This is a genomic window from Sphingopyxis sp. P8 (assembly GCF_020622175.1).
Classification (GTDB): domain Bacteria; phylum Pseudomonadota; class Alphaproteobacteria; order Sphingomonadales; family Sphingomonadaceae; genus Sphingopyxis; species Sphingopyxis jiangsuensis.
Map to the genome: position 1 here is coordinate 503,504 of NZ_JACNMK010000002.1, position 57,671 is coordinate 561,174.

Genomic DNA, 57,671 nt, shown 5'->3' on the forward strand with positions numbered 1-57,671 from the left:
TGATCGGGCGGCGCACCTGCTCGCTCGAGGCGGTGCGGACCGCGCGCGCGTTGGCGTGAAAGGACAGGCACGCCTCCTCGAACGGTTGGTCGAGGAACGACAGGAGCGCGCGCACTTCGCCTTCCGGGTCGGCGAGCAATTCCTCGTGGATCACGCGATGGACGCGGCCGGGCTGGACCGCGTCGATATGGGCCATCAGCCGCACATAGTCGCGGTAATAGGCGCCCATGTCGGACAGACGATAGCTGAACGCCTGCCCCTTGGCGAAATGCTGACGAAAGTTCGACCAGCAGCAATCGAGTGGGTGTCGCCGCGCGTCGATGATGCGCGCATTGGGCAGGATCAGGCGGATGAGCGGGACGTAGAGCCAATTGTTCGGAAGCTTGTCGATATAGAATGGCTTGCCGGTCTTGCGCTGGACCGCGGTGGCCCGAAGGAAATTCGCCCCGAGTTCGGCGATTTTTTCGCGCGGCGCGGCGGCGAGTGCTTCGACCCAGCGGCGGCCCTCGTCGTGCGTCGCGCGGCCGAGACCGAGCGCGAGCGCAGGGATGTCGGGAAGCTCCATCGTCCCCTCGATTGCCGAATGGCTCGCCAAAATTTGCTCGACGAGCGTCGATCCGGCGCGCGGCATTCCGAGAATGAAGACAGGGTCGGGCGCCGGATCGCCCCAGTCGGTACGCTCGGCAAAGAAACCGGACGTGAAGGTGGCGATAGCGGCGTCGACGATCGCGCGCGTTTCGTCGGCGCGATAGTCGAGTTGTGCCGCGCGGATCGCATTGCCGACCGCATAGTGGCGAAAGGCGGCGTCATGTTCTTCGGCATCGTCATAGGCTTTACCGAGCGCGAAATGGAGGTGCAGCCGGTCGTCGTCGCGCGCTCCGCCGCCGTCTTCGGCGTCGCGTTCGGCTGCGCTAAGCGCGGCTTCCATCGCGGCGCGGTCGGCGGGATCGAAGCGGATCGTCTTCAGATTGGCGAGGCTCCACCAGATTTCGCCGAGCCCTGGATCATTCGCAATGGCTCGACGATAGGCGGCGATGCTGTCGTCCTGCCGCCCGACGGTCTTGAGCATATGGCCATAGCTCATCCACAGCTTTGCATGTTCGGGGAAGCGCTCGGTCAATTGCCCGTACAGCGCAATGGCTTCGTCATAACCGCCGATGCGGCCAAGCGCCGCGGCCTTCAGATTGGCGTGCGCGGGATTGTCGGGATCGTCGCCGATCACCGCATCGAGCGCCGCGACAGCGTCGACGTAGCGGTTCTGCTTGTAATAGACGGTCGCCAGATTCGCGCGCGCGGCGCCGAAACCGGGCGCGAGTTCAAGCGCGCGGCCGAGCAGCTTTTCGGCATCGCCATAGCGGCCGATACGCCCCGCCACTTCGGCGAGCATGCGGATCGCGGCGACGTCGGTCGCGTCCTCCTTCAGACGCGCGCGCAGCGCTGTCTCGGCATCGGGAAGCCGGTTTTCGGAAAGCGCGAGCGCCGCATCGACCATGGCCCCGTCATGGATCGTCGCACCGACCGCGGCGAGCGAGGCATCCTGCGCCTCCGTCTCGCGCCCCAGCGCGCGTAGCGCATGCGCGGCGATCCGGTGCGCCGCCGCCGAGGTCGGCACAATGTCGAGAATGGCACGCGCTTGCGCCAACGCCGCGACCGGATCGCCGTTCAGCAACTGTCGGGCGTGGGCGAGCGCCTGGTCATGGGTGACGGTGGCCACGCCGCGCTCAGCCCTTGGCCCGCGCCTTTGCGACCGCCTGTCGCAGCGCGTCATATCCGACCTGCCCCTGAAACATTTCGTCGCCGATGACCCAGCTTGGCGTTGCGTTGAGCCGGAGCTGCGTCGCGATGGCGAGATTGCTGTCGAGTTCGCGCTGGAACAGCGCTTCGTTCGCGGTGGCATCGGCGCTGCCGTCGGTCACGACGCCGGCTTTTTCCGCCGCCGCCGCAATTGCAGCGGGCTCGAGCGAGCTTGCTGCGAACATCGCATGGTGGAAGGCGTCATATTTGCCCTGCCGCGCCGCCGCCAGCGCCATCAGTGCGGCGTCGCGGCTCTGCGGCGCGATGATCGGCAACTCGCGGAACACGACCTTGAGCCGCTTGTCCTCGCGCAGCAGCCGGTCGATGTCGGGAACGCTTGCGCGGCAGAAGCCGCAGGCATAGTCGGTGAACACGACCATCGTGACGTCGCCGTCGGCATTGCCCGCCCAGGCACCGGCATAGGGTTTTTCGAGCGCGGGACGGATCGAATCGATCGCCTGCGCTATCTCGCGGTCGCGCTGCGCCTCGAGCGCTTCGGGGATGATCTGCGGATTGGCGCGGATATAGTCAGCGACAACCGCCTCGACCTCCGCCTTGTTCATTCCGCCGCCGAAACGGCCGCCGAGCCAGAATGTCGCGGCAAGTAGCGCGACAGTCCCGGCGGCCAATGCCCAGAGCGGCATGGGAAAAGTGGTGTGCCCCTCGCGACCGCGCGGTGGGGGGCGGTCCGGCGGGCTGCGATCGTCCGGCGCCGATGCCGATATGGACGGCGCCGCGGACGCCTCGGCCGCTTTGGCACGGGGCGTCGGCGTCGGTGCCAGCGGCAGATCGGGCTCGCCCGCGAACAGCGGCAGGTCGGGGGCGCTTGCCTTCGTCGCGGCCGTCTTTGCGGCCTTTTCTTCGCGCGCGAGCAATTGTTCGAGCCCGGATGGTGGCGGACCGTCGGGCTCGCTCCGCGGGGCGGGGCGCATCCGCGCCGCCGCCTCGCCCAGACCTTCCTTGCCCGAACGCGCGACCTCGCCGATACCCGTGCGTGCCTTTTCCGCCGCCTGCCCCACACCGCGGCCCATCGCCGCCGACGCCTGCGTGATCCTGCTGCCAAGGTCGAGCTTGCGCCAGCCCTTGGCCGTCGTGGCCGCCGCCGTGCTTGCCGCGGTCGCGGCCGTGCGCGCCGCGGCGCGCGCTGCTGCTGCGGTGGCCGCGCCGCTGCGCGCCGCGAGCAGGTGCGTGCGCCGGGGAATTTCCAATGCCTCGACCCGCGCCGGAATGTCGGCGCGCGCGCCGAGGTCGATTGTCCAGTCGGCAAAGCCCTGCGCGCCGCGACGAACGCGATTCCAGATCGCGCCGGCGTCGACGCGCGGACGCGCGGCGCGCGGCGGTGCAGGGTCGGGGGCATCGCGTTCGAGCGGATAGCGCGCAAGGTCGATGCCGAGCGGCGGGCTTGCCTGGGGCTTGGCAAGTCCTTCGTCACCGCGTCCGGCTGCCGGCGGCGCTTCGCCCGGCATCGGGTCGCGCAGCCACGGCTGGTAATAATCGTCTTTCCTGTCGGTCACTTGTCGCCCTTATGCACCATCGCCGCGACGGCCCCCGCTTCGCATGTGCCCGAACCTAGCGCCGTTTGCGCGTCCGTTCCACCTCGGCGCGTGCCACGAGCGAAATATCCTGAGCGCGAATCCAGTCGGGTGTCCCTTGCGGCAGGCCCTGCATCGCCATTTCGGCATTACGCAGCGCGAGCGGCGCCTGTCCACCCATCAGCTGGAAGCGCTCCGCCGAAGCGAGCGCCGCGCGCGGTTGATCGCCCTTGTTCGCATAGACGATGCCGAGCTGATACCAGGCAAAGGGATTTTGATTGTCGAGCGCGACCGCGGTCTTGAGCACCTTTTCGGCCTCGGCGAAATTGGCGGGGTCTTCGGTCGCGATCAGTGCATGGCCGAGCGTCGCGGCGATGAGCGGCTGCGCGCGCGAATTGGCGACGGCCTTGCGCAGCGGCGCAATCGCGTCCTTGGGTCGCCCCGATTCGAGCAGCACTTGCCCTTCGAGCTCGAGGAAATAGGGATCTTCGGCGTCGATGGCGAGCAGCCCCTCGACCTCTGCCAGTGCCTTTTGCGGATAGGCGCTCTTGTGCCAGGCATAAGCGCGGGCGTAGCGCGCCGGAATGCTCGTATTGCTTTCGGGGAATTTGCGGAGCGTCCGCTCGGGCTCGGCGGTGAAGCCTGAAAGCTTTGCCTTGATACGCTGGAAGCGGCGCTCGATGTCGGGATCGGCGGGTTTTTCCCACGCGGGATCGACGACATAGACTTCGCGCAGCGTCTGGATGCGGTCGCCCGACATCGGGTGCGTGCGACCATAGACCTGGTCGTCGTCCTGCCTGATCCCGTAGCGAAATTCGAGATTCTGGAGCTTCTTGAAAAAGGCGAGGCTGCCGCGCCCGCTGATTCCGGCGGTCGAGAGATATTGCGCCCCGGCGGCATCGGCGGTCGATTCCTGCACGCGCGAAAAGGCGAGGAACTTTCCGAGCGCGGCCTGTTGCCCCGCCATCATGATCCCCATGCCCGCCTCGGCACCGCCCGCAGCGATTGCTGCCGCTCCCAGCAACATGCTGAGCAGTGAAATGCCCGTTGCGGTCTTGGCGCCGTCGTTCACGCGGATCGCATGGCCGCCCATGATGTGCCCGAGTTCGTGCGCAAGCACGCCCTGCACCTCTTCGGCGCTGTCGGCCGCCTCGATCAGGCCGCTGAAGACATAGATGTCCTGACTTCCGGCGACGAAGGCATTGATGCTCGAATCGCCGAGGAGGTGGACGCGAACCTGCCCCCGCTGGAGCCCTGCTGCAACGACGAGCGGGTCCATCATGTCCTGGAACAGCGCCTCGGTTTCGGCGTCGCGCAGGATCGATTGGGCAAGCGCCGGACGCGCCGCAAGGGCGACCACCGCGGCGACGGTCAGCAGGACCCGGATGACGGCGCGCCAGGTGCCATATTGCGGCGCGCGAAGCGATGGGACGGACTTCATCGCCCCCCGTCTTGCGCCGCGCGCCTGAACCTCAACTGAAGCCATAGGGGCTTTGTGGGGTTCGGGGCGCGTGGACGCAAGGGGTTCGCGTCGGGGCGATCAGTTGCCGAACGTGCGTTGCCACCATCCGCGGCGCGGTTCGCCGGTGCCGGCGTCGTCCGCGCCTTCCCCGTCGGCCATTTCGGGTGCGCTTTCGGTCGCAGCATCGGGCGCCGCTTCGGCAGCCGCGGCCTTGCGGCTACGGCTGGCACGTTTTTTGGGCGCGGGCTTGGCGGCTTCCTCTTCGGCCTTGGGTTCAGCCGTTTCGGCAGCAGGCGCGTCGGCTTCGGAGGCCGCATCGGGCTCGGCGGCCGCTTCGGTTTTTGCCTTCGTCTTGCGCGGCGCTCGCTTGCGCTTGGGCTTTTCTTCGGTCGGCGCTTCTTCGGTTACCGCGTCCGTCGACTCGCTGGAGGCCTCTGTCGTCGCTTCGGCGTCAGCTTCGGCTGCAGGCTCAGCGGCGTCGGCTTTCTTGCGGCCTCGGCCGCCGCGCGTGCGGCGCGGCTTGGCCTTGGCGGGCTCGGCCTCTTCCGCTGAGCTCTCGGCGGCCGCGTCTTCGGCAGGCGATTCGTCGGTCGACGCCGGTTCGGCGGCTTCGGCTTCGTCGTCGCTACCGGAGTCGTGCTCGGCCTGCTCGCCATTTTCCTCGTCGCGGCGTCCGCGGCGCCCGCGGCGACGGCGGCGGCGACGCTTGCGGCCATCGCCGTCGCCGTCGCCTTCGCTGCGTTCGCGGCGGGGTTCGTCGCTGTCCTCGTCTTCGGATTCCTCCTCGTCGACGATCTCGTCCTCTTCTTCCTCCTCGATGTCGACGATCGGAGCGAAGCTGCGCTGGCGCGTCGGGGGCGGACCGCCCACCTCGACTGCCATGCGCGCGCCCTCGGTTTCGCCATCGGGCAGGATTTCGACGCTGACCCCGTACAGCTCTTCGATCTCGTGCAACTCGCGCCGCTTTTCGTTGAGCAGATAGAAGGTTGCTTCCTGGCTGGCGCGGAGCGTGATCTTGCTGCCGCGACCGCGCGCAGCCTCTTCCTCGATCAGGCGCAGCGCGCTGAGTCCTGCCGAGCTCGCCGTGCGGACAAGGCCCGTGCCCTCGCAGTGCGGGCAGGGGCGCGTCGATGCTTCGAGCACGCCGGTGCGCAGCCGCTGGCGGCTCATTTCCATCAGGCCGAAGCCCGAGATGCGGCCGATCTGGATGCGCGCGCGGTCGTTCTTGAGCGCTTCCTTCATCGCGCGCTCGACCTTGCGGACGTTCGAGCCGTGATCCATGTCGATGAAGTCGATCACGATCAGGCCCGCCATGTCGCGCAGGCGCAACTGACGCGCGATTTCGTGTGCAGCCTCGAGGTTGGTGCTGAGCGCGGTCTGCTCGATATTATGCTCGCGCGTCGAGCGACCCGAGTTGATGTCGATCGACACCAGCGCCTCGGTCGGGTTTATCACCAGATAGCCGCCCGATTTCAGCTGGACGACGGGATTGAGCATCCCGGCGAGCTGATCCTCGACGCCGTAGCGCTGGTAGAGCGAGACGGGATCGGAATATTGCTTCACACGGCGCGCGTGGCTCGGCATCAGCAATTTCATGAACTGCTTCGCGGCCTTGTAGCCCTCGTCGCCCTCGACAAGAACTTCCTCGATATCCTTGTGATAAATGTCGCGGATCGCCCGCTTCACAAGGTCGCTGTCCGAATGGATGAGCGCCGGCGCGCTGGACGCGAGCGTCTTTTCGCGAATCTCGTCCCACACGCGGGCAAGGTAATCGAAGTCGCGCTTGATCTCGGTCTTGGTGCGGCTCATGCCGGCGGTGCGAACGATGCAGCCCATCGTCGGCGGCAGGCCCATCTCGTCGATCATCGCTTTCAGCTTGCGGCGATCGGCGCCGTTCGAAATCTTGCGGCTGATCCCGCCGCCGTGCATCGTGTTCGGCATCAGCACGCAATAGCGGCCTGCGAGCGACAAATAGGTCGTCAGCGCAGCGCCCTTGTTGCCGCGCTCTTCCTTGACGACCTGCACCAGCATCACCTGACGGCGGCGGATGACGTCCTGGATCTTGTAGCGGCGGCGCAGCGACATCCGGTTCTCGCCGTCTTCCTCGTCACGGCGTCCGCGTCCGCGGCCCTTGCGACCGCCCTTGCCGCGACGGCGCCCGCGTCCGCCGCGATCGTCGCGGCCTTCTTCGGCGCCGTCCTCAGCGCCTTCGTCGTCGCCGTTTGCATCGGCGTCGCCATTGTCCTCGTCGCCGTCCTCGCCGACGGTTTCGGGAGCGGGGGCGTCGCCATTCTCGTCCTCGTCGGGGCGCTCGACCTCGGCGACATCGCCCTCAAGCTCGTCGAGATCCTCTTCGGCGCGCATCGCTGCTTCGGCGGCATGCTCGGCCTCTTCGCGGAGCAGAGCCTCGCGATCTTCCTTCGGAATCTGGTAATAATCGGGATGGATTTCGCTGAAGGCGAGGAAGCCGTGGCGATTGCCGCCATATTCGACGAACGCCGCCTGCAAGGACGGTTCGACGCGGGTAACCTTGGCCAGATAGATATTGCCCTTGAGCTGCTTGTGCTCTGCGGACTCGAAATCAAACTCCTCGATGCGGTTTCCCTTGGTGACGGCGACCCGGGTTTCTTCCCGGTGCCGCGCGTCGATCAACATGCGCGTGGTCATTTATATCACTCCAGGCGCGCAGCAGCGCGCCAACAAGAAAGGCCGCGCCGGCCCCTGACGGGCAGGCGCGGTCGATAGGGTTCAAACGGAAAAAGACGTTATTGTCGCGCGGGGCCAGCGTCCGATCGTGGACGCGCATGCGGTCTTCGGTCCAACGACCGGCGGGGGCAAAGGCGCCCGCGTCGCGGAATGAAGAGGGCATGGCAAGCCTCATGCGGCATCAACCTGTTACGAGGTGACCGGAAAGGCCGGGAAGCGTCCGATATGACGCCGCGCGACCGCCCGGTCGACCGGGTGGACTGATCATGGACGCGATTCCCGCAGGTCCGGCACCGGAGCCTCCAGAATCCGCCATGTGCAGGATCGGGCGTGCCCCTCGAAAGGCCGAACATTGCCGAGACCGGCATGATCAGTGGCTGAGGTGCTAGCATCGGGGGACGCCGACGGCAACCTCCGCCACCGAACAAAGATAGGAAGTGCTTGCTGTGTTGCAATTTTACCCATGACGACGCGACCTGTGCGGCGACGGTTAACCGCGCAATAAGCACTGGACCATGCCGTGTCCGGGACGGCATAGAGCGGCGATGGGCTTGCCTTTTGTCCTGCTTTTGATGATCGCCGACCCGCCGCTTGGTGCGGACCGCGGCGCGCAATCTCTTGACCGCGCCGTCGGCCGGAGCGCGGCGACGGTTCGCCAATCGGCGGCTTGGCGCGCCAAACCGCCCGGTCGCCGTTACAGCGTCACCGTTCCGATCGGCAAGCCCGAGCCCGCCGTTCCGCTGCCCGCGATCGCCGGACCCGCTGATGCGCGGCTGCCGCTGGTGGTGCTGGATCCCGGTCATGGCGGGCACGATCCGGGGGCGACGTCGCCCCATTCGGGAAAGCGTGAAAAGGATGTCACCCTGGCCCTCGCGCGCGCCATTCGCGACGAGCTGGTAGCGACCGGGCGCGTCCGCGTCGCGCTGACGCGGTCCGACGACCGCTTTCTCGTGCTCGAAGAGCGCTATGGCATCGCGCGGCGAATGAAGGCCGATCTGTTCATTTCGCTCCACGCCGATGCCGCCGAAAGCCAGGAAGCGCACGGGGCCTCGGTCTATACGCTTGCCGAAGTCGCGTCCGATCGTGAGGCGGCGCGGCTGGCGTCGCGCGAGAATAGATCGAATATCATCAACGGCGTCGATCTCAGCGCGCACGACAGCGCGGTGTCGTCGATCCTGCTCGATCTGACCCAGCGTGAAACGATGACTGTCGCGTCGGAATTTGCGCGGTTGCTCCACCGCGAGGCGTCGGACGATATGCGTTTTCGCACCACCGCGCACCGTTTTGCGTCATTCGTCGTGCTGAAGGCACCCGACACCCCCTCGGTGTTGTTCGAAACGGGGTTTTTGTCGAACGAAGACGATGCCAAATTTCTCTCCTCGGCGGAGGGGCGGAGACAAATCGCGCGCGGGGTTCGTGAGGCGGTGCAGATTCATTTCGCAAAACGGATTGCCGCCACTGGCCGCTAACGCGCAACTTGCAGTTAGCGCGCACCCATCAGGGCGGCAACGCGCGCGCGGAGTTCCGGCAGCAGGTCGCGCTCGAACCACTGATTGCGCGCCAGCCAGCCATTGTTGCGCGGGCTCGGGTGCGGCAGCAGGATACGGCGCGGCCATTCGACCCGCCAATCGCGCACATGATCGGTCAACGAGCCGCGGCGCGCGCCGAAATGCCAGTCGGCGGCGTAGCGTCCGATGACGATCGTCAGTTCGAGCGAGGTGAGCGGCGTGAGAAGCAAATCACGCCACAGCGGAGCGCATTCGGGGCGCGGCGGCGCGTCGCCCGACTTCCCCGATCCGGGAAAGCAGAAGCCCATCGGGATGATGGCGACACGCGTATCGTCGTAAAATTGCGCGGGCGTGACGCCCAGCCAGTCGCGCAATCGCTCGCCCGACGCGTCGTCGAACGGCCGTCCGCGCTCGTGAGTCACGCGCCCGGGTGCTTGCCCGGCGATGAGCAGACGTGCGCTGGGACTCCACTGAAGAATCGGACGCGGCCCGAGTGGGAGATCGGTGCATGCGCGGCAAGCGCGCACGCGCGAAAGGAGGTCCGCCGCCGGGCCGGGAGTAGGGGGGGAGCCGGTCATGCGAACCTCCATCGGGACGCGAGCATCATGCCATTGGCCTGTCAGGCCAATTGCGTCCCGATCATCAGGATTGCGGCCCACGACACAAGATAGGCCGGGGTCCGCAAATAGGGGATGCCAAGCGAATAGACGATGTAGTGCGCGACGCGCGCGTAGTAGAATATCATCGCCCAGCGTCCGACTTCGGCGGCTGCTCCATCGTCGGCCAGATAGGATGCGGCGACGACCACGGCGATGAACGCGGGCAGCGTTTCGACCATGTTGAGATGCGCGCGCTTTGCGCGCTGCGCCCAAAGCGGCGGCGCTGGCTCGGCGGCCGGAAAGCCGTCCGGATAATTGTTCAGAAAGTCGCGAATTCCCCAGCTATGCATGCGAGAGAGGATATAGGGAACCCACATCAGCGCGGTGAGCACGCCTGCCTGCGCCAGATAGTGAAACGCCTGTTGCATGGCTTGATCCTTTTACTTGTCGAAGTCGAAGGCCGGCGGCGGCGGCAATGCGCAGAGGGACAGAGAGATACCGCCGCCGCCGGCTCGACGCGGCGTCAGAGATCGGCCGCGGCGGTGCTGCGAATGCGTTTCCAATTGGCGTCGGCCTTGGCGATCGTGCCTGCCGGGTCCTTCTGAAAGGCCTTCAGAATATCCTCGTTCAGAAAGACGTAGAGCTTGCCGTTCTGGACTGCGGCATATTTGGGATCGCCGTCGAATTTCTTGCCGACCGATACGCCAAAGGTGCAATAGCCGCCGTTCTGCGGTGTGAAGCGCCCTGGTGCCGCCTTGAACGCATCGAGATTTTCCTGCGACGCGAAATAATAGGCGACATTGTCGTGGACCGCCGTGAATTTTGCGCTTCCTTCGATGCGGTTGCCGAGCGTCACGAAGGCAACGGGATCGACGCCGTGGAGGCCAAGCGGCGCGCCCGCAGCGGTGAGGCCGTTCGAGACGTTATTTTCTTCGACCGCGAGCGCGGGCGAGGCAGCGACGAGCGCCTGTGCGGCGATCAGCGCCGCGAGGATGGTTTTGGTCATGTCATAATCCTTTCGAATGGAGGGGGATCAGGCGACGGCGGCGAGGCTGTCGGTCGTCACCACCGGGAAATCGATTTCGGTTTCCGCGATATGATTGAAATAGTTGGTGAAAATATTTGCCACGATCGAACCGAGGATTTCGACGATCGCGCCATCGTCAAAGCCTGCAGCGCGGATGTCGGCGATAGCCTCCGCATCGATGCGGCCGCGCTGAGCGACGACCTGGCGTGTGAAGGCGACGAGTGCGCCGCCGCGACCGTCGCTCAGAGTGCCGGCCAGCGCTTCGCCAATGTCGCTTTCGTCGAGGCCAGCCATCTTGCCGAGCGCGCTGTGGGCGGAGGCGCAATAGTCGCAGCTGTTGGCGCCTGCCGCAGCGAGCGCAACGAGTTCGCGGTCTGCGGCCGAGAGGCGGCCTTTGCCGAGCGCGGCGCCAAAGCCGAGATAGGCTTCGAGCGTCGCGGGCGACTGTGCCATCGTGCGGAAAATATTGGGGACGCTGCCGAGTTGTCCTTTGATCGCCGCGAACAGCGCGGCCGCGTCGGCGTTGCTCGTGTCGAGCGGTACGGCGGGTATCCGTTGCATGAAAGTCTCCTTTGATTTGCGTTCTGGACGCCGGAGACTTGGGTCAGGCAGGACGATAGAGCAATATACGCGCGATTAATCGGGATATAATGGAAAGCTCATAGGACGATCTGCAAATTACGCGGCGATCCGATCACGAAAACGCGTCGGGGATTCGCCGAACATATTGTTGAACGCGCGCGTGAAGGCGGCCGGAGACTGATATCCGATTCGCCCAGCGACCTCCTGAACGGAGATGCGCTGGTCGCGCAGCAGCGACCGCGCCATCTGCAACCGCCATTCGGCAAGATAGGTTAAGGGTCCCGTGCCGACGAGTTCCTGAAAGCGCTCGGCAAAGCGGCTGCGCGACATCGCCGCCTGGCTTGCCAGCCGTTCGACCGTCCACGGCGACGCGGCGTCGCGGTGCATAGCGAGGATGGCCCGCGCGATCTTGGGATCGGTAAGCGCGTCCATCAGCCGCGCCAACTCGGCCGACTGCTGCGCGCAGCAGCGCACCGTTTCGATGAAGATGATTTCGGACATGCGCCGGATGACGGCATCGGTTCCGGGCGTATCGGCCGCCATCTGGCGCGCCATCAGCCGGAGCGCCTCGTCGAGCCAGAAGGCGTTCGTGCGCATGCGTGCCGACAGATGCAGGATGGGCGGCAAATAGCGCAGGAGCGGATGGTTTCCGCCCTCGGCAAAGCTGAAATGCCCGCACATCAATTGTGTCGCCTTGTCCTCGCACCCCTCGCCGACGATGAAGACGCCGCCGCCGTCATAACCCGTGTCCTGCATGACATTTTCGAGCGCGGCGGGTTTGCGGTCGGGTGTGTCCGAAATGATATGCGCGGCGCCCGCAGGGACGAGCATCAGGTCGCCCTGCCGCAAATGGAGCGCAGCGCCATCGCCGGCCCGCACAAAGCATTCGCCCTGGACGGCATGGTGAAAGCGGATCGCATCCGGATATTCGGGGACTGCAATCGACCAGGGACTGTTGAAGCAGGTGCGGAAGTAAAACTGGCCCCGCAGCGCCAGTGTATCGAGAATGTCGCTGAGCAAGTCCACGGCCGATTATCCTATGCTCCACGCGCGGCTCCGGACGCCACGCATCGCGGGATAATCCGGCTAGCAAGCGCGCCCTTGTGTTTCAACGGCGCATATTTGCGCTTTACTGCTCGTTCTAGCAGCCGCGCAGGTGCGTGCTACCGCAACGACCAGGACTGGCACGCGCTGCATCGATTATCGGACGTTTTGCAAAACGGGTGAAACGGAGGCGGGCGACATGGCCCTGCCTCCGTATCGCGAAGCGTCCTATTCGCCGCTGCGCGCGAGCTCGTCGAGCAGGCGGACGCCGAAGCCGGTCATTCCCTTGGGGACGAGCGGCGTGCTTTTGCTGCTGCGGTTCATGCCGGCGATGTCGAGATGCGCCCACGGCATCGACTCGTCGACGAAAAAGCCGACGAAATGCGCGCCGAGGCTTGCGCCGGGACCGTCTCCGCTGCTGTTCCGGATGTCGGCGATGTCGGACTTCATCCGCTCGGCATAGTTTTTGTGAAGCGGCATCCGCCAAACTTCCTCGCCGCTTGTCTTTCCGGCGGCGATCACGCGGTCTGCGAGCGCATCGTCGCGCGAAAACAGCCCGGCATATTGATCCGAAAGCGCGCCGACGATTGATCCCGTCAGCGTCGCAATGTTGACGATCGCGCGCGGGGCATAGGCTTTCGCGACATATTCATTGGCATCGGCGAGGACGAGACGGCCTTCTGCATCGGTGTTGATCATTTCGACCGTTTTGCCCGACATCGACCGCACGACGTCTCCCGGACGCTGCGAATTGCCATCGGGCATATTTTCGGCGAGCGCGGCGACTGCGACGATATGAACCGGCGCGCGCGACTTGGCGAGCGAGAGTGCGGCGCCCATCACCGAGGCGGCGCCCGACATATCACCCTTCATATTTTCCATGTTCGCTCCGGGCTTGATCGAAATGCCGCCCGAATCAAACGTTATGCCTTTGCCCACGAACGCAAGCGGCGCCGCGGGGGCGCCGGCGCCGCGATAGCGCACCAGCATCATCCGCGACCCGCGCGGGCTTCCCTGGCCGACGCCGACGATATTGCCCATGCCGAGCTTGCGCATCGCGGCTTCGTCGAGCACCTCGATGCTGACACCCGGAACGCCAGCAAAGGCTTCGCGCACGCGCGCGACAAAGCTGTCGGGATAGATGACGTTGGCTGGTTCGTTGGCGAGGTCGCGTGACAGACGGACGCCGTCGGCGAGCGGCTTGCTGCGTCCGTCGAACGCGGCCTGCGCTGCAGCGGGGTCGGCGCTGACGAGCGTGACTGCGCCGGTCGCGGGGATCTTGTGGCCGACGGTCTTGTAGCGGTCGAAGCGATACTGGCCGATTGCAAAGCCAAAGCCGACGTCGGCCGCCTGTGCGCCGTCGAAGCTGCCGACGATGGCGATGGGGTGAGCCTCGCTCTTCATCTCCTGTGCCACCTTGCCGCCCGCTTCGGCGAGGGCGTTGACTGTCGGCGAGGCGCCCGTGCCGACGAGCAGGATGCGCGGGCGCGTCCCGATGCCGCGGAGCGACAGCGTCGTTCCGGCACTACCGTCGAAGCCGGCGGCTTTAACGGCCGCGGCGACCGCTTCGCGCCCCGAAGCGTCCAGCAGCGCGTTCGCCTGTGCCGGCAGGGAAGAGTCCGCTGTCAGGATGGCGAGCGCGGCACCTTCGGGTGCGTTTGCCGCAAAGCCGATCGCGCGCTCGGCGCTGTTCGATACCGTCGCGGGCGCGATCCCCGACCCGGCGACGGTCTGGGCGACGGTCGCGGGCGCGAACGCGAGGCTGAAGCAGGCGGCAAGGAGCAGGCTTTTGGTACGCATGGCGGATTTCCCCTGAACAATAAAATGTCGGCGCTCGATAACGACGTTACCGCGGAGGGCAAATAGCTGTCGACGAACGGTCGACACTTGCCTTCGGATGACATGATCGCCAGACAAGCGGCGCGGCTCCAAGCGGGGCCGAAGGAGAATGTCCGGCCATGGTGCGACGCGCGTTTCTGGGTTTGATCCTGCTTCTGGTGCTCGGTGCCGCATCGCTTGCATTGTGGGAACCACTGACCGCCGCGCCGCCGCAGGCGCCCGCGTTCAAGCCGTCCGAAGTCCGGATCGCGCGCGACAAGTTCGGCGTGCCGCATATCTTTGGCAAGACCGATGCCGATGTCGCTTACGGCGTCGCCTACGCCCATGCCGAGGATGATTTTTCGACTCTGCAGGAAGTGCTCGCCATGACGCGCGGCCGCGCGGGCGCGATGCTCGGCGAAGATGGCGCGCGAATCGACTATGTCGGGGCGCTGCTCGGCGTGCGCGCAACCACGGCGCGCGACTGGCCGAAGCTGCCCGACGATGTGCGCAAGCTTTTCACCGCCTACGCCGCAGGGCTCAACCGTTACGCCGACAAGCATCCGGACGAGGTGCGGCTGTCGGGGCTGTTCCCCGTCACCGGAGAGGATGTCGTCGCTGGTTTTGTGCTGCGTTCGCCCTTTTTCTTCGGACTCGATTCGGTGCTCGGTGCGCTGACCGAGGGGCGGCCGGTAGGACGCGAAGGCGGCCCCGTGCTCGACGCGTCGGGCGCGCCCGAAACCCGCCCGCTGACACCCGTCGGCCGCGACCCGTCGGAAAATGGTTCGAACGCGATGGCCGTCGCGCCCGCGCGCTCGACCGATGGCGCGACGCGGCTCGTGTCCAATTCGCACCAGCCGTGGACGGGCGGCGTCGCCTGGTACGAGCTTGTCGTCCATTCGGAAGAGGGCTGGGATTTTGCGGGCGCCAATTTTCCGGGCTCGCCCTTTCCCTTCCTTGGCCACAATAAATATCTGGGCTGGACCAATACGGTGAACCGGCCCGACCTGATCGACGTTTATAAGCTGGTGCTCGACGAAAGCGGGACGAAATACCGTTTCGACGGGGCGTGGCGCGATCTGGAACAGGAACGCATCTGGCTGCGCGTCAAATATGGGCCGCTGACGATTCCGGTGCCGCGCACCGTCTATCGTTCGGTGCACGGGCCGGTGGTCAAGAACGACAATGGCGCCTTTGCCGTCCGCTATGCCGGGATCGACCAGTCGCAAATGGTCACCCAATATTACCGGCTCAACAAGGCGAGGAACTTTGCCGAATGGCGCGCGGCGATGGCGATGCAGGGCGTGCCCGCGACCAATTTCATCTATGCCGACGCCGCAGGCAATATCGGCCTTTTCTATAATGCGATGTTTCCCGACCGTCCGGCTGGCTTCGATTGGCGCGGGACGCTTCCCGGCGATACGTCGAAGGCGCTGTGGCAAGCGATCTTGCCGTTCGACCGGGTGCCCGCGCTCGTCAATCCGCGGTCGGGCTATGTCATCAATGCCAACAACACGCCGTGGGTCGCAGCGGGGCCGGGCGACGAACTCGACGCCGCCGCCTTTTCGCCGCTGCTCGGCGTCGAGGACGATATGACCAACCGCGCCGCGCGGCTGATCGAATTGTTCGAGGAATCTGGCCAGATCGACGAAGCGCGACTGAAAGCCATCAAATATGACACCGCCTATGCGAAGAACGGCTATGCCAAGGCATGGATCGACCGCATTCTTGCGCTCGACGTCAAGCGCGACCCGGCGCTCGTGCAGGCGCAGGACTTACTGCGGCAATGGGACTGGACGCTCGACGGCAAGGGACGCGGCGATGCGCTGGCGCTGATGCTGCTTCGCCCAGCGAACGGCCGCCACTATCAGCGCCGCGCCGCGCCTGATGCGCTGACCGTTCTCCGCGACACGGTCGCGCATCTGCAGGAGTATTTCTCGGGTCTCGATCCCAAACTCGGCACGGTGTTGCGCCTCCGGCACGGCGAGGGAGCGAACCGTGTCGACCTGCCGCTCGACGGTGGCAACGATACCGTGCGCGCTTCGACCTTGTGGGACGTCGAGCCCGACGGACGGTTGAAAGTGCGCCACGGCGACAGCTTCATCATGTTCATTACGTGGAGCAAGGACGGTTCGGTGCGTTCGGAATCGATCCAGCCCTTCGGCGCCGCGACGACGCGCCCCGACAGTCCGCATTATAATGATCAGGCGCCGCTGTTCGTGCAGCACAAGCTCAAGCCGGTGCTGTTCGATCCCGCGGCGCTCAAGGCGTCGGGAGCGCGTTTCTATCGGCCTTGAAAGCCGCGCGCCACTGTCCTAAACCGGTGATACAGTGCCGTTCGGCACCGGTCCTGCCCGTGTTCGCACGCGCAGTTCAGCACCGAGAGGATGTTCATGACCCGGATCAACCGTTTCGCCGCCGCATTGGCCCTTTCCACCGCGCTCGTCGCGACGCCGGTTCTGGCGCAAAAAACGGCCGCGGCGCCCGCGCCGGTCGCCGATCTCGTGAAGGCGGTCGATATTCCTTACGAGGCGTTCACGCTCGATAATGGACTGCGCGTCATCGTCCATGAAGATCGCAAGGCGCCCGTCGTCGCCGTCTCGGTCTGGTACCGCGTCGGCTCCAAGCACGAACCCGCAGGCAAGACGGGCTTTGCCCACCTCTTCGAGCATCTGATGTTCAACGGATCGGAAAATGCTCCCGGCGACTTTTTCGAGCCGCTGCAACAGGTCGGTGCGACCGACAGCAACGGCACGACCAATGTCGACCGCACCAATTATTTCGAGACCGTCCCGACCGGCGCGCTCGACCTTGCGTTGTTCCTTGAAAGCGACCGCATGGGACATCTGCTCGGTGCGGTGACGCAGGAAAAGCTCGATAACCAGCGCGGCGTCGTCCAGAACGAAAAGCGTCAGGGTGATAATAATCCGTTCGGCCTGCTGCGCTACGAAATCTTCGAAAATCTGTTCCCCAAGGGACACCCCTATCACCACAGCACGATCGGTTCGATGGCCGACCTCAATTCGGCGAGCCTCGACGATGTGAAGTCGTGGTTCCACGATAATTATGGTCCCAACAACGCAGTACTGGTGCTGGCGGGCGACATCGACGTAGCGACGGCCAGGACGATGGTCGGCAAATGGTTCGGCGACATTCCGCGCGGTCCAGCAGTGAAAATGCCGGAGGTTTCGGTGCCGACGCTGCCCGCGCCGCTCGCCAAGGAGGTCAAGGACCTCGTTCCGACCACGCGCCTTTATCGCATGTGGGCAATCCCGGGGCTCAACGATCCCGAGGCGGTACCACTCCAGATGGCGACCGCTGTGCTTGGCGGCCTGTCGTCGTCGCGGCTCGACAATGCGATGGTCCGCAAGGACCCGGTTGCGGTCAGTGTGGCGGCATTTGCACAACCATTTGAAGATGCAGGTATTTTGCTTGTGCAAGCGGATGTGAAGCCGGGCGTTGATCCCGAAGTCGTGGGCAAGAAGCTAGACGCGGAGATCGCGAGTTTCCTGGAAACCGGGCCGACCTCAGACGAATTGCAGCGCGCCGCCGCAAGCTATCTCGGCGGCACGATATCTGGACTGGAGTCTGTAGGCGGCTTCGGCGGCAAGGCGGTTACGCTTGCCGAGGGCGCGCTCTACTCGAATGACCCCGCTTATTATAAAACCGAGCTCGAACGGCTCGCAAAGGTGACGCCCGATCAGGCGAAGGCGGTTGCGAACAAATGGATGTCGCGTCCGGTCTTTTCGCTGACTTATACGCCGGGTGAACGTACCGAGGGCGGCGAAAATCGTGGCGGCGCCTTTACCGCGGAGAAACCGGTCGTAGCGGTGGAACCCGACCGGTACTGGAATTCGGTGCTCGGCGATATCGGTCCCGACACGGGGATCGGCGCCGCGGCGTCGATTGCCGACCGGTCGAAGTTCCCGGCCGTGGCAGAGCTGACGGCGCTGGATTTTCCCGACATCGAGCGCGCGAAGCTCAAGAACGGGATTGAGCTTGTATTTGCTCGGCGCGCTGCTGTTCCGACCGTCAACGTCGCGGTCAGCTTTGACGCAGGCTATGCCGCCGACCCACGCGACGCGCTGGGCACGCAATCGCTGATGCTCAGCTTGATGGACGAGGGGACAACGACCCTCGACTCGATCGCCTTCGCCGAAGCCAAGGAAAGGCTCGGCGCCCGGATCGACGGGTCGGCGAACGCCGATGAAACGGTGTTCAGCCTGTTTGCGCTCAAGCCCAATCTGCGCGCATCGCTGGGCTTGCTTGCCGACTATATCCGCAACCCGGCCTTCGATGCGCAGGAGCTTGAACGCGTCCGGGCGCAGCAGCTGACACGGCTGAAGGCGGAACTCAACAACCCCAATGCAATTGCTTCGCGCGTGTTGATGCCGGTGCTTTATGGCGCAGGTCATCCCTATGGCATTCCGCCATCGGGGCTCGGCAATGCCGACGCCGTCACCGCGGCGACGCGCGAGCAGCTTGCGGCCTTCCATGCGGCGTGGATCCGCCCGGACAATGCGCGCATATTTGTCGTTGGCGACACGACGCTTGCCGAGGCGAAGAAGGAACTCGACGCGACCCTCGGGGCGTGGAAGGCGCCCGCTACGCCCAAGCCGACGAAGCATTTCGAGGTAGCGGTTCCGGCTCCGCAACCGCGCATCCTGCTCGTCGACCGGCCCAAGTCGCCGCAGTCGGTGATCCTCGCGGGCAAGGTTCTCGACGCCAAGGGCAGCGACGACCTCGAGGTCCTGCGCGCCGGCAACGACATCTTCGGCGGCAATTTCCTGTCGCGTTTCAACACCAATCTTCGCGAGACGAAGGGCTGGTCCTATGGCGTGCGCTCGCGCATCTCGGCCGACAAGGACCGGCTGACCTGGGTGGCGATTGCGCCGGTGCAGAGCGACCGGACCGGCGATTCGATCAAGGAACTGCAAGCCGACCTCAAAGCGTTTCTTGCCGACAAGGGCGTGACGGCCGAGGAACTGGAGCGCACCGTCAACGGCAGCGTTCGGGAGCTTCCGGGCAGCTTTGAAACCTCGGGCGACGTGCTCGCGGGGCTTCGCTCGATCGTCAAGTTCGACCGGCCTGACGATTATTACGAAAAGCTGCCGACGACCTATGAAGCGATGACCGCACAGGGCATCGATGCCACGGCGCGCAAGGCGCTCAGCACCGACGATCTCGTCTATGTCGTCGTGGGCGACGCTGCGGTGGTCAAGCCGCAGCTTGACGCGCTGGGAATGAAGGTGGAAACAGCGACTCCCGCTAATTGACACAAGTTTCAGTAAGGAGAGTTTTTATGGCGCAGGTCGATGGCAGCTATGATTGCGTGACGAAGTCGCCGATGGGCGATCAGAAGTCGGTGTTCACCGTGAACAGCGATGGCGACAGCTTCACCGGCCAGAACGCCGGAGCCATGGGTTCGCTCGACGTCCAGAATGGCAAGGTCGACGGCAACAAGCTTACCTGGACGATGGACATGAAGGTGCCCATGCCGATGACCCTCGAATGCGAAGCGACGATCGACGGCGACACGCTGACCGGCACGATCAAGGCTGGTGCGTTCGGGTCGATGGCGATGACGGGCACACGTCAGGGCTGACCCTTCCGACTTTTTACTGGGGTTTGATGGGGCCGTCCTCGCCACGCCGGCGAGACGGCCCTTTTCGTTGAATAGCATTGTTGTCCGACAAATTGCGTTGCCGGGGCTATCCAAAGTGTCGCGGCAGGCCCATATCCGCCGCAATGCACAAAATGACCGAGTCCCCCCAGCGGTCCCGCATGCCCGGCGACCGCGAAATGGTTTTCATGATGGCGATGGTGATGGCGCTCAACGCGCTCGCCATCGACTCGATGCTGCCTGCACTCCCCGCGATGGGCGATGGACTCGGCGTGTCGGTCGCCAATGACCGGCAATATATTATCTCGGCCTATCTGCTCGGCATCGGCATTGGCTCGCTCTTCTATGGTCCGCTCGCCGACCGGTTCGGGCGCAAGGGCGTTCTGGTGCCGGCGCTCTTTGCCTATATCGCCTTTTCGGTCGGTTGCGGGCTGGCGACCAATTTTCCGCTAATGCTCGCGTTGCGTTTCGGCCACGGCGTGGTTTCGGCGGCGCTCGGTGTCGTCGTTGTCGCGGTCATCCGCGACCTGTTCGCGGGCGATGCGATGGCCAAGCGGCTGTCGCTCATCTTTCTCGTGTTCATGATTGTGCCGATTATCGCGCCGGCGATCGGGGCGGGAATCGTCGCGGTCGCCGACTGGCGCGCGATTTTCATCGTGCTTGCGGCCATGGGCGGGGTGATGCTGCTTTGGTTGCGCCGGCTTCCCGAAACGCTCGAGCCCGCGAATGTGCGGCCGCTCGACTGGCGGACGATGGTTGCCGGGTGGGGCATGGTGACACGCCACCGCCGTGCCGCGGGTTACATGCTCGCGTCGGGGCTGATGCAGGGCGCGCTCTATGGCTATCTCAACAGCAGCGAACAGATCATCGGCGAGGTGTTCGACGCGCGTGCGCTCTTCCCGCTCGTCTTTGCCGTCGTTGCGGTGGGCATTGCGATCGCCAATTTCTCCAATGCCGCGATCGTCGAGCGCTTCGGCGCGCGGCGCGTCTCGCAGACCGCGGTGTTCGTCTATATGGCGGTGGCGCTCGCGCAGATTGCGGCGGCGCTGAGCGGCGGCGAGACGCTGTGGATGTTCACGTTGCTGATGATGGTCAATGTCGGGCTGATCGGCTTCATCGGCAGCAATTTCGGGTCGATCGCGATGGAGGACTTCGGCCAGATGGCGGGCATCGCGTCCTCTTACCAGAGCTTTGCGAAAACCTTGCTCGCCGCGGTCGCAGGGGCGGTGATCGGCCAGCATTATGACGGGACCACATTGCCGCTCGCCATGGCATTCCTGATCGCCGGCGTCGTCGGGCTGTTGCTTGTCATCTGGGCCGAACGCGGAAAGCTGTTCACGCGCCCGGGAACCGCGCCGCGCGCGCCTTTCTGACAAAAAGAAAGGGGGCCGAGGCCCCCTTTCCGATCAGTCCTTGAAGGACGGCGCCGGCGGTACCGGCTGCGGCGGTGCGTCGGGGTCGTCCTCGTGCACCTCGATGATACCGCGGCCGACGTGGCTCTTGCGGTAGCCATAGAGGAAATAGACGAACAGGCCGAGCGCGCCCCAGACCGGGAGCACCATCTTCGCATCGAACGGCAGGTTCACATAGAGCCCAACCGTGCCGACAATCGCGAGCGGCGCGACCAGCCACACCATCGGCGTGCGGAACGGCCGGTGGCGGTTCGGCTGGGTCCGGCGCAGGATGAGCACCGCGATCGCCACCATGAAGAAGGCGAACAGCGTCCCCGAGTTCGAAATGTCGGCGAGCTGACCGACCGGCAGGAAGGCCGCGAAGAAGGACACCGCGACGCCGGTGATCATCGTCACGATATGCGGCGTTTTCCACTTGGGGTGGATCGTCGCGAGCTTTTCGGGAAGCAGGCCGTCGCGCGCCATCACGAAGAAGATCCGGGTCTGGCCGAACAGCATGATCAGAATGACCGACGGCAGCGCAAGGAAGGCCGCGATGCCAATCATGTCGCCGATGCGTTCCCAGCCGATTTCGCGCAGCACATGCGCGAGCGCTTCGCGCGAGCAAACGAGCGGCTCGCGGCCAAGGTCGGCAAAGGCCTGGCACTGTGCGGCGAGCGCAGTGGTGCCGGGCTGCAGGATTTCGCCGTTCGGACCGGCTACCGGTTGCGCGCCGAGCGTCCCGATCGCGCCCGCAGCGACGAGCAGGTAAAAGATGGTGCAGATGCCGAGCGATGCGATGAGGCCGATGGGCACGTTGCGCTGCGGATTCTTGGTTTCTTCGGCGGCAGTCGAAACGGCGTCGAATCCGACATAGGCAAAGAAGATCGACGCCGCCGCGCCGATCACGCCGAGGCCGGCGCCATGCCCGTCACCGAACCAGCCGTTCGGGGTGAAGGGTTCGAAGTTCGCCCCATTGAGCACAGGCAGCGTCAGGCCGATGAAAACGGTGAGCGCCGTCACCTTGATCGCGACGAGCACCGCGTTGACGCGTGCGCTTTCGGTCGTGCCGATCATCAGGAGTGCGGTAACGAGCAGCGCGATGACGAGCGCCGGCAGGTTGACGACGCCGCCCGCATAGGGGCCGACCACGAGCGCGTGGGGCAACTCTATGCCCCAACTCTGTAACAGTCCGACGAAATAGCCCGACCAGCCGACCGAAACGGCGCTGGCAGCAACGGCATATTCGAGGATCAGCGCCCAGCCGACCATCCAGGCGAGCAATTCGCCCATCACCGCATAGGTGTAGGTATAGGCGGACCCCGAAACCGGGACCATCGAAGCGAGTTCCGAATAGCAGAGCGCTGCGACCGCGCAGACGAGCCCCGCGACGACGAAGCTCCACATCATGCCCGGCCCCGCCTTTTGCGCGGCTTCGGCGGTCAGAACGAAAATGCCTGTGCCGATGATGGCGCCGATACCAAGCATGGTGAGCTGAAAGGCGCCGAGCGTTCGTTGCAGCGACTTTTTCTCGGCCGTGGCCAAGATGGCGTCGAGCGATTTAACGCGACCAAATATCATCCGTGTTTCCCCTTTGCGGGCCTCGGTAGGGGGCCCGTCTCCTGGCGGCGCAGACTAGCCGCTCCGCGCGGCAGCGCAACTTAATTTCAGGGGTGTGACAGTCGGTTTATCGCACGGTGAAACGGACGCGATCGATCGTCCGCCCGCCGGGGTCGACGAGCGCGAGTATATGGCTGCCGGGGCGCGGGACGATTTGTTGTCCGGCGTCGGCATCGCCGAGCGTTTTCCTGTCGAGGATCAGCCGATATCCCGCGACCGCGCCGCTCACCGCGACGGCGAGCCGCTGACGGTCGGCGGGGATGTCGGGGTCTATCGCATAGACGCTGCCGCTGACCGGGCTGGTGATGCGCGGGCGCCGCGCGGCCTGCGGCGCAGCGGCGAGTTCGCTCTGCGCGGTGCCGCGGACGAAATATTCGCGTCGCGGCGGCTCGCGCGTGCCGGGGAGGGCGATGCGGTGCGCCTCGACGCCGTCGGGGATGGCGGGTGGCCTGCCGGGGCGGTCGGCGTGGAGCGCGAGCATCACGTCGCGCCACACCGGCGCCGCGCCCGAGGTGCCCGACACGCCGCGCATCGCATCGCCCTCCAGATTGCCGACCCAGACCGCGACGGTGTAGCGGTCGGACCAGCCGACGCACCAATTGTCGCGCATGCCTTTCGAGGTGCCCGTCTTGGCGGCGGCCCAGAAGGGGAGGCGCAGTGCGCTGTCGGTGCCGAAGGCGTCGGCGCGGGCGGCGGCGTCGGCGAGTATGTCGCCGACGATGAAGGCGGCGGCGGGGCTGACGAGCTGGCGTGGATGTTGGCGAAGTTGTTGCGCAGGGTGGTATGTCACGGGCGACCACTTTCCGTGGTTTGCCAATGTTCTGAATGCGTTAGCCTGTTCGACCAGCGAGACTTCGGCCGAGCCAAGTGCCAGGCTGAAGCCATAATGGTCGCCGTCCTCGACGAGACCGCGATAGCCGAGCGCCCATAGGCGGTCGCGGAAGCGCCCGACGTCGTCGATGATGAGCGCGCGCACCGCGGGAACATTGAGCGACGCGGCGAGCGCCTGGCGCACGCTGACCGGCCCCTTGAAACTGCGGTCGTAATTCTTGGGAACGTACAGCCCCGACGCGGTGTCGAGCTGGACCGGGCTGTCGTCGAGGATCGACGCGGCGGTGAGCCAGCCCTTTTCGATCACCTGCGCGTAAAGATGCGGCTTGAGCGTCGAACCCGCCTGCCGCCGCGCGTTCGCGCCGTCGACCGCGGCGGCGGTCGATTTGAGCCCGACCCCGCCGACATAGGCGAGCACCTCGCCGCTTTGATTGTCGAGCACGACGACCGCGCCGTCGCGTACGCGATTCGCGCCGAGCCCCGACAATTGGCGGCGCAGAGCGACGATGGCGGCGGCCTGGATGCGGCGGTCGATCGTCGTCGTCACGCGCTTGCCCGGCGCGTCGAGCAGCCGCACGGCAAGATGCGGCGCGAGCGCGGGGTCGTGGCGCGCGGCATGCTCGCCCGATACGAGCGTCGCGGCGGCGGCGGCGATGGCGCTGCAATCGGCGGCGCGCGCGGCGCGGCACGCGCGGCGGCCGAGGGCAACGGCGTCGGCGGCCGGATTGGGGAGCAGTCCCGCGAAGAGCGCGGCGTCGGTGCGGTTCATCGCCGCGGGGCGCTTGCCGAACAGCGCCTGCGCCCCCGCGCCGATCCCCTGCACCTCGCCGCGCAGGGGGACGAGGTTGAAATAAGCCTCGAGCATCTGGTCGCGCGTCCAGCGCGACGCGAGCGCCTGACCCGCGCGCATCTGGCGAATCTTGGTCAGCCAGCCGCGCGATCCGGGCTGCGCGAGATCGGGCGAGAGGAAAGCGGCAAGCTGCATCGGCAGGGTCGAGGCGCCGCGCGATCGGTCGCCATTCCCCCCGCGCGCCAGCCGCGCGCGCGCCGCGCTCGCGACCGCGAACCAGTCGACGCCGCCATGCGCGGCGAATCTTTTGTCCTCGCTCGCGATCACCGTGTCGCGCACGACGGGGGCGATGGCATTCAGCGGCACCCACGCCTGCCGCCGCCGCTCGAAATTGACGCGCTCGGTGTCGAGCAGATGTCCGTCGCGGTCGTAAAGCCACGCCTCGCTCGGCTGCCACGCCGCGCGCACCGCGGCAAATTCGGGCATCGCGGGCGGGCGCGTGAGGAGATGCGCGATTGTGGCGAGGACGAGCGCGGCGAGGGCCGCCCAGGCGAAGGCGTCGAAGAGGCGGCGTTTGGGGGCGTGATCCATCGGCTAGGCGAGCAGGCGCATCTGCCGCACTTTTCCTACGTCATTGCGAGGAGCGCAGCGACGAAGCAATCTCCTGCGAGCGTGCCATCCAGCCGCAGACTGGGGATTGCTTCGCTTCGCTCGCAATGACGATGTCCACATGACCACCGTCATTCCGCCGACGCCGCCACCGTCATCGGCGCGTTCGGGAGCTGGCCGCGGATGGCGGGGGAGTACATGGCCTCGACGCGCGTCGGGGGCAGGGTGAAGCGGCCCGAGCCGTTCAAGCGCACGACATATTCGACCGCATGGGTACCCGCGGGCATCCAGCCGAAATAGCCGCGCCAGCTGTCGCGCCCGCGCTCGACATAGCTGGGTTGCCACCCCGAACCCCCCGCGTCACCGGCGAGCATTTCGGACTGGCCGCCCAGATTGCCGAGGATCGTCGCGCCCGGCGGGACGGGGTCGCTGATGACGACCCAGGTGCGCCCGGCTTCGGCGGTGACCTCGATCCGCACCTTGATCACGTCGCCGCGCGTCAATTGCGCCTTGTTCGCCGCCTTGACGATGCTCACCGCGCGTTTGATGCGATAGCCGGCGTTGAGCGGTTCCCGGAGCGGCACCGCCGCCTTGACGCTGACCGTCGCCCAGGGCGAGCCGCCGCCCTGATGCGCGAGCGCCATCGTCGCGGCGGCGAGCGGCAGGCGAAGCGGCGCGGCGTCGGCGGGAAGCGGCCAGCGCTGTTCGGCGCCGGCGCCCGCGAGGCTCGCCGTCGTCACGCCGCCAATCGCGCTCGCGGGATAGAGGCTCGCAAAGCGGCGCACGGTGACCGCGCCCCACGCATTCGCCGGGGTCGTGTCCCAGCGGCCGCGCCGCTGGCGCTGCGCGACGCCGACCATCAGCTTGCCCGCGTCATCCTCCCACCCCTTGCGGCCGAGCACGGCCTCGAGCGCCTTGATCGCCATTTCGTCGCCGCTGGTCATCATCCACCAGGGCGCGCGCGCATTGTCGGCAAGGTCGAGCCGCGTTCCTTCAAAGACGAGGCGCTTCCGGAGCTCGGCCTCGGCGGCGGTGCGCAGCGCGGCGGCATTTCGCACGCCGGGCGTGCGTTCGATCGCGACGAGCCAGTCGGCGAGCGTCCCCGTCGTCATTTCGGCGGGGGTCAGGTCGATCGCCGCGACGAGCGCGGGGCTCGATGCCTTGTTGCGCGCGAGCGCGGCGAGCGCGGCGACGCGCACCGGGCGGACGTCATAGGGGCCGTAGCCGCGCCGGCTGAGCCGCCCCTCGACGATTGCCTGCAGCGCCTTGACCATCTTGTCCTTCGACGCTTCGGGGACGGCAAAGCCGTTCGCGGCGGTCACCGCCATCACATAGGCGGTGAGTTCGGCCGACCCATCGAGCCGTTCGTTCGGCCAGTAACGGAGCAGGCCGTCGCGATCGAGATAGGTCGGCATCGCCTCGGCGAGCGTCTGCCAGCGCCCGACATCGCCGAGCGCGATGGCGCGCGAGGTCGTCTGTTCGAAGCAGGTGTAGGGATAGGCCGCCATATAGTCGCGCACCCCGGCGAGCGGCGGCGCGAGCGTTCCGGCGAGCGCGATGTCGACATGGCCGCCGGGAAGCGCGCCCGCGGGAATCGCGATGGGGAGCGTCGTCGACGGGCCGACGCGCAGCAGGCTCGCCGCCCAGGTCTCGACCGGCACGGCGGGTTCGACCTGCTGCGCGAACACCAGCCGGTCGCGCTGCCTGCCATCGGCCGACGCCGCCTCTACGGTCCAGGTCAGCGGGCCGGCGGTGGCGGGCGCCTGCATCGACCAGCTGATCGGCACCGCGCCGCCCGCGGGAATCGTCACGGTGAGCGGCGGCGCGGTCGCGACCGCGGGCGACATTGCGGCATTGGCGGTGACGGTCATCGCCCGGTCGGTGCCGTTGCGCAGCGTGAAGCGCGCATCATAGGTGTCGCCGCTGCGCACAAGTTCGGGGAGCCCGGCAAAGACCGCCAGATCCTGCACGGTACGGATGCTCGTTTCGCCGGTGCCGAAAAATTGCGCGCCGTCGGTCGCGACCGCGACGAGGCGGAAACCCGACAGATTGTCGCTGAGCGGCACGTCGACGCTCGCGCGCCCCTTTGCGTCGAGCGGCACGGTGCCGCGCCACAGCAGCACGGGGCGGAAATCCTCGCGCGTCAGGCCCGACAGATCGCCGCCGCCGCCGCCGCCGGGTTCGAGCGCCTTGCGGCCATAGTGGCGCTTGCCGACGACCTGCATCTGCGCGGTCGAGGTGAGGACGTCGAGCGTGCGTTCGCCCATCATCGCGTCGAGCAGCGCCCAGCTTTCGTTCGGCGCGAGCTGGAGCAGCGCCTCGTCGACCGCGACGAAGGCGACATCGGCCTGCCGCGGCGGCTTGCCGTCGGGGGTCTTGACCGCGATGCTGGCTTTCGCGGTGTCGCGCACCGCATATACCTGTTTGTCGGTCCTGACCTCGACGCCGAGTTTGTGGCCTTCCCAGCCGACCTTGATCCGCGCGACGCCCATGCGATAGGCGGGCTTGGCAAGATCGACGAGCGCGGTGGGCGGCGCGCCCTCGCTGGTTTCGATCCGGAAACCGACCGCGCGTTTCATCTTGCGGAACCAGCTTTCCTGTCCGGTCACGCGCCCGCGCACCGCCATCACCGAGACATAGACGTCGGGCGCATAGGTGGCGGGGAGCTTGACCCTGACGACGGGATTGGTGCCCTTGAGCGTCGTGACGAAGCTCGACAGCACGCCCTCGCGCTCGACGGTGACGAGCGCGGTCGCCTCGCGGAACGGCATGCGGACCTGGAAGGTCGCGGTGTCGCCCGCGGCATAACGCGGCTTTTCGGCGATGACGTCCATGCGGTCGCCATTGTCGCCGCCGAACCACCAGTCGTCGTCGCCCGCGAGCCACACCGAGCGCACCGCGCGCGCTTCGTTGCCGTCGGCATCCTGCGTCGTCGCGACGACCGTGACCTCGCCCGACACGCCCGGCGCCATCGCGCAGCTTGCGCGGCCGAGGCGGTCGGTCGTCGCCGAACAGTCCGCCGACAGCTTCGTCGTCCGCATCTGGTTGTCATAGGCATAGAAGCCGCCGATCAGGCGGCGGCGCGCGGTGATGATCGCGCGGCTGTAGAGCGCGACCGCGACGCGCTGGCCGCGAATCGGCTTTCCGTCGAGGTCGAGCGCGACGAAATCGAGGCGGAGATCGGTGTCGCGCATCATCCAGCCGTCGGTCTTCATCCCCAGCCGCACCGCGGCGGGGTAAAGCGTGATGCGGCGGCTGGCGGTCAGCGTTTCGCCATTGGCGTCTTCATAATCCATCTCGACCGCCATCGCGGTCGGTTCGGCAATCGGGCGGTCGACGGCGATGCTCGCCGACGCGGTGCCGTCGGCGCCGAGCACGAGCGGCAGCGCGCGCGCGAGCGGCGCGTCGGCGCCGGGTTCCTCGCCATCGTCGTCGAGCTTGACCACGCCCTCCTTCACCGGGCGGCCGTCGAAGCTCCATTCGCGATAATCCTCGGGCGGCGACCAGCTGGGGCGGAAGGTCGCGCGAAGCTCGACCGGCAGGTTCGGCGCGGGGCCGCCCGAAAGATAGCCGACGAACAGCGACAGCGGCACGCTCGCGGGGCGGACGAGCGCCGCCTTCGGCCCCGTCACCGTCGCCTTCATCGTCGGCAGGCGATATTCGTCGACGCGGATCGACTGGTTCGACCAGATCGTCTTTTCGCGTTCCTCGTCGTCGCCGCGATCGCGCTTGTCCTGGCGGTCCTTGGTGACGAAGACGAGGTCGTAATCGCCCATCGGCGCCGATTTGGGGACGTTCCATACCGTCTCGCCGCTGCCCGCCGCCGTTATGGCAAAGGGCAGTTCGAATTCGGTGTCGGAGCCGCGGTGGACGAGGCGGAGCTTGCCCGCCATCGGCTCGGGCGCCTTGAACCCCAGCCCGACGGGGCGGCGCAGCACATGCTTCATGTTGACCGTCTCGCCCGCCTTGACGAGCGCGCGGTCGAAGATGGTGTGGAGGATGTCGCCGCGTTCGGACCAGCCGAAGGGCATGTCGAAATCATAGGGGCGGATGCCGCTGCCCCAGTCGGTGAGGGTGAAGCTGAAATCGTCGCCCGAACGCGCGGTGACCATCAGCGCATGGCCCTCGCTGTTCGCCGGGTCGGGCTCGTCCTCGCAATTCGCATAGGTCTCGGGCTCGGGGAGGCCGGCGGGGAAGGCGAGGCGTCCCGCCTTGTCGGCGGTGCCGCGCGCGAGCAGGCGGCCGGTGCAGCTGTCGACGATGCGGATATCGGCGCCCGCGACGGGCTTCCCCGTGTCGAGCGCGGTCACCCAGGCGAGCGAATTTTCGCGGCCCCATTTGAAATGCACCGCCATGTTGGTGACGAGCGCGGCGCTCGCGACATAGCGCGTCGCCTTGCGCCCGAGCAGTGCGGCGCCGAGTTCGGGGCTGGCGATCTCGACGACGTGAAAGCCCTTCTGGCCGAGCGGGATGCCGACGACCTCGAACGCCTTGCCGCCGCCGGGGGGCGTCAGGCGCAGGTCGCGGCGCTCGCCGCCCGCGGGGGCGCCGTCGAACACCGACCTGGTGCCGGTATAGTTGACGCGCACCTCCTTGCCGGTCGCGTCGCGTTCCTCGCGATAGTCGCTGCCGCCCGCATCGTCGACGCGGCGGAGCCAGCGCGCGATCGCGGCATCGTCGTCGCCGACGCGCAAGGCCGTCGCGGGCATGGCGAGGCGCGCCTCGGCCATGCTGCCCTCGACCCCGCGCACGGTGACGGGCAGCATGCCGCCCTCGCTCGCCTCCAATATGCCGAAGGGCGCGGCGAATTTGACGAGCGGCGGCGCGCGGTCGATGCGGAATGCGAGCGGGAAATTGCTGCGGTTCGACAGCGGGCGGCCGCTCTGGTCGGTGACGTCGGCGGGAAGGACGAGCGTCGCGTCGACGTCGCGCGGCAAGGGCCCGGCAAAGCGCACCTGCGTCAGCCAGGGGTCGTGCCGGTCGTCGTCGTTCGAGCGCGCGGCGATGCGCTGGCCGTCGGCGGTGTTGAGCGTCGCCGCGAGCGCGGTGTCGCGCGCAACGGGCGCGGCGAAATTGAGCACGACATCGTTGATCGGATTGCACCCCGCCTGCGGGTTGACGCGGCTGCACGACATCCTGGCGGTGAAGGCGGGGCGCACGTCATAGTCGAAGCGCTGGTCGCGCCCGGCGGTGCGGCCGGGCACCCCCTGCTGCGCGATGCGCGCGTCCCAGACGAGCGCCATCTCGCGCCCCGGCGGCAGCGGGCGGCGGCATTTGAGCGGCACGACGCGGTCGAGCGCCGCGTCGCGGTCGGCGCCCGCGGCGGGGAGGCGGAGCGGCAGGCTGGCGTTGCGCGCGAAGGACTGCGCGCGCCAGCTATTGTCGCCGAGGCCGGTCAATATCTGTGCCGCGGTGTCGCGCGGCAGCACGTCGACGGGGATCTTCTCGCCGATGCCGTCGACCGCGCAATAGGCGAAGCGCCCGACCGAGGCGCGGTCGGCGGCGACGTTTGTCGCGACGAGGAAGATCTGGTCCTCCTCGATCCCGTCATAATGGCCGCCGACGAGCACCGCGCGCGCCGAGGGGCCGCCGGTGTCGATCTCGAAGCTGTCGTGGCCGACGACGCGCAGCCCGCGCAGCGTCGCAAGGTCGCCGCGCAGCTCGACATGGCAGCGCAGCCCGCCGGGGAGCGGCTTGTCGAAGGCGAGCACCCAGGTGCGCGTGTCGACCCAGCGCGCGCTGCTGCCGACCTTGCAGTCGTGCGTCGCGGGCGCGCGGGCGCGCGGGTCGCCGAGCGCGACCATCTCCTCCGAAAAGCGCAGGGTGAAGCGGGTGATCGCGCCGTCGCCGCTGCCCGCGCTGCCGGGGGTCGCAAGCGTCACCTGCGGCACGGTGTCGGCGGCGGTCGCGGCCATCGCGAGCCCCAGCGGGACAAGCAGCGCCAGCTTTGCCCGGGCCGTCAGCCGACCTGCCAATGTACGCCATGCACGCGTCATCGCCCCGTCTCCCCGCACTCGACCCGAATCCTATCCTGCTGGAAACAGGGGCATGAGTCCACCCACCGCGAGACCGGTTCGGTCCAATTCGGCCCTGCCACACGAGTGAAGGGTGGTCGGCCTTTTCTAACGCGCGAGCATCGGGCCGAGCGGACGGCCGGCGAAGAGGTGGACGTGGAGGTGCGGGACTTCCTGGTGGCTGTCGCGCCCGACATTGGCGAGCAGGCGGTAGCCGGGCGCGACGAGGCCGAGGTCGCGCGCGACCTTGCCCACCGCGCGGACGAAGCCCGCAATCTCGGCCTCGCTCGCGCGCGCCGAAAAATCGTCCCAGCTGACATAGGCGCCCTTGGGGATCACCAATATGTGCGTCGGCGCCTGCGGGTTGATGTCGTGAAAGGCGAGCGCATGCTCGTCATCATAGACGGTCTTCGACGGAATCTCGCCGCGCAGGATGCGCGCGAAGATATTGCTGTCGTCATAGGGCTGGGTCGCGTCGATCGCCATGGTCGTTCCTATTGCTTGCGCGCCGCTTTTTCGGCGTGGCCCGAGGTGCCGTGCCGCCGGTTGATCTCGGCGGCGACATGACCCCAGGCGAGGCCGCGTTCGGACAGCAGGATGGTGAGGTGGAAAACGAGATCGGCCGCCTCGCCGATCAGGTCGGGGTCGTCCTCGCCAAGCGCGGCGATGACCGCCTCGACGGCTTCCTCGCCCAGTTTTTGCGCAATTTTCCCGCGCCCCTTGGCGGCAAGGCTCGCGACATAGGATGCCTCGGCCTCGCCCGCGGCGAGCCGGTCCTTCACCACCGATTCAAGCCGTTCCAATGCTGCGCCGATTGTCATGGCCGACACCCCTTTCCTTTCCCCGCTGCCTAGCGGGGCAATCGCGGCTGGACAAGGGCGCGCCGCTTGGGTCAAAGGCGCGCATGGCCGAGGTCAAGCTCCATCCCGACTGGCTCGCGCGTATCGGCGGCGAGTTCGACCAGCCCTATATGGCGGCGCTCAAGGATTTCCTCGCGGGCGAGCGCGCGAAGGGCAAGACCATCTATCCGCGGCCCGCAGACTGGTTCGCCGCGCTCGACGCGACGCCGCCGCAGCAGGTGCGCGTCGTCATCCTGGGACAGGACCCCTATCACGGGCCGGGGCAGGCGCACGGCCTGTGCTTTTCGGTGCAGCCGGGGGTGCGAACGCCGCCGAGCCTCGTCAACATATACAAGGAACTTCACAGCGATCTCGGCATTCCGCCCGCGCGCCACGGCTTTCTCAAAAGCTGGGCCGAACAGGGCGTGCTGCTGCTCAACAATTGCCTGACGGTCGAGGCGGGACAGGCGGCGTCGCACCAGAAAAAGGGGTGGGAGCGCTTCACCGACGCCGCGGTCGCCGCGGTCGCCGCCGACGCCGCGCCCAAGGTGTTCATCCTGTGGGGCAGCCACGCGCAGAAGAAGGCGGCGAATGTCGCGGGGCTCGGCACGGCGAGCCCGCACCTCGTCCTGCGCGCGCCGCACCCGTCGCCGCTGTCGGCGCACAACGGCTTTTTCGGATCGCGCCCGTTCAGCCAGGCGAACGCCTTTCTGGAGGCGAGGGGGCGCGGCGCGATCGACTGGCGGCTTCCCGAAATGCCCGCTGCCGAATGACGATCCTCGCCGATCCCGTGACGCTTGCCGTATTGCTGGTCGCCGTGGTGCTGCTCGGCATGGCGAAGGGCGGGCTTGCGGGGGTCGGCGCGCTCGCGACGCCGGTCGCGGCGCTCGTGCTGCCGCCCGCGACCGCCGCGGCGCTGCTGCTGCCGATCCTGATTGTGCAGGACGTCATCAGCGTCTGGGCGTTTCGCAAGACGTGGGACGGCTGGATCATCGGCTGGATGCTGCCCGGCGCGGCGGCCGGCGTGTTCGCGGGCTATGTCTATGCCGACCGGGTGAACGAGGCGCAGCTGATGGCGGCGCTCGGCGCGATCACCCTTGCCTTTGGCGTCTATCGCCTGTGGGTCGAGCGCGGCGGGCGGATCGTCGCGGCGTCGCAGTCGCCGGGCTGGGTGGGCAGCCTGTTCGGCGGCGCGATGGGCTTTGCGAGCCAGATCGCGCACGCAGGCGGCCCGCCCTTCCAGATGTGGGTCGCGCCGCGCAAGCTGCCGCACCTGACCTTCGTCGGCACCAACGCGCTGCTGTTCGCGATCGTCAACTGGATCAAGGTGCCCGCCTATGTCGGGCTCGGCGCCTTCCCGCGCGAGGTCGTCGTCGCGACGCTGCTGCTGATGCCGCTCGCCATCGCGTCGACGCTGCTCACCGTGCGCTGGATCCGGCGGATCAACCCGGAACGCTTTTATATCCTTATCTATGTGCTGATGGTGCTGCTCGGCGCGAAGCTGTTCTGGGACGGGATGACCGCATGACGACGCCCGCCATCCTCGTCGACGCCGACGCCTGCCCGGTGAAGGACGAAATCTATCGCGTCGCATGGCGGCACGAGGTGCCGGTCAAGGTCGTCAGCAATATGCGGCTGCGCGTCCCCGACCATCCGCTGATCGAGCGGGTCGTCGTGTCCGACGCGTTCGACGCCGCCGACGACTGGATCGCCGATGCCGCCGATGCCGCGAGCATCGTCGTCACCGCCGACATATTGCTCGCCGACCGCGCATTGAAGGCGGGGGCGACGGTGCTCGCGCCCAATGGCAAGCCCTTCACCGCCGCGTCGATCGGCCCCGCGATCGCGACGCGCGCGATCATGGCGGATTTGCGCGCGGGCGGCGACCAGATCGGCGGGCCGCCGCCCTTTACCAAGGCCGACCGCTCGCAATTTCTGCAGGCGCTCGACGCGGCGCTGGTGCGGCTGAAGCGGGGATAAGCGAGCGGCACCCCTGTTTTCGTCATTCCGGCCGCCGCGGGAATGACGGAATTCTGTGGAAGCCGGGCTGCGACCATCCCATACGATTGCAACGCCGTTGCCCCGCGCCGCGCGCGCGGGCAGAAACGGCAAGGAACCGGCGCCTCCCCCCCCCAACACGCGCGCCGGCCCAAAGGACGAGACGATGCTGAAATATCTGGCTCCCCTCGCGCTGGTCTGCGCGGCTGTTCCCGTGTCGGCGCAAGAGGCGGCGCCGTCGCCGACCGCGACCTCGCCCGACGGCAGCCTCGTCCTGTCCTTTTCGACCGATTATGAGCGGCGCCCGCACTGGTCGCTGACGCGCAAGGGCAAGTTGCTGATCGCGCCGTCGAAACTCGGCTTCATGCTCGCCGACGCGATGGCGTTGCAGCGCGGCTTCACGATCGAGGGCGTCGAGCGCGCGCGCGGCGACGAGCGGTGGGAGCAGCCGTGGGGCGAGCGGCGCTTTGTCCGCAACCATTATGAAGAGCTTCTCGTCCGCTATCGGCAGGACGACAATTGGGGCGGGCGACGGATGAATGTGCGCTTTCGCCTGTTCGACGACGGCATCGGCTTTCGGTATGAATTGCCCGCGCAGGAGGGGCTGACGACCGCGCGGATCGCCGACGAGGTGACCGAGTTCGACATCGCGCCCGAAGGCACGGCGTGGTGGATCACCGCGGGCGAGTGGAACCGCTACGAACAACATTATCAGAAGTCGCCGATCGACGGCGTGGCGACCGCGCACACGCCGATCACGATGCGGCTCGACGACGGGACGCATCTGTCGTTCCACGAGGCGGCGCTCGTCGATTATTCGGCGATGTGGCTGAAGCGCGTCGAGGGGCGCAAGTTCCGCACCACGCTCGCGCCGTCGTCGCGCGGCGCGCGCGTCGTGCGCGACCTGCCCTTTGCGACGCCGTGGCGGACGATCCGCATCGCCGACAGCGCGGCGGGGCTGGTCGAAAGCGACCTCGAGCTCAACCTCAACGAGCCGAACAAGCTGGGCGATGTGAGCTGGGTCAAGCCGATGAAATATATCGGCATCTGGTGGGGCATGATCCGCGGGCCGTGGAGCTGGGCCGAGGGGCCGCGCCACGGCGCGACGACCGAACGCACCAAGCAATATATCGACTTTGCCGCCAAACATGGTTTCGGCGGCGTGCTCGTCGAGGGGTGGAACAAGGGATGGAACGTCAACTGGTTCGGCCACGGCGACCAGTTCCGCTATACCGAGCCGGTCGCGGATTTCGACCTGAAGGAGGTCGCCGACTATGCGCGCAAAAAGGGCGTGACGCTGGTCGGGCATCATGAAACCGGCGGCAATATCGCGGTCTATGAGGAGCAGCTCGAGGCGGCGATGAAGCTCTATGGCGAGCTGGACGTCCGCGCGGTCAAGACCGGCTATGTCGCCGACGCGGGCGGGATCGTCGCGCCGGGCGAGGCGCCGGGGACGACGGTGATGGAATGGCACGACGGCCAGCGGCAGGTGCAGCACCACCAGAAGGTCGTCGAGACGGCGGCGAAATATCGCATCGCGGTCAACCCGCACGAGCCGGTCAAGGATACCGGGCTGCGGCGCACCTACCCCAATCTGGTCGCGCGCGAGGGCGCGCGGGGGATGGAATATAACAGCTGGGGCGCGTTCGCGAACAGCCCCGACCATGAACCGACGCTCGTCTATACGCGGATGCTGTCGGGGCCGATGGACTATACGCCGGGGGTGCTCGGGCTCAAAGGGTCGGACGATGTGCCGATGACGTCGACGCTCGCGAAGCAGCTCGGCCTATACGTCACCATCTATTCGCCGATCCAGATGGCGGCCGATTTCATCGAAAGCCTCGAGGCGCATCCGCGCGAGCTCGACTTCATCAAGCGCGTGCCGGTCGACTGGGCCGACAGCCGGCTGATCGCGGGCGAGGTCGGCGATTATGCGGTGTTCGCGCGCAAGGACCGCGGCAGCGCCGACTGGTATGTCGGCGCGGTCAACGACGCGACGCCGCGGACGCTCGACCTGGGCTTCGACTTCCTCGATGCGGGGAAGAGCTATACCGCGACGATCTACAGGGATGGCGAGGGCGCGACCTATCTGACCGACGCGCGGCACCGCATCGCATACGAGACGATCAGGGTGAAGAAGGGCGACCGCTACCGGCTATGGCTGGCGCCGGGCGGCGGCGCGGCGATCCGGCTGCATCGCGGGCGGTAGCGCGGATCAGGCGGGGTCGAGCGCGTCGGTACGGCGGAGCCGCCGCGCCATGCGTTCGTGCTTGATCGCAGCTTCGCGCAGGCGCAGCGCAAGGTGGGGATCGTCGCTGGTATCGGCCTTCAGCCGCGCGACGCGCGCCAGCTGTTCATAATAGATCGAGTCGCGAATCGGTTCCATGCGTGTCCCGATAGCATGAAAGCGCGCGCGGCGGGGCGGCTCTTTACAAGGCGCGGCGGCCAGCACAATCTGGCGACCGATTCCGTTCGCCGTTGAGGAGAAATTCGGTGCGACGCATCCTGTCTATCGCCATCGCCGCCGCGTTTGCGGTCCCGCCCGCGCAGGCGGAATCGCCCGCAAGCCGCGCGCGGCAGAATTACGACCTGTTGATGAAGGGGCAAAAGCGCGTGAGCGACCTGACGGCGGCCGAGCGCGCCGAACTCGCGACGCTCGAGCAGCTGGCGCGGCAGGTGCCGCACGACGGGCGGTCGGCGACCGAGCGCTGCCGTGCCGACGAGATCAAGCGCGCGGGCGGCTCGCCGAGCGCGCTCGAAATGCGGATCATCGGGCTGAAGTGCAGCCAGCGCTGACGCGCGTTCGGGTCAGTCGGGCGCCCAGGCGCGACAGAAGGTGTCGACCGCGGTGTCGATGTCGGTCGGCAGCCGGTCGAGGTCGCGCCCCTCGGGCAGGCCGAGCACCGCCTGCTGGTAGAGCCCCGACTGGCACAGCCCCGCGAAATGATAGACGGCGCGAATCGGGTCGCCGGGGCGCAGCTCGCCGCGTTCCATCTTTTCGCGCATCCATTCGGCGAGGCGCGCCTTGCCGCGCCGGGGTCCGCGATCGTAAAAGGTTTCGGCAAGGTGCGGGAAGCGCTCGGCCTCGCCGACGACGAGGCGATAGAGCGACAGGAGCGGCGTCGAGACGAGCGTCGTCAGCATGATCGTCCCGAAGCGGCGCAGCACATCGGCGACGGGCGCGTCGAGGGGCAGGTCGATCGACAGCGCCTCGCCATAGCGCGCGACGAGATCGTCGACGACCGCGGCGAAGAGATCCTCCTTCGACGGGAAATAGGTCCACAGCGTCGTCTTTGACCCGCCGACCTTGCTCGCGATCGACGACATGGTCGTCCCGGCATAGCCGTTGGTGAAAAAGGCCTCGCGCGCGGCGTCGACGAACGCCTTGCGCCGCTGCGCCGCGGCGTCGTCAGGCGCGGTTGCCGTACTGCCTGGTATCATTTCGATTGACAACGCATCCTCCGAGGTTCATTGGCGCATGATACCAGCTAGTATCGTTGAAAGCCATGCTGCGCAAAAAATTTGTCATGATCGCGGTTTCGAGCCTGCTTGCGGGGTGCGCGAGCGTTCCCGACCTGGGGCCGAAGCCGCTTCCCGTCCCCGCCGGGTCGCTCGAGTCGGCGGCGAGTTTCGCGGACGCCGCGGGCGAATGGCCCGCCGACGCCTGGTGGACCGGCTTTGGCGATGCCCAGCTCACCGCGCTGATCGAGGAGGGGCTTGCGGGCTCGCCCGACATCGCCGCGGCCGCGGCGCGCGTGCGGCAGGCCGAGGGGATGGCCCAGCAGGCGGGCGCGGCGCTGCTGCCGCGCCTCGGCGCCGAGGCGAGCGCGGGCGGCGTCCAGCAAAGCGAGAATATGGGCATTCCGCCGCAATTCGTTCCCGACGGGGTCGAGGATACAGGGCGTATCGCGGCGACGCTTCAGTTCGACCTCGACCTGTGGGGCCGCAATCGCGCCGCGCTCGCTGCCGCGACGTCGGAGGCCGAGGCCGCGCGCGTCGATGCGGCGCAGGCGCGGCTGATGCTCGCGAGCGGAATCGCCGCCGCCTATGCCGACCTCGGCGCGCAATATCGCGCGCGCGATGTCGCCGCAGCGGCGCTGCGCGTCCGCGAGGCAAGCGCCGACATCGCGGGGAAGCGCACCGGCGCGGGGCTCGACAATCGCGCGACGCAGCGGCAGGCCGACAGCCGCGCGGTGGCGGCGCGCGCCGATGTCGCCGCGCTCGACGAGGCGATCGTGCTGACGCGCCACCGGATCGCCGCGCTGCTCGGCAAGGGCCCCGACCGCGGGCTGTCGATCGCGCGCCCGGCGCTCGTCTCGCCCGCGGCGGGCCTGCCCCCCGAGGCAGGCATCGGCCTGATCGGGCGGCGCCCCGATGTTGTTGCGGCGCGGCTGCGCGCCGAGGCGGCGGCGAAGCGGATCGACGTCGCGCGCGCCGATTTCTATCCGAACATCAGCCTGTCGGCGCTCGTCGGGTTCCAGTCGCTCGGCCTGTCGCGGCTGTTCGACGCGGGATCGCAATATGGCAATGCCGCCGCGGCGATCAGCCTGCCGATCTTTGACGGCGGGCGGCTGCAGGGGCGCTATCGCGGCGCGCGCGGCGATTATGACGCGGCGGTCGCCCATTATGACCGGACGCTGGTGATGGCGCTGCGCGAGGTTGCCGACATCGCCGCGAGCCGCGACGCCGCGGCGCGCCAGCTTGCCGACCGCAAGGCCGCGCGCGACGCGGCGGCCGAGGCGGCGGAGCTTGCCGGGCTGCGCTATCGCGCGGGCCTCGCAAACCAGCTCGCGCAGCTCACCGCCGAAGACAGCATGATCGCGCTCGACCGGCAGGTCGCCGACCTCGAGGCGCGGCAAATGGCGCTCGACATCGCGCTCATCCGCGCGCTCGGCGGCGGATACCGCGCCGAACCCACGACAGGAGACGAATGATGGCCGAAGATACGGCTGCAATCCGCACCGACACTCCCCTCCCCGAAGACGCCGACCCCGCCGCCGCCGAGCGCAGCGCGAAGCGGCGCAAGGCGCTGCGCATCCTCGCGATTGTCGTCGCGAGTGCGGCGATCCTGTGGGCGGGCTGGTATTATCTGACGCAGGCGGGGCGCGTGCACACCGACAATGCCTATGTCGGCGCCGATTCGGCGCAGGTCACCGCGCTCGTTTCGGGGCCGGTGAAGGAGGTGCGCGTTGCGGGCACGCAGGCGGTGAAGAAGGGCGACATCCTCGTCATCCTCGACGACGCCGACCAGCGGATCGCGCTCGCCGACGCCGAGGCTGCGCTGCGGCAGGCGCGGCAGCGCTATGGCCAGGCGAGCGCCACCGCGCAGGCGGCGCGGGCGCGCGTCGCGGCGCGCGGCGCCGACATTGCACAGGCGCAGGCACGGCTGCGCGACGCCAATGCCGCGGTCGAAAAGGCGCGCGCCGAATTTGCGCGGCGCGAAAGCATTGCGGGAACCGGCGCGGTGTCGGGCGAGGAACTGGCGGCGGCGCGCGCGGCGCTGCAATCGGCGCAGGCGGCGCGCGATCTGGCTGCGGCGGGAATCACCGCGGCGGAAGCGACGCGCGGGTCGGCGAGCGGCGACCTCGGCGCGGCCGAGGCGGTGGTGCGCGGGACGACGATCGACACCGCGCCCGACGTCGCCGCGGCGCAGGCGCGCGTCGACAAGGCGCGGCTCGACCTCGAACGCACGGTGATCCGCGCGCCGGTCGACGGGATCGTCACGAACAAGCAGGTCCAGGTCGGCCAGCGGGTCGCGGCGGGCGCGCCGATCATGATCATCGTCCCGGTCGATGCCGCCTATGTCGACGCCAATTTCAAGGAAAGCCAGTTCGGGCGCATCCGTATCGGCCAGCCGGTCGAGCTGGTGTCGGACTATTATGGCGGCGACGTCGTCTATACCGGGCGCGTCACCGGCATTGCGGGCGGCACCGGCGCGGCCTTTTCGCTGATCCCCGCGCAGAATGCGACGGGCAATTGGGTGAAGGTCGTCCAGCGCCTGCCGGTGCGGATTACGCTCGACCGCGAGCAGCTGAAAGCGCACCCGCTGCGCGTCGGGCTGTCGATGGAGGCGACGATCGACACGCGCGGGGACGACTGATGTCCGCCGCCCCGTTGCCGTCATTGCGAGCGAAGCGAAGCAATCTCCAGCCTTCGGCCTCGCATCGGGCCGCGAGCTGGGGATTGCCGCGTCGCCTGCGGCTCCTCGCAATGACGATGACAGTGGAAGGCGTCGCATAAGATGGCGAGTGCCGCCGCCCCTGTCGCGCCGCCTGCGGTCGAGCCGCTGTCGGGCGTCCGGCTGATCGCCGCCGCCTTCGCGCTCGCGCTCGCCAATTTCGTCGTCGTGCTCGACATGACGATCGCCAATGTGTCGGTACCGCACATCGCGGGCGGGCTCGCCGTGTCGCCGACGCAGGGGACGTGGGTCATCACCAGCTATGCGGTCGCCGACGCGATCATCGTCCCGCTGACCGGCTGGCTCGCGGCGCGATTCGGCACGGTGCGCTGGTTCATCATCTCGATTATCGGGTTCGGCGTCTTCTCCTTCCTGTGCGGCGTGTCGCGCACGCTCGACGCGCTCGTCCTGTTCCGCGTGCTGCAGGGGCTGTCGGGCGGACCGCTGATGCCGCTCACGCAAATCCTTTTGCTGCGCATCTTCCCGAAGGAAAAGGCGGGGATCGGGCTTGCCATCTGGGCGATGACGACGACCACGGCGCCGATCCTCGGGCCGATTCTCGGCGGACAGATCAGCGACAATTGGGGCTGGCCGTGGATTTTCTTCATCAACCTGCCCGTCGTCGCGATCTGCGCCTTTGGCGTCGGCAGCCTGCTCCCGCGCTTTGAAACGCCGCGCATCAAGGCGCCGATCGACATGGTCGGCATGGCGCTGCTCGTGCTGTCGGTCGGCGCGTTCCAGATCATGCTCGACACCGGGCGCGAACACGACTGGTTCGGTTCGGCGTGGATCGTCGGGCTCGCGATCCTCTCGGCAATCAGCTTCGCCGCCTTCGTCATCTGGGAACTGACCGACGCCAATCCGGTCGTCGATCTGCGCATCTTTCGTTTCCGGGGTTTCAGTTTCTCGACGCTCGCCATCTCGCTCGGCTTCGGGGCCTTTTTCGCGCAGGTCGTGCTGACCCCGCTGTGGCTCCAGCAGGTCGCGGGCTATACCGCGACCGACACCGGGCTGATCGTCGCGTGGATCGGGGTGTTCGCGGTGCTTTTCTCGCCGATTGCCGCGGCGCTGATCGGGCGGATCGACATTCGCATCTCGATCTGCGCGGGCATCTTGTGGATGGCGCTGATGTCGCTGCTGCGCGCGGGCTGGACCGCCGACACCGATTATTGGACGCTCGTCACGCCGCACCTGCTTCAGGGGATGGGCATGCCCTTCTTCTTCGTCGGCCTCACCGCGCTGGCGCTGAGTTCGGTCCCCGAAAAGGACCAGACGATGGCGGCGGGGCTGATGAATTTCCTCCGCACGCTGAGCGGTGCGATCGCGACCGCCATCGCGACGACCGCCTGGGATTCGCAGTCGCGCGTCGCGCGGTCGGAGCTCGTCCCCGCGCTCAACGACCCGGCGGGCGCGATGTCGATGCTCGAACGCGCGGGGCTGACGCTCGAACAGGCGCGCGCGGCGATCGACCGGCTGGTCGAGGTGCAGGCGGCGACGATCGGCGTGCTGCATATCTTCCTCGCCTCCGGCGTCGTATTCCTGATCGCGGCGGCGGCCGTCTGGTTCGTTCCGCTGCCGAAGAAGGTCGCGATGGCGACCGGGCATTAGGTCGGACGCACAGCGGCTTGGGCTTTGCCGCGCGCCATGCTAGGGGCGCGCGCCATGCTGACGATCAACGGCCTTACCGTGCGCCTTGGCGGGCGCACCATCCTCGACCGCGCGACCGCGAGCCTGCCGGCACGAAGCCGGACCGGGCTGATCGGGCGCAACGGCGCGGGCAAGTCGACGCTGATGAAGGCGATGATCGGCAGCCTCGAGGCCGACGAGGGCGGCATCGAAATGCCGCGCAAGACGCGCATCGGCTATATCGCGCAGGAAGCGCCGAGCGGCAGCGCGACGCCGTTCGAGACGGTGCTCGCCGCCGACACCGAGCGCGCCGAACTGCTCGCGGCGTCGGAGGTCGAGCAGGATGCGCACAAGCTTGGCGACATTCACGAGCGGCTGATCGCGATCGATGCCTATACCGCGCCCGCGCGCGCCGCACGCATCCTGACCGGACTCGGTTTCGACGAGGATATGCAGGGCCAGCCGCTCGACAGCTTTTCGGGCGGGTGGAAGATGCGCGTCGCGCTCGCCGCGCTGCTCTTTTCGAACCCCGACCTCTTGCTGCTCGACGAGCCTTCGAACCACCTCGACCTCGAGGCGACGATGTGGCTCGAAAGCTTTTTGCGCGCCTATCCGGGCCAGCTCGTCGTCATCAGCCACGAGCGCGACCTGCTGAACAATGTCGTCGACCATATCCTGCACCTCGAGGGCGGGAAGGTGACGCTCTATCCCGGCGGCTATGACGCGTTCGAGCGCCAGCGCGCCGAACGCGCCGCGCAGCTTGCCGCGGCGAAGGCGGCGCAGGACGCGCAGCGCGCGAAGCTGCAGGATTATATCGCGCGCAACAGCGCGCGCGCCTCGACCGCGAAACAGGCGCAGTCGCGCGCGAAGCAGCTGGCACGCATGCAGCCGATCGCGGCGCTCGCCGAAGACCCCAGCCTTGTGTTCGACTTCCCGAGCCCCGCCGACGAGCTTCGCCCGCCGCTGATCACGCTCGACCTTGCCAGCGTCGGCTATGCGCCGGGCAGGCCGGTGCTGAGCCGGCTCAACCTGCGGATCGACCCCGACGACCGCATCGCGCTGCTCGGGCGCAACGGCAATGGCAAGACGACGCTCGCGCGGCTGCTCGCGGCGCAGCTCAAGCCCGAGGATGGCGCGATGGCGGCATCGGGCAAGATGCGCGTCGGATATTTCACCCAATATCAGGTCGAGGAACTCGACGGCAGCGATACGCCGCTGGGCCATATGACGCGCGTGATGGCGGGCAAGACGCCCGGCGCGGTGCGCGCGCAATTGGGGCGTTTCGGCTTTTCGGGCAACAAGGCGACGACCGAGGTCGGCAAGCTGTCGGGCGGCGAGCGCGCGCGGCTGGCGCTGGCGCTGATCACGCGCGAGGCGCCGCACCTCCTGATCCTCGACGAGCCGACGAACCACCTCGACGTCGACGCGCGCGAGGCGCTGGTGCAGGCGCTGAGCGGCTTCGACGGCGCGGTGATCATCGTCAGCCACGACCGCCACATGCTCGAATTGACCGCCGACCGGCTCGTGCTCGTCGACGACGGCACGGCGCGCGATTTCGACGGCAGCATCGACGATTATGTCGCCTATATCCTCGGCAAGAGCGACAATGGCGAGGCCAAGCCGGCCCCCGCCAAGCCGAAGGACGCCAAGCTTGCGCGGCAGGAAGCGGCGAAGGCGCGCGAGGCGCAGGCGGCGCTCCGCAAGAGCGCGAAGGAGCTGGAGGCCAAGGCCGGAAAACTCGCGCAGCAGGTCAGCGCGATCGACCGCGCGATGTTCGATCCCGCGAGCGCCGAGCCCGCGCTTGCGAAACTGACGATGGGCGACCTCGCGCAGCGGCGCGGCAAGCTGGCGTCGGAGCTGGAGAGCGTCGAGGCGGCGTGGATGGACGCGCTCGAGGCGATCGAGACGGCGGCGGCGTGAATTTCTCTCGCCCTCTCCTTCAGGGGAGGGCAGCGAGACTTGCGAACTTGTTCGCTAGTCGCAGCGGGTGGGGCTGCGCGACCACATTCTTCCCCTACAGGCCCCACCCCAACCCCTCCCCTGAAGGAGGGGAGGGGCTTTAAAGCGTGCATTGACTCGCACGCTCCATTCCAGCATAATAGTTTCAATTGAAACCATATGAGGGATATGACCATGGCCGACCTGTTCGACAACCCGCTGGGCCTCGACGGATTCGAATTCGTCGAATTCTCCGCGCCCGAAAAGGGCATGCTCGAGCCGGTCTTCGAGCGCATGGGCTTCACGCGCATCGCGCGCCACCGGTCGAAGGACGTCGAATTGTGGCGGCAGGGCGGGATCAACCTGATCGCCAATTACGAACCCAAGTCGCCCGCCGCCTATTTCGCCGCCGAGCATGGCCCGTCGGCGTGCGGCATGGGCTGGCGCTGCCGCGATGCCGCCAAGGCCTATGCGCAAGCGATCGAACGCGGCGCCGAGCCTGTCGAGGTCAAGACGGGGCCGATGGAACTGCGCCTCCCCGCGATCCGCGGCATCGGCGGATCGATCATCTATCTGATCGACCGCTATGGCGACGACCTGTCGATCTATGACATCGACTTTGTGTATGAAGAGGGCGTCGACCGCCATCCGGTCGGCGCGGGGCTGAAGGTCATCGATCACCTGACGCACAATGTCTATGGCGGGCGCATGGCGCATTGGGCGGCGTTCTATGAGCGCATCGCGGGCTTCCGCGAGATCCGCTATTTCGACATCAAGGGCGAATATACGGGCCTCACGTCCAAGGCGATGACCGCACCCGACGGCAAGATCCGTATTCCGCTGAACGAGGAAGGCGCCGGCGGCGGCGGGCAGATCGAGGAATATCTGCGCGCCTATAATGGCGAGGGCATCCAGCATATCGCGTTCAGCTGCGACGATCTTTACGCCGCGTGGGACAAGCTGAAAGCGCTGGGCAATCCCTTCGCCCCCGCACCGCCCGCGACCTATTACGAGATGCTCGCCGAGCGCCTGCCCGGCCATGGCGAGCCGGTCGAGGAATTGCAGTCGCGCGGCATATTGCTCGACGGTTCGACCGAGGATGGCGATCCGCGCCTGCTCCTCCAGATTTTCGGACAGACGGTGATCGGTCCGGTCTTCTTCGAATTCATCCAGCGCAAGAAGGACGAAGGCTTCGGCGAGGGCAATTTCACCGCGCTGTTCAAGTCGATGGAACTCGACCAGATCCGCCGCGGCGCGCTCAATGTCGAGGAGCCGGCAGAATGACGAGCCCGATCAAACTCGGCGGCGTCCACCACGCCGCTTACCGCTGCAAGGACGCAAAGGCGACGGTCGAATGGTACAGCCAAATGCTCGGCATGACTTACACCACCGCCTTTGCCGAGGATCATGTGCCGTCGACCGGCGAATATGATCCGTACATGCATGTCTTTCTCGACGCGGGGAACGGCAATATCCTCGCCTTTTTCGAGCTGCCCAACCAGCCCGAAATGGGGCGCGATGCGAACACGCCGCAATGGGTGCAGCATCTGGCGTTCAAGGTCGGAAGCTATGACGAGCTGGTCGCGGCGAAGGAGCATCTCGAAGCGAATGGCGTCGAGGTGCTCGGCCCGACGCACCACGGCATTTTCAAGTCGATCTATTTCTTCGACCCCAATGGCCATCGCATCGAGCTCGCGTGCGACATTGGCACTGACGAGCAATATGCCGAACTGAAGCGCGTCGCGCCGCTGATGCTCGAGGAGTGGAGCCAGACCAAGAAGGCGCCGCGCCACGCCGACTGGCTGCACGCGGCGGCGAACGAGTAGTTTGGCGTTACCGGAAAGAAGGCTTTCCCTCTTGTCGTCACCCCGGACTTGATCCGGCATTATCCCTTTCGGCCAGATATGTGATCCCCGGCGAAAGCCGGGGTCCAGTTCGGGCAGCGCTGGACCGCGTGGGCCCCGGCTTTCGCCGGGGATCACCCGTTCCTTGTCCAATCGGGATAATCGCCGACTTGATCCGGGGGCCATTCACGCCGCGCTGAGCTGTGGATCCCGGATCAAGTCCGGGATGGCGAAAAATGGGGCATATGCGTTCTACTTCCGCGTCATCCCGACGCTTTCCCACGTGGCATTGCTGCACGCATCGACCGTTTTCTCGCCGTCGCCCGACAACAGGCCGATGACGAGGAAGCCGCCGATCACCAGCGCGACGAAGGCGGTCGTCACCATCCCCAGATATTTCTCGATGAACGCCTTGATCGGCGCGCCGAACAGGCGGAAGAGCACGCCGACCGCCATGAAGATCATCCCGCGCCCGACGATGCTCGCGCCGACGAAGGTCGCAAGGCTCATGCCGGTGAAACCCGCGGTCAAGGTCATCAGCTTGAACGGAATCGGCGTCGCACCCGCGATGATGATCGCCTCTGCGTCATATTCATTGAGATAGCAGACGGCGGTCGGGAATTTGTCGACGAGACCGAGCGCGCCGAGCAGCCACAGGCCGATGCTCTCGTACAGGAAATGGCCGATGGCATAGCCGAACAGCCCGCCGAGCACCGATCCGGCGGTGCAGATCGCCGCGAAGCGCACCGCGCGTTTCGGGTCGGCGAGGCACATGAGGCCAAGCACCGGGTGCGGCGGAATCGGGAAGAAGCTCGATTCGATGAAGGCGATCGCGAACAGCCACCCCTCGGCGTGGCGGTGCGATGCCTTGGCGATCGTCCAGTTGTAGAGATGCGCGAGCAGGCTTTTCGCGGTTGGCCGTGCGGTCGGGTCGATCTGGATCGCCATCGCGGGTTCGATCAGTGCCGGAAGTGGCGCATGCCGGTGAAAACCATCGCGAGCCCCGCCTCGTTCGCCGCCGCGATCACCTCGTCGTCGCGGATCGAGCCGCCCGGCTGGATGACGCAGGTCGCGCCCGCCTCGACCGCCGCCAATAATCCGTCGGCGAAGGGGAAGAAGGCGTCGCTGGCGACCGCGCTGCCGACGGTGCGCGCTTCGCTCCAGCCGTGGCTCTCGGCCGCCTCGCGCGCCTTTGCGGCGGCGATGCGCGCGCTGTCGCGGCGGTTCATCTGGCCCGCGCCGATGCCCGCGGTCGACCCGCCCTTGGCATAGACGATCGCGTTCGATTTGACATGCTTGGCGACCGTCCAGGCGAAGAGCGCGTCGGCGAGTTCCTCGTCGGTCGGGGCGCGGTCGGTCACGACCTGAAGGTCGGCGCGGGTGATGCGGCCGTTGTCGCGGCTCTGCGCGAGCCAGCCGCCGGCGATCGTCTTCATCATCAACCCGCCGCGTGCCGGATCGGGCAGCGCGCCGGTGAGGAGGAGGCGCAGATTCTTCTTCTTCGCGAACACCGCGCGCGCGTCGGCGTCGGCATCGGGGGCGCAGACGACCTCGGTAAAGATCGCGCTGATCGCTTCGGCGGTCGGTCCGTCGAGCGGACGGTTGACCGCGATGATGCCGCCGAACGCCGACACATCGTCGCATTTGAGCGCGGCGTCATAGGCTTCGGTGAGGCTCGCGGCGCTCGCGACGCCGCACGGGTTGGCGTGCTTGACGATGACGCAGGTCGGATCGGCGTCGCGAAATTCGGCGACGAGTTCGAGCGCGGCGTCGGCGTCGTTGATATTGTTGTAGCTGAGTTCCTTGCCCTGCACCTGTTCGGCCTGCGCGATGCCGCGCGCGGCGGGACCGGCGGGGAGGTAGAGCGCTGCTTTCTGGTGCGGATTCTCGCCATAGCGCAGCTCGTTTGCAAGCTTGGCGGTGAGCGGCAGCGTGTCGGGGAAAAGCTTGCCCTGGTCGGCAAAAGCGAACCAGCTTGCGATCATCCCGTCATAGGTCGCGGTATGGGCAAAGGCCGTCGCGGCGAGGCGCTTGCGCAGCGTGAGGCTGGTCGCGCCGCCGTTCGCGTCCATTTCGGCGATCACCGCGGCATAATCCTCGGGCTCGGTGACGATGCCGACGAAAGCGTGGTTCTTCGCGGCCGAGCGCACCATCGCGGGGCCGCCGATGTCGATATTTTCGATGATGTCGTCGCGCGGCGCGCCCTTTGCGACGGTCGCGGCGAAGGGGTAGAGGTTGACGACGACGAGGTCGATGGCGCCGATCCCGTGCGCGTCCATCGCCGCGACATGCGCGGCGTCGTCGCGCACCGCGAGGATGCCGCCGTGGACGGTCGGGTGCAGCGTCTTGACGCGGCCGTCCATCATCTCGGGAAAGCCGGTGAGGTCGGCGACGTCGCGCACCTCATGCCCAGCCTCGCGCAGCGCCTTCGCGGTGCCGCCGGTCGACACGAGCTCGACGCGGTGGCGGACGAGCGCGGCGGCAAGCTCGGCGAGCCCCGCCTTGTCGCTGACAGACAGGAGCGCGCGGCGGACGGGAACGAGATCGGTCATGGGAAGGGACGGCCTTTTGCGTGACGGGAAAGACGCGGCCCCCCTAGGCGTGTCCGCCCGCTATCGCAAGCGGCGTCAGAGCATAAAGCCCTAGGCGGCGACCCAGCGCGGAGCAGCGCAAGGCCGCTCTGGGTTCCCGCCTTCGCGGGGCCGCATGATTCTTTATCCGCGCGGGCGTTAAAGCCCCAGCGCCGCCGCAATCCGGTCCCAGCGCACGAGCTTGAAATTCTGCGCGCGGGGTTCGTTGTGCCCGTCCTGCGCGAGGAAAATCCCGTCGGGGAAGGCGGCGCCGAAACTGCCTGCGACCGCCTCGATCCCGTCGGTTTCGCTCACCGCGCCAAAGGCGCCCGCGGCGACCGCAAAGCGGCCGACATAGTCCATCGACGGCAGGCGGAAGACGGCGAAGGCGTTGTCGCCCTGGCTCGATGCGATCAGATAACGCTGGCCCTTGTGGTCGATCGTCGCGAGTCCCTCGACGTCGGCGACGAGCCGCTGGTTGTCGACCGGTGCGACGAGCGTCGCGGCGACGCCCGCGCTGCCCGGAACGAGCCGCCAGATGCCCGCATCCTCCTCACCCACATAGAGCGTGTCGCCGTCGAAGACGCAGCCCTCGGACTGGGTCGGGATCTTGTGCTCCCACTCGACCGCGAAGGTGGGTGTGCCCTCGACCGCCAGCGTGCCGACGCGCACCGTCCCGTCCTTGACGATCAGCGCGGCGGTGATCGGTTCGCCCGGCACGGTGCGCTTGAGGCACAGGCCATAGGCCTCGCCCGTGCCCGCAGCCGCGCGGCCGAGCGGTGTGATCGCGGGCGCATCGGGGTCGAGGCGGAAGACGGCAAGATGCGCGTTCAGCCCGTCGTTGCGGTCGCTCGCGACGATGATGTCGCCCGCGACGTCGACATTGTTGACGAGCCCGCCCCTGGCAAAGGCGAGGTCCTTGCCGCCAAGGTCATAGACGTGCAGCCCCGCCTTCTTGTCGGTCGCGACGATCAGCGCGCGGCCGGGGTTCGCCGGATCGACCCAGATCGCCGGGTCGTCGGCGGCGTCGGCGCGGCTGGTGCCCACCGGCGCCGTCTCGGCGCTGGCTGTCACCGGAACGGGCGGGATGCCGGTGATGACCGGTTCCTGCGCGGCGCAGCCCGCGAGCGCGACGGCCAGCGCCGCGCCCGCGATGGTGTTGGACGTCCTCATCCTTTCGTCCCCTGACTTTAGAAGTTCGCCGACACGCCGAATTTGGCAGTCCAGCTATAATCTTCATATTGCAGCAGGCGACGGCGGCCTTCGAACTGCTGATAGGCGAAATAGGGCGCGTCGGTCACATTGACCCATTCGGCAAAGATGCGCACGCCCGGCGTGATGCGGAATTTCGCCGACAGGTCGAGCTTGAACTGGTCGGCGACGATGCGGTCTTCGTTGGCGGCGCCGCCGGCTTCGTCGAGATATTTGTCGCGATAGGTGCCGGCAACGCGCAGCGAGACGGGCCCCTTTTCATAACCGAGCACCGCGTTGAACGTGTGTTTCGACGATGCGGGAAGCGCGATGGTGCGCAGATAGGGCTGATCGTCGCCGTCGTAGCTGACGAGCGTGCCCTTGGCGTCGGTGTAGGTATAGTTGAACTGCGCGAGCAGCCCGTCGAACGGCGCGGGCAGGAAGCTCATCTGCTGGCTGTAGCTGAACTCGAAGCCCTTGATCTCGGCGCTTTCGCCGTTGATCGCGGTCGTCAGCTCGTCGAGGTCGATGCCGTTGTAGCTCGTGTCGAATTCGGTGACATCGACGATATAATCCTTGATGTCCTTCCAGAAGAAGCCCGCCGAGACCGCGGCATTGCGCCCGAAATAATATTCGGCCGACAGGTCGGCGTTCCACGCGCGATAGGGCTTGAGGAAAGGGTTGCCGGCCTCGCCCTCGTCATCGTCGATGATCACGTTGGGGGCGAGTTTCGACAGTTTGGGCCGCACGAGGCTGCGGTATCCCGCGGCGCGCAGGACGAGGTTCTGCTGCGGCTCGAAGCGGAAGGTCAGGCTGGGCAGCCAATCGGTATATTTGCGCGTGAAGCGCAGCGGCGTCACGGTTTCGTCGTCGAGGATGACCTCCTTGCCGCGAATGTCGTTCTTCGTCTGCTCGACGCGGACGCCGCCGATGATGCGCAGCGTGTCGCTGTCCCAGCGGCCGAGCGCATAGCCCGCGAGCACATCTTCCTTGACCATGAAGTCGGCAACTTCGGATTCCTCGAACGTGTCGCCGTCGTCGAGTTCGAAGCTGCCGATATTCTGGAAGAAGAAGGGGCGGAACTTCTTCTTCGCGAGCATCGGTTCGATAGCGGCGAGGTCATAATCATGCGGCCCGAGCAGGTCGTGCATGTCGAGCGTCAGGTCGTCGGCGCCGTCCCATTCATAAACCTCAAGGTCGGCGTTGTAGCTTTTCTTGCGCCAGCGCGCCTTGGTTCCGAATTGCAGCGTGAACGCGCCGTCCTGCATCGCAAAGCTGCGCGCGATATCGGCCTTCAGCGCATATTCGCGGTCGCGCGCATCGGACAGCGTCGTCAGTTCGACCTTGTCGAGTTCATATTCGGACGGATCGAGGAAGGCCGCGACGCCCGAGGTGATCGCATAGGGGACGATCCTGTCGCGGCGATAATCGAAATCGACGCCGAAGCCGTCGCCATCCTCGAACACGCGCTCATAGACGACGGGGTCGATCGAGCCGGCTTCCTTCTCGCTCGATTTCGCCCAGCTCGCCGAATATTTGAGATTCCACGGACCGCTGTCGGTTTCGCCGCCGAAGACGAGGCTGCGGATGCGCTGGCGCTCGAAACGGTCCTTGAGGTCGCGCTGGACCGAAATCTCGCCGTCGTCGGCGTCGAAGCTGACGCCGTTCGCGTCGCCCGCGCTCGGCGCTTCGTCCATCTCGAAGGTCAGGCGGCGGCGATATTCCTGGTCGTCGAACTGGCTGTAGAGGCCGCGCGCATAGAGGGTGGTGGTGTCGCCGACGCGGAAGTCGAACGAAAGCGATGCGCTGATCCGCTCGCGCTCGACGTCATAGTCGCGATATTCGACGGTGTCGGCATAGACGAGGCCGTCGTCTTCGTCCCAGCCGTCCATTTCCTGATTGTTGGTCGCGAACTTGCGCTTGTAATAGCTGACGCCGCCCGCGACGCCGACATTGTCGCCGAGCTTTTTCGAGAAATCGAAGCTGCCCTTGGGCGACACGCTTTCGGTCAGGTCGTTGTAGCTGCCTTCGGCCTTGACCACGAGGAGGTCCTTCTTGCGGTCGAAGGCGCTCGTCGTGCGGATCTCGATCGACGCGCCGATCGTGTCGGCGTCCATGTCGGGGGTCAGCGATTTCTTGACCTCGATCGATTCGATGATGTCGCTGGAAATCACGTCGAGCGCGACCGAGCGGACATCGCTTTCGGGAGCGGGGAGCCGCACGCCGTTGACCGACGCCGCGTTGAGTTCGGGGTCGAGGCCGCGGATCGACACGAAACGGCCCTCGCCCTGGTCGTCGAGGATGTTGACGCCGGGAAGGCGGCGGAGCGATTCGGCGACATTCTGGTCGGGAAACTGGCCGATGCCGTCGCGCGTGAGCACGCTTTCGACGCCGTCGGCGGCGCGCTGGCGCGACAGGCTGCTCGACAGGTTGGCCGCCTGGCCGATGACGAGGATCGACCCGTCGGTGCCGAGGACGAGGTTGGCGGTGACCGTCCCGCTCGCCGGAACCTCGACCGTGCGCGTCACCGGCGCGGCGCCGACATAGCGCGCCTCGAGCGTGTAGGTGCCTGCGGGAACGTCGCTGAAGCGGAAGCTGCCGTCGCGGTCGGCCTCTGCCGTGCGGCCAAGCTCGACGAGGCGGACCTGCGCGCTCTGTAGCGCGCGCGTGTCGGTGGCGTCGGAAACGGTGCCGACAAGGTCGGACGCGATGGCGGCGCCGGGAAGCGCGGCGGCGAGCGAAAGGCAGGTGCCGAGCAGGATGCGCGAACGGATTGAGCGAAGCTGGTGCATGAGGTCCCCCGAAGAGCGTGAAGCTCGCCGGGACAGATTTGCTCCCGGCGATTCGGGGCGGCATTGGCAGCGGGGAATGACCGCTGTGTTACACCGGTGTCACACCTGTGTAACATAGGTGGTTGGGGGCAACAGTGCCGACGCGTCAGCCGACGTGCTTGAAGATCCAGCCGATGCTCGCGCCGCCCGGCGGGGTGGTACCGGTGACGACGAGTTGCTCGGTCGGGTGCGGGCGGCCGTCGCCGTCGACCCACAGGCTTTCCTCGATCGCCAGTGCGCCGTCGGAGGTACGGAACTGCCAGAGCGCGCCGTCGGTGATCCGAAGGAGCGCGCCGAGATTGTCGGCGGTGAGGCTCGCCTCGATGTTGCGGCCGAGGTGGAAGCGCAGCGTGAAACTCTTGTCGCCCTTGCGGCGGCTGCGCGGGGCGGGGAGGAGCATGTCCTCGCCGCGCAGCTCGCGCCCGTTGGGCGACAGGATGAGCAGGCGGCGGTGAATGAGGCCGTGGCGGCGCGCATAGCCGTCGTGACTCATTTCGAGGCGGCTGCCCTGCGGCGTTTCCTGCCGGTCGAGCTCGACCTCGGTCACGCCCTTGCCGAGCGAGCCATTGGGCAGGATCGCGGTCGAATTGCTGTCGGAAATCGTCAGGGTCGAATGCGCGGCGGTGGTGCGCAGCCCGCGCGCGAGATCGGCAGGGATCGTCGCGCCGGTCAGCGCCGCGCCGCCGCAATTGACGACGATCCGCTCGTCGCCGTCCGAAAGTTCGAAGGCGAGGGTCGAGGCGCAACCCGCCTCGGTCACGCGCGCGATGGGGGGCGGCGCCGCGTCGGCGAGCAGCACGACCTTGTTCGCGACGAGGCGCTGATAGCCCCAGTCGCGCGCCTGTTTGAGCGGCCGCGTGCGCACGCCGCTCGCGGCGACGATCGCCTCGACATGCGCCGCGTTCGTCGCGCCGCTGCCCTGCCAGCTTCCCATCCCGCCGTCGGCGTGGAGGAGGCCGAGCAGTGCCGGGACGGCGCGTGCGAGCACTTCCTGCACGAAGGGCGGCACCTCCATCCGGCGCATCTCATAGACCTGCGCGAGCATCGACAGCGCCATCACCGCATCGAGCTGCGCCTGCGGCGAGCGCGCGATATTGCCGCCGTCGGCGTAGAAGCTGGTTTCGAGGACCTTGCGCAGCCCCGCCTCGCCGAACACCTGCCGCGGCTCGCCGCCGGGCATCAGCAGCGACGCGGCGACGATGCCGACCCATGCGACCATCTGGCCGGTGCCGGGCTGCGTCTTGTCGGCGACGCGGTCGAGATGGCGCGCCGCGCGCGCGAGATGGTTGAGCACCGCCGAGCGATAGACGAGGTCGCTCGACGACAGGATCAGCGGGGCGTGGCTCGCCCAGAAGAGGATGCGCCAGCCGGTGTTGTCGGCGCGCCACGCGGGCTCGCCCACCGTTTCGCCGTGGACGCCGAGCCAGTGGCGCACCACGGCCTCGGCGATCGGGGCGCCGTCGGCGCGCGTCGCGCTCGCCGACAGGTCGCGCAGCCAGGCGAAGCTGTGGAGATAATCGGCGAAGGCGGGGGCGACGTTGAGCGCGGAAAAGTCGAGGTCGCCGAGCCCGAGACGCAGCCCGCGATGGAGGAAATGCCCCGCGCGGATCGCGGTGCCCGCGCGCATGTCGCCGGGAATCGGGTCGAGCGGAACGCCGAGCAGCTTGAGCGGGAAGCGCCCCTTCAGGCGCAAGGCGTGGAGCGGCGTGCGCCACGTCAGCCGCGTGATATGGTTGGCGATGCGCTCACCGAGCGACAGCCCCTTGTCGGCGGGGAGACGGATGAGCCGCTTGCCGGGCTCGATCGTGTCGTCGAGCGGCGGCGTGTCGGCGCCCGTTTCGGGGACCGGGTCGAGAGGGGCGGCAGTCAGCGGTCTCCCCTCCATCGCTCAGGCTCCGCGCAGGCGCCGGATATTGTCGGCATAGGCGTCGGGACCGCCGCGGAAGGTCGCGGTCCCGGCGACGAGCACGTCGGCGCCCGCGGCGATAGCCTGCGGCGCGGTTCCGGCGTCGATGCCGCCGTCGACCTCGAGCCGGATGTCGCGGCCCGACTTGTCGATCATCTTGCGCACCGCCTCGATCTTGCGGAGCTGGCTCGAGATGAAGCTCTGGCCGCCGAAGCCCGGGTTGACGCTCATCACGAGGACGAGGTCGATATCGTCGATCAGATAATCGAGCATCTTCGCCGGGGTCGCGGGATTGAGCGAGATTCCCGCCTGCTTGCCGAGCGACTTGATGTGCTGGACGGTGCGATGGACGTGCGGCCCCGCCTCGGGGTGGACGGTGATGATGTCGGCGCCCGCTTCGGCAAAGGCGTCGAGGAAATGATCGACCGGCGAGATCATCAGATGGACGTCGAAGGGCAGCTTGCTGTGCGGACGCAGCGCCTTCACGACGCCGGGGCCGATCGTCAGATTCGGCACGAAATGGCCGTCCATCACGTCGATATGCACCCAGTCGGCACCCGCGGCCTCGATCGCGCGCACTTCCTGCCCCAATGCGGCGAAATCGGCGCTGAGGATCGAGGGGGCAATGCGGACGGACGGTGCGGAGGAGGTCATGTTCCGGCCTTAGCCATCAAGGCATTGCGGGGCAAGCGGGCGGACGGCGTCGAGCGGCGATGCGCGAAAAAAGCGGTGGACAGCCGGGGCCGCGGGTGCGGCGATGCTGCTCACCCCTGTTTCGGCGGGCGTCCGCGCCGCGGCGGTTTGGGCGGTTCGACCTTCACCCCGCGCCGCGCGAGCGCCTCGCGCAGCAGCACCTCGATCTCGGCATTGGCGCTGCGCAGGTCGACCGCGGCCATCCGCTCGATCGCCGCATAGAGCGCGGGATCGACGCGAAGGGCAAAGGCTTTCTTGGGCGGAGCGGGCATTGGGACCAACCTTAATCCCCGCTCGCATCGGGCGACGTCGAGATGCCGGGGCGCGGTGCGCCGCTATGGCGTGTCTCGACTTCGCTCGACACGAACGGGATTGTTCACGTCAATAGAGCGAACCGGCGTTGACCACCGGATGCGTGTCGCGTTCGCTGCACAGCACGACCATCAGGTTCGACACCATCGCCGCGCGGCGTTCGTCGTCGAGATGGACGACGTCCTTGGCGCTCAATTGTTCGAGCGCCATTTCGACCATCCCGACCGCACCCTCGACGAGCTTGCGGCGCGCGCTGATGACGGCCTCGGCCTGCTGGCGGCGGAGCATCGCGCCGGCGATTTCCTGCGCATAGGCGAGGTGGGTGAGCCCGCATTCGTCGACGGTGATCCCCGCGACGGCCAGCCGCTCGATCAGCGCCTTGCGCAGTTCGCCGCCGACCTCTTCATGATTGCCGCGCAGCGTGATTTCCTCATGCTCGATATCGTCATAGGGGTAGCGCGAACCGATCGAGCGCACCGCGGCCTCGATCTGCGCGATCACGAACTCCTTGTAATCGTCGACGTCGAACAGCGCCTGCGCGGTGTCGGTGACGCGCCAGACGACCTGCGCCGCCATCTCAATGGGGTTGCCGCGCAGGTCGTTGACCTTGATCTTTTCCGAAATGATGTTGTTCGCACGCACCGCGATCTTCTTGCGCGTGAGCCAGGGCAGCACCCAGCGCAGCCCCGGCGTGCGGTCGGTGCCCTTGTAGCTGCCGAAGAGCTGGATCGCCGCGGCCTCATTGGGATTGATGAGGTAGAAGCCGGCGAGGATCAGCGTGCCGATGACCGCCGCCACGACGACCAGAACCCACTTCCACGCGACCATCACCTCGGAATTGGCGTTGCTGATGCCCGCCCATAGCGCGACGACCAGCAGCACAAGCCACAGGAACAGCATCGCATAGCCGCTTGCGGTTGCGGCACGCACTTCGCGGGTGGGGTTCAGGCCCGCCGCTCCAGTCGAATCACTCATCACGCCCTCCGATATAAAGATGATATCATATTTATATCGGATGTAGCGGCGGTCAAGCGGAATCGAAGAGGGCGGGTTTGGGGTGGGGAGTGGACATTCAATAAAACCCTCGTCACCCCGGGCTTGACCCGGGGTCCCGCTCAGCGGCGCCATAGAAGCGGGACCCCGGATCAAGTCCGGGGTGACGATACTGTGAATGTCACTTTTTGGTCGCGTCCAGCCGGCATCATCCCGGACGAAGGCGCGGGCTCGCTCCGCACGCGTCCAGAACAAAGGGGGCCGAAGCCCCCTTTGCCTTGATCGTCGGTCGCTTGTTACTCGGTCGGGAAGCCGCGCTTTTCGAGCAGCGCCTTCACGTCGGGATCGCGGCCGCGGAAGGCGCGATAGGCGTCGGCGCGGTCGGTCTCGTTGCCCGTCATCAACAGGATCGTGCGGAACTTGTCGGCGACGCCGCGGTCCCACGGGCCGCCCGCTTCGGTGAACGCCGCCCAGGTGTCGGCGTCCATCGTTTCGGACCAGAGGTAGCTGTAATAGCCCGCCGAATAGGCGTCCGAGCTGAACAGATGGCCGAACTGCGGCAGCCGGTGCCGCATCACGATTTCATTCGGCATGCCGATTTCGGCGAGCGTCTCGCGCTCGAACCTGTCGACGTCGGTCGGCGGGGTCGTGCGGTTGTGCAGCTTCATGTCGACGATCGCGCTGCCCAGATATTCGACCGTGGCAAAGCCCTGGTTGAACTTGTTCGACGCGAGGATCTTGTCGACCAGCGCCTGCGGGATCGGCTCGCCCGTCTTGTAGTGCGTCGCGAATTTCGACAGCACTTCGGGCGTCATCAGCCAATTCTCGTTCACCTGGCTCGGATATTCGACGAAGTCGCGCGGCACCCGCCCGAGCGCGGGATAATGGACCTGCTGCAGCAGGTAATGGATGCCGTGGCCGAATTCGTGGAACAGCGTCGACGCGTCGTCGATGCTGATCAGCGTCGGTTCGCCCTTCGCCGCCTCGGTGAAATTATTGTTGTTCGACGCGAGCACATTGCGTTCGCCGCCCAGCGTCTGCTGGCTGCGATAGGTCGTCATCCACGCGCCGGAGCGCTTGCCGTCGCGCGCGAAATTGTCGAGGTAGAAGACGCCGACATTCTCGTTCGTCTTGAGGTTATAGACCTCGAAGGTCCGCACCTTGGGATCGAAGACAGGGATGGTGCCGGTGTTTTCCTTGAAGCCGAGGTCGTAAAGCTGCCCCGCGGCCCAGAACATGCCGTCGACGAGCTTGTCGAGCTGGAAATAGGGCTTCACCTCGCTTTCATCGAGGTCGTATTTCGCCTTGCGGACCTTTTCGGCATAATAGCGATAGTCCCACGGTTCGATGGTGATTTTCGGACCCTTGCCGGCCTTTGCCTCGGCATCGGCAATCGCCTGCATGTCGGCGACCTCTTCCTTGACGCGCGCGACGGCGCCCGGCCAGACCTTCATCATCAGCGCCATCGCATTTTCGGGCGTCTTCGCCATCGTGTCGGCCATGCGATAATGGGCGTGCGTCGGGAAACCGAGCAGTTCGGCGCGCTGCTGGCGCAGCTTCAATATTTCGGCGATCGTCGCATTGGTGTCGTTGGCGTCGCCATTGTCGCCGCGGTTCACGAAGGCGCGCCACACTTTTTCGCGCAGGGCGCGGTTGGTCGCATTCTGCATCACCGGCTGCGCCGACGAGCGCGTATTCTTGATCGCCCACTGGCCCGGCTTGCCCTGCGCTTCGGCGGCCGCGGCGAGCGACGCGATAAAGCCGGGCTCGAGCCCGTCGAGTTCCGCCTTGTCGGTGACGAA

The 57,671-nt window shown here is 67.0% G+C and carries 42 protein-coding genes (2 of these 42 running past the window's edge); 16 read left to right on the top strand and 26 right to left on the bottom strand.

From position 1 onward, the window contains the following. From H7692_RS10940 to H7692_RS10955, 4 genes are all read right to left on the bottom strand, one after another. A protein-coding gene (locus H7692_RS10940) for a tetratricopeptide repeat-containing sulfotransferase family protein (RefSeq protein WP_227340169.1) crosses the window boundary here: on the bottom strand, nucleotides 1–1,714 show its 5' portion. Its footprint begins 113 nt before the window's first position; only the first 1,714 of its 1,827 coding nucleotides appear in the window; its start codon is at nucleotides 1,712–1,714; the stop codon falls past the left edge of the window. 7 nt (nucleotides 1,715–1,721) lie between these two features. Next, complete coding sequence (locus H7692_RS10945) at nucleotides 1,722–3,308, bottom strand: thioredoxin domain-containing protein (RefSeq protein WP_222136880.1); 1,587 nt, start codon at nucleotides 3,306–3,308, stop codon at nucleotides 1,722–1,724. A 55-nt stretch (nucleotides 3,309–3,363) separates the two neighbouring features. Further along, complete coding sequence (locus H7692_RS10950; RefSeq protein WP_201928258.1) at nucleotides 3,364–4,767, bottom strand: M48 family metalloprotease; 1,404 nt, start codon at nucleotides 4,765–4,767, stop codon at nucleotides 3,364–3,366. Nucleotides 4,768–4,866: 99 nt separating this feature from the next. Further along, complete coding sequence (locus tag H7692_RS10955) at nucleotides 4,867–7,455, bottom strand: Rne/Rng family ribonuclease (protein ID WP_201928257.1); 2,589 nt, start codon at nucleotides 7,453–7,455, stop codon at nucleotides 4,867–4,869. 584 nt (nucleotides 7,456–8,039) lie between these two features. Here H7692_RS10955 and H7692_RS10960 point away from each other — a divergent pair. Then, on the top strand, nucleotides 8,040–8,963 hold the full coding sequence (locus H7692_RS10960) for an N-acetylmuramoyl-L-alanine amidase family protein (RefSeq protein WP_390881112.1): 924 nt from the start codon (nucleotides 8,040–8,042) through the stop codon (nucleotides 8,961–8,963). A gap of 14 nt (nucleotides 8,964–8,977) precedes the next feature. Here H7692_RS10960 and H7692_RS10965 read toward each other — a convergent pair whose 3' ends face one another. The 6 genes from H7692_RS10965 to H7692_RS10990 form a co-directional block, all read right to left on the bottom strand. After that, nucleotides 8,978–9,529 (bottom strand): uracil-DNA glycosylase family protein, encoded by a 552-nt coding sequence (locus H7692_RS10965; RefSeq protein WP_390881123.1) that lies wholly within the window; start codon nucleotides 9,527–9,529, stop codon nucleotides 8,978–8,980. A gap of 92 nt (nucleotides 9,530–9,621) precedes the next feature. Continuing rightward, nucleotides 9,622–10,029 carry an MAPEG family protein gene (locus H7692_RS10970; RefSeq protein ID WP_222136883.1) on the bottom strand — a complete coding sequence of 136 codons (408 nt, stop codon included), beginning with the start codon at nucleotides 10,027–10,029 and terminating at the stop codon, nucleotides 9,622–9,624. A 95-nt stretch (nucleotides 10,030–10,124) separates the two neighbouring features. Next, nucleotides 10,125–10,607 (bottom strand): YHS domain-containing (seleno)protein, encoded by a 483-nt coding sequence (locus H7692_RS10975; protein ID WP_201928253.1) that lies wholly within the window; start codon nucleotides 10,605–10,607, stop codon nucleotides 10,125–10,127. 27 nt (nucleotides 10,608–10,634) lie between these two features. Further along, nucleotides 10,635–11,189: a carboxymuconolactone decarboxylase family protein gene (locus tag H7692_RS10980; RefSeq protein WP_201928252.1), complete on the bottom strand. Its 555-nt coding sequence runs from the start codon at nucleotides 11,187–11,189 to the stop codon at nucleotides 10,635–10,637. A 117-nt stretch (nucleotides 11,190–11,306) separates the two neighbouring features. Continuing rightward, entirely contained in the window at nucleotides 11,307–12,236 is a 930-nt protein-coding gene (locus H7692_RS10985; RefSeq protein ID WP_222136884.1) for an AraC family transcriptional regulator, read from the bottom strand. A gap of 246 nt (nucleotides 12,237–12,482) precedes the next feature. Continuing rightward, nucleotides 12,483–14,054, bottom strand: a complete 1,572-nt coding sequence (locus H7692_RS10990; RefSeq protein WP_222136885.1) for a leucyl aminopeptidase — start codon at nucleotides 14,052–14,054, stop codon at nucleotides 12,483–12,485. 158 nt (nucleotides 14,055–14,212) lie between these two features. Here H7692_RS10990 and H7692_RS10995 point away from each other — a divergent pair, with 158 nt between their 5' ends. The 4 genes from H7692_RS10995 to H7692_RS11010 all read left to right on the top strand — a co-directional run bounded on the left by H7692_RS10995 (nucleotide 14,213) and on the right by H7692_RS11010 (nucleotide 21,068). Next, the gene (locus H7692_RS10995) at nucleotides 14,213–16,369 is read left to right on the top strand and encodes an acylase (protein WP_222136886.1); all 2,157 of its coding nucleotides are present in this window, start codon (nucleotides 14,213–14,215) and stop codon (nucleotides 16,367–16,369) included. A 96-nt stretch (nucleotides 16,370–16,465) separates the two neighbouring features. Further along, nucleotides 16,466–19,348, top strand: coding sequence for a M16 family metallopeptidase (locus tag H7692_RS11000; protein WP_222136887.1), 2,883 nt, complete (start codon nucleotides 16,466–16,468; stop codon nucleotides 19,346–19,348). 26 nt (nucleotides 19,349–19,374) lie between these two features. Further along, complete coding sequence (locus tag H7692_RS11005; RefSeq protein WP_201928247.1) at nucleotides 19,375–19,677, top strand: hypothetical protein; 303 nt, start codon at nucleotides 19,375–19,377, stop codon at nucleotides 19,675–19,677. Between the two features lie 152 nt (nucleotides 19,678–19,829). Further along, entirely contained in the window at nucleotides 19,830–21,068 is a 1,239-nt protein-coding gene (locus H7692_RS11010) for a multidrug effflux MFS transporter (RefSeq protein WP_227340170.1), read from the top strand. Between the two features lie 33 nt (nucleotides 21,069–21,101). On the opposite strand, the gene H7692_RS11015 is transcribed toward H7692_RS11010, so the two are convergent. The 5 genes from H7692_RS11015 to H7692_RS11035 form a co-directional block, all read right to left on the bottom strand. Beyond that, on the bottom strand, nucleotides 21,102–22,667 hold the full coding sequence (locus tag H7692_RS11015; RefSeq protein ID WP_201928245.1) for an amino acid permease: 1,566 nt from the start codon (nucleotides 22,665–22,667) through the stop codon (nucleotides 21,102–21,104). A gap of 106 nt (nucleotides 22,668–22,773) precedes the next feature. Then, entirely contained in the window at nucleotides 22,774–24,918 is a 2,145-nt protein-coding gene (pbpC, locus tag H7692_RS11020; RefSeq protein WP_222136889.1) for a penicillin-binding protein 1C, read from the bottom strand. A gap of 149 nt (nucleotides 24,919–25,067) precedes the next feature. Then, entirely contained in the window at nucleotides 25,068–30,932 is a 5,865-nt protein-coding gene (locus tag H7692_RS11025; RefSeq protein ID WP_227340171.1) for an alpha-2-macroglobulin family protein, read from the bottom strand. A 126-nt stretch (nucleotides 30,933–31,058) separates the two neighbouring features. Further along, a complete protein-coding gene (locus tag H7692_RS11030) occupies nucleotides 31,059–31,436 on the bottom strand; it encodes a histidine triad nucleotide-binding protein (protein ID WP_201928242.1) in 378 nt (125 codons plus the stop codon). A gap of 8 nt (nucleotides 31,437–31,444) precedes the next feature. Then, a complete protein-coding gene (locus H7692_RS11035; protein WP_201928748.1) occupies nucleotides 31,445–31,765 on the bottom strand; it encodes a phosphoribosyl-ATP diphosphatase in 321 nt (106 codons plus the stop codon). A gap of 89 nt (nucleotides 31,766–31,854) precedes the next feature. Between H7692_RS11035 and ung the strand changes: the two genes are divergently transcribed. The 4 genes from ung to H7692_RS11055 all read left to right on the top strand — a co-directional run bounded on the left by ung (nucleotide 31,855) and on the right by H7692_RS11055 (nucleotide 35,996). Then, a complete protein-coding gene (ung, locus tag H7692_RS11040; RefSeq protein WP_227340172.1) occupies nucleotides 31,855–32,562 on the top strand; it encodes a uracil-DNA glycosylase in 708 nt (235 codons plus the stop codon). Then, the gene (locus H7692_RS11045; RefSeq protein ID WP_227340173.1) at nucleotides 32,559–33,317 is read left to right on the top strand and encodes a sulfite exporter TauE/SafE family protein; all 759 of its coding nucleotides are present in this window, start codon (nucleotides 32,559–32,561) and stop codon (nucleotides 33,315–33,317) included. The genes ung and H7692_RS11045 overlap by 4 nt, the downstream gene beginning before the upstream one ends. Beyond that, nucleotides 33,314–33,769 carry a YaiI/YqxD family protein gene (locus H7692_RS11050; RefSeq protein ID WP_227340174.1) on the top strand — a complete coding sequence of 152 codons (456 nt, stop codon included), beginning with the start codon at nucleotides 33,314–33,316 and terminating at the stop codon, nucleotides 33,767–33,769. The genes H7692_RS11045 and H7692_RS11050 overlap by 4 nt, the downstream gene beginning before the upstream one ends. 184 nt (nucleotides 33,770–33,953) lie before the next feature. Then, nucleotides 33,954–35,996, top strand: a complete 2,043-nt coding sequence (locus tag H7692_RS11055) for a glycoside hydrolase family 97 protein (protein WP_227340175.1) — start codon at nucleotides 33,954–33,956, stop codon at nucleotides 35,994–35,996. 6 nt (nucleotides 35,997–36,002) lie between these two features. Here the strand turns inward: H7692_RS11055 and H7692_RS11060 are convergent, their stop codons facing one another. After that, a complete protein-coding gene (locus H7692_RS11060; protein ID WP_201928237.1) occupies nucleotides 36,003–36,173 on the bottom strand; it encodes a hypothetical protein in 171 nt (56 codons plus the stop codon). Between the two features lie 107 nt (nucleotides 36,174–36,280). Between H7692_RS11060 and H7692_RS11065 the strand changes: the two genes are divergently transcribed. Then, nucleotides 36,281–36,583 carry a hypothetical protein gene (locus H7692_RS11065; protein ID WP_227340176.1) on the top strand — a complete coding sequence of 101 codons (303 nt, stop codon included), beginning with the start codon at nucleotides 36,281–36,283 and terminating at the stop codon, nucleotides 36,581–36,583. A gap of 12 nt (nucleotides 36,584–36,595) precedes the next feature. On the opposite strand, the gene H7692_RS11070 is transcribed toward H7692_RS11065, so the two are convergent. Then, nucleotides 36,596–37,228: a TetR/AcrR family transcriptional regulator gene (locus H7692_RS11070; RefSeq protein ID WP_227340177.1), complete on the bottom strand. Its 633-nt coding sequence runs from the start codon at nucleotides 37,226–37,228 to the stop codon at nucleotides 36,596–36,598. A 65-nt stretch (nucleotides 37,229–37,293) separates the two neighbouring features. Between H7692_RS11070 and H7692_RS11075 the strand changes: the two genes are divergently transcribed. From H7692_RS11075 to H7692_RS11100, 6 genes are all read left to right on the top strand, one after another. After that, nucleotides 37,294–38,721 carry an efflux transporter outer membrane subunit gene (locus tag H7692_RS11075; RefSeq protein ID WP_227340178.1) on the top strand — a complete coding sequence of 476 codons (1,428 nt, stop codon included), beginning with the start codon at nucleotides 37,294–37,296 and terminating at the stop codon, nucleotides 38,719–38,721. After that, nucleotides 38,721–39,887 (top strand): HlyD family efflux transporter periplasmic adaptor subunit, encoded by a 1,167-nt coding sequence (locus tag H7692_RS11080; RefSeq protein WP_227340179.1) that lies wholly within the window; start codon nucleotides 38,721–38,723, stop codon nucleotides 39,885–39,887. The genes H7692_RS11075 and H7692_RS11080 overlap by 1 nt, the downstream gene beginning before the upstream one ends. Nucleotides 39,888–40,028: 141 nt before the next feature. Beyond that, on the top strand, nucleotides 40,029–41,573 hold the full coding sequence (locus tag H7692_RS11085) for a DHA2 family efflux MFS transporter permease subunit (RefSeq protein WP_227340180.1): 1,545 nt from the start codon (nucleotides 40,029–40,031) through the stop codon (nucleotides 41,571–41,573). A 54-nt stretch (nucleotides 41,574–41,627) separates the two neighbouring features. Beyond that, on the top strand, nucleotides 41,628–43,511 hold the full coding sequence (locus H7692_RS11090) for an ATP-binding cassette domain-containing protein (RefSeq protein ID WP_227340181.1): 1,884 nt from the start codon (nucleotides 41,628–41,630) through the stop codon (nucleotides 43,509–43,511). 213 nt (nucleotides 43,512–43,724) lie between these two features. Further along, entirely contained in the window at nucleotides 43,725–44,813 is a 1,089-nt protein-coding gene (gene hppD / locus H7692_RS11095) for a 4-hydroxyphenylpyruvate dioxygenase (protein WP_201928231.1), read from the top strand. Then, nucleotides 44,810–45,355: a VOC family protein gene (locus H7692_RS11100; RefSeq protein WP_227340182.1), complete on the top strand. Its 546-nt coding sequence runs from the start codon at nucleotides 44,810–44,812 to the stop codon at nucleotides 45,353–45,355. Before hppD ends, H7692_RS11100 begins: the two co-directional genes overlap by 4 nt. 270 nt (nucleotides 45,356–45,625) lie before the next feature. Here the strand turns inward: H7692_RS11100 and H7692_RS11105 are convergent, their stop codons facing one another. From H7692_RS11105 to H7692_RS11145, 9 genes are all read right to left on the bottom strand, one after another. Beyond that, nucleotides 45,626–46,276 (bottom strand): YqaA family protein, encoded by a 651-nt coding sequence (locus tag H7692_RS11105; RefSeq protein ID WP_227340469.1) that lies wholly within the window; start codon nucleotides 46,274–46,276, stop codon nucleotides 45,626–45,628. A 56-nt stretch (nucleotides 46,277–46,332) separates the two neighbouring features. After that, complete coding sequence (purH, locus tag H7692_RS11110; protein ID WP_227340183.1) at nucleotides 46,333–47,925, bottom strand: bifunctional phosphoribosylaminoimidazolecarboxamide formyltransferase/IMP cyclohydrolase; 1,593 nt, start codon at nucleotides 47,923–47,925, stop codon at nucleotides 46,333–46,335. Nucleotides 47,926–48,102: 177 nt separating this feature from the next. Then, nucleotides 48,103–49,116, bottom strand: a complete 1,014-nt coding sequence (locus H7692_RS11115; RefSeq protein ID WP_222136900.1) for a phytase — start codon at nucleotides 49,114–49,116, stop codon at nucleotides 48,103–48,105. A gap of 17 nt (nucleotides 49,117–49,133) precedes the next feature. Further along, complete coding sequence (locus tag H7692_RS11120) at nucleotides 49,134–51,926, bottom strand: TonB-dependent receptor (RefSeq protein WP_227340184.1); 2,793 nt, start codon at nucleotides 51,924–51,926, stop codon at nucleotides 49,134–49,136. A 145-nt stretch (nucleotides 51,927–52,071) separates the two neighbouring features. Continuing rightward, a complete protein-coding gene (locus H7692_RS11125) occupies nucleotides 52,072–53,850 on the bottom strand; it encodes a heparinase II/III family protein (protein WP_227340185.1) in 1,779 nt (592 codons plus the stop codon). Between the two features lie 3 nt (nucleotides 53,851–53,853). Next, nucleotides 53,854–54,525, bottom strand: coding sequence for a ribulose-phosphate 3-epimerase (gene rpe / locus H7692_RS11130; RefSeq protein WP_201928225.1), 672 nt, complete (start codon nucleotides 54,523–54,525; stop codon nucleotides 53,854–53,856). Nucleotides 54,526–54,635: 110 nt separating this feature from the next. Beyond that, nucleotides 54,636–54,836, bottom strand: a complete 201-nt coding sequence (locus H7692_RS11135; RefSeq protein WP_201928224.1) for a toxin-antitoxin system HicB family antitoxin — start codon at nucleotides 54,834–54,836, stop codon at nucleotides 54,636–54,638. 109 nt (nucleotides 54,837–54,945) lie between these two features. Beyond that, nucleotides 54,946–55,851, bottom strand: coding sequence for an SPFH domain-containing protein (locus tag H7692_RS11140; RefSeq protein WP_201928223.1), 906 nt, complete (start codon nucleotides 55,849–55,851; stop codon nucleotides 54,946–54,948). Nucleotides 55,852–56,165: 314 nt separating this feature from the next. Further along, nucleotides 56,166–57,671, bottom strand: the 3' portion of a protein-coding gene (locus tag H7692_RS11145) for a M3 family metallopeptidase (RefSeq protein WP_227340186.1). 636 nt of this gene lie beyond the right edge of the window; the window shows 1,506 of its 2,142 coding nt (coding positions 637–2,142); its start codon lies off the right edge, out of view; it ends in the stop codon at nucleotides 56,166–56,168.

Coding starts and splice junctions, on each gene's coding strand:
- H7692_RS10950 (WP_201928258.1), bottom strand. CDS start 4,767: ATGAAGTCCGTCCCATCGCTTCGCGCGCCGCAATATGGCACCTGGCGC.
- H7692_RS10955 (WP_201928257.1), bottom strand. CDS start 7,455: ATGACCACGCGCATGTTGATCGACGCGCGGCACCGGGAAGAAACCCGG.
- H7692_RS10960 (WP_390881112.1), top strand. CDS start 8,040: ATGGGCTTGCCTTTTGTCCTGCTTTTGATGATCGCCGACCCGCCGCTT.
- H7692_RS10970 (WP_222136883.1), bottom strand. CDS start 10,029: ATGCAACAGGCGTTTCACTATCTGGCGCAGGCAGGCGTGCTCACCGCG.
- H7692_RS10975 (WP_201928253.1), bottom strand. CDS start 10,607: ATGACCAAAACCATCCTCGCGGCGCTGATCGCCGCACAGGCGCTCGTC.
- H7692_RS10980 (WP_201928252.1), bottom strand. CDS start 11,189: ATGCAACGGATACCCGCCGTACCGCTCGACACGAGCAACGCCGACGCG.
- H7692_RS10990 (WP_222136885.1), bottom strand. CDS start 14,054: ATGCGTACCAAAAGCCTGCTCCTTGCCGCCTGCTTCAGCCTCGCGTTC.
- H7692_RS10995 (WP_222136886.1), top strand. CDS start 14,213: ATGGTGCGACGCGCGTTTCTGGGTTTGATCCTGCTTCTGGTGCTCGGT.
- H7692_RS11000 (WP_222136887.1), top strand. CDS start 16,466: ATGACCCGGATCAACCGTTTCGCCGCCGCATTGGCCCTTTCCACCGCG.
- H7692_RS11005 (WP_201928247.1), top strand. CDS start 19,375: ATGGCGCAGGTCGATGGCAGCTATGATTGCGTGACGAAGTCGCCGATG.
- H7692_RS11010 (WP_227340170.1), top strand. CDS start 19,830: ATGACCGAGTCCCCCCAGCGGTCCCGCATGCCCGGCGACCGCGAAATG.
- H7692_RS11015 (WP_201928245.1), bottom strand. CDS start 22,667: ATGATATTTGGTCGCGTTAAATCGCTCGACGCCATCTTGGCCACGGCC.
- pbpC (WP_222136889.1), bottom strand. CDS start 24,918: ATGGATCACGCCCCCAAACGCCGCCTCTTCGACGCCTTCGCCTGGGCG.
- H7692_RS11025 (WP_227340171.1), bottom strand. CDS start 30,932: ATGACGCGTGCATGGCGTACATTGGCAGGTCGGCTGACGGCCCGGGCA.
- H7692_RS11030 (WP_201928242.1), bottom strand. CDS start 31,436: ATGGCGATCGACGCGACCCAGCCCTATGACGACAGCAATATCTTCGCG.
- ung (WP_227340172.1), top strand. CDS start 31,855: ATGGCCGAGGTCAAGCTCCATCCCGACTGGCTCGCGCGTATCGGCGGC.
- H7692_RS11045 (WP_227340173.1), top strand. CDS start 32,559: ATGACGATCCTCGCCGATCCCGTGACGCTTGCCGTATTGCTGGTCGCC.
- H7692_RS11050 (WP_227340174.1), top strand. CDS start 33,314: ATGACGACGCCCGCCATCCTCGTCGACGCCGACGCCTGCCCGGTGAAG.
- H7692_RS11055 (WP_227340175.1), top strand. CDS start 33,954: ATGCTGAAATATCTGGCTCCCCTCGCGCTGGTCTGCGCGGCTGTTCCC.
- H7692_RS11060 (WP_201928237.1), bottom strand. CDS start 36,173: ATGGAACCGATTCGCGACTCGATCTATTATGAACAGCTGGCGCGCGTC.
- H7692_RS11070 (WP_227340177.1), bottom strand. CDS start 37,228: ATGATACCAGGCAGTACGGCAACCGCGCCTGACGACGCCGCGGCGCAG.
- H7692_RS11075 (WP_227340178.1), top strand. CDS start 37,294: ATGCTGCGCAAAAAATTTGTCATGATCGCGGTTTCGAGCCTGCTTGCG.
- H7692_RS11080 (WP_227340179.1), top strand. CDS start 38,721: ATGGCCGAAGATACGGCTGCAATCCGCACCGACACTCCCCTCCCCGAA.
- H7692_RS11085 (WP_227340180.1), top strand. CDS start 40,029: ATGGCGAGTGCCGCCGCCCCTGTCGCGCCGCCTGCGGTCGAGCCGCTG.
- H7692_RS11090 (WP_227340181.1), top strand. CDS start 41,628: ATGCTGACGATCAACGGCCTTACCGTGCGCCTTGGCGGGCGCACCATC.
- hppD (WP_201928231.1), top strand. CDS start 43,725: ATGGCCGACCTGTTCGACAACCCGCTGGGCCTCGACGGATTCGAATTC.
- H7692_RS11100 (WP_227340182.1), top strand. CDS start 44,810: ATGACGAGCCCGATCAAACTCGGCGGCGTCCACCACGCCGCTTACCGC.
- purH (WP_227340183.1), bottom strand. CDS start 47,925: ATGACCGATCTCGTTCCCGTCCGCCGCGCGCTCCTGTCTGTCAGCGAC.
- H7692_RS11115 (WP_222136900.1), bottom strand. CDS start 49,116: ATGAGGACGTCCAACACCATCGCGGGCGCGGCGCTGGCCGTCGCGCTC.
- H7692_RS11120 (WP_227340184.1), bottom strand. CDS start 51,926: ATGCACCAGCTTCGCTCAATCCGTTCGCGCATCCTGCTCGGCACCTGC.
- H7692_RS11125 (WP_227340185.1), bottom strand. CDS start 53,850: ATGGAGGGGAGACCGCTGACTGCCGCCCCTCTCGACCCGGTCCCCGAA.
- rpe (WP_201928225.1), bottom strand. CDS start 54,525: ATGACCTCCTCCGCACCGTCCGTCCGCATTGCCCCCTCGATCCTCAGC.
- H7692_RS11135 (WP_201928224.1), bottom strand. CDS start 54,836: ATGCCCGCTCCGCCCAAGAAAGCCTTTGCCCTTCGCGTCGATCCCGCG.
- H7692_RS11140 (WP_201928223.1), bottom strand. CDS start 55,851: ATGAGTGATTCGACTGGAGCGGCGGGCCTGAACCCCACCCGCGAAGTG.